We start from the raw sequence: 56,093 nt of genomic DNA, 5'->3' as shown, positions 1-56,093 counted from the left end.
TGGCCTTGGTGATGCCCTGGAGCACCGGCTTGGCCTGGGCGAAGCGCAGATCCTGCTCGCCCTCGTCCATGCGCCGCTGCACCTGCTCGTTCTCGATCTCGAACTCGACGCGGTCCACCTGCTCACCCGTGAGGAAGGTGGTGTCGCCGGGCTCCATGATCTCGACCTTCTGCAGCATCTGGCGGACGATCACCTCGATGTGCTTGTCGTTGATCTTCACGCCCTGCAGCCGGTAGACGTCCTGGATCTCGTTGATGAGGTAGTTGGCGAGCGCCTCCACCCCCATCACCGACAGGATGTCGTGCGGCACCGGGTTGCCGTCCATGAGCAGGTCGCCCCGCTGGACATAGTCACCCTCCTGCACGGAGATGTGCTTGCCCTTCGGGATCATGTACTCCTGCTCCTGGCCCGTCTCATCGTTCTTCACGATGATGCGGCGCTTCGTCTTGTAGTCCTTGCCGAACTCAACCCGACCATCCAGGTCGGAGATGATGGCGAAGTCCTTCGGACGGCGCGCCTCGAACAGTTCGGCAACGCGCGGCAGACCACCGGTGATGTCGCGGGTCTTGGAAGACTCGCGCGGGATACGCGCCAGCACGTCGCCGGCCCGGACCTTCGCACCGTTTTCCACCGACAGGATGGCGTCCACGCTCATGTAATAGCGTGCCTCCAGCCCGTTCGGCAGCTTGATGATCTCGCCCTTCTCGTCCCGCAGGGTGACGCGCGGACGCAGGTCCGCGCCGCGGGGCTGCTGACGCCAGTCGGTGACCACCTTGGAGCTGATGCCCGTCGCCTCGTCCACGACCTCGCGGATGGAGAGCCCCTCCACCAGGTCGACGTAGTTGGCGATACCCTCCTTCTCCGTGAGGATCGGCAGGGTGTACGGGTCCCACTCGGCCAGACGGTCGCCCTTCTTGATAGGCGCGCCATCGTCGATGAGCGCCTTGTTCAGCTTGGCGCCGTACGGCACCCGGTGACGCGCCCGCTCACGGCCCTGATCATCCATCAGCGCCAGCTCACAGTTCCGGCCCATCACGACCGGCACGCCATCGGAGTTGAGCACCAGGTTGCGGTTCTTCACCACGACCTTGGCATCCAGGGTCGCTTCGATGAAGGACTGCTCGGCACCACGCTGTGCCGCACCGCCGATGTGGAAGGTACGCATGGTGAGCTGGGTGCCCGGCTCGCCGATCGACTGCGCCGCGATGACGCCGACCGCCTCGCCCATGTTGACCCGCGTTCCGCGGGCCAGGTCACGGCCGTAGCAATTGGCGCAGACACCGTCCTTGGTCTGGCAGACCAGGACCGAGCGGATGCTGACCTCGTCGATGCCGGCGCGCTCGATCTCCTCCACTTCCTTTTCGGTAACGAGCTCGTTGCGCGCAACGATCACGTCGCCGGTCAGCGGGTGGATGATGTCCTTGTTGGCCGTGCGGCCCAGGATGCGCTCGCCCAGCGGAACCACGACCTCGCCGCCATCCATGACCGCCTTCACGGTCAGGCCTTCCAGCGTGCCGCAATCGTCCTCGACGATGATGGCGTCCTGCGCCACGTCGACCAGGCGACGGGTCAGGTAACCGGAGTTCGCGGTCTTCAGGGCGGTGTCGGCCAGTCCCTTACGGGCACCGTGCGTGGAGTTGAAGTACTCCAGCACCGTCAGGCCTTCCTTGAAGTTCGAGATGATCGGGGTCTCGATGATCTCGCCCGACGGCTTGGCCATCAGGCCGCGCATGCCGGCGAGCTGCTTGATCTGCGCCGCCGAACCGCGGGCGCCGGAGTGGGCCATCATGAAGACGGAGTTCACGCCGACGCCAGGCTTCGGCTGCTCGATGACCTTCATCATCGCGGCGGCGACCTTCTCGGTCGTCTCCGACCAGACGTCCACCACCTTGTTGTACTTCTCGCCCTGGGTGATCAGGCCGTCCAGGTACTGCTGCTCGTACTCCTTGACGCGCTCCTGCGCCTCGGCGATCAGCTTCTCCTTCTCGGCCGGGATGACCATGTCGTCCTTGCCGAAGGAGATGCCGGCCTTGAAGGCGTTGGTGAAGCCCAGCTTCATCAGCCGGTCCGCGAAGATCACCGTCTCCTTCTGACCGCAGTGGCGGTAGACCATGTCGATGACGTTCTGCACGTCCTTCTTGGTCAGCAGGCGGTTGATCGTCTCGAACTTCAGCGCCGGGTGGCGCGGCAGCAGCTCGGACAGGAGCATGCGGCCCGGCGTGGTGGTCACGCGGACGGTGATCGGGTTGCCCTGATCGTCGACCGTGTGGTAGCGCGCCTGGACCTTGGCATGCAGGCTGACGACCTTGGCGGCCAGCGCATGCTCGATCTCGCCGATGGAGCCGAAGGCCATGCCTTCGCCGATCATGCCCGGCAGTTCCATCGTGATGTAGTACAGGCCGAGGACGATGTCCTGGCTCGGCACGATGATGGGCTTGCCGTTGGCGGGCGACAGGATGTTGTTGGTGGACATCATCAGAACGCGCGCTTCCAGCTGGGCCTCGAGGCTCAGCGGGACGTGCACGGCCATCTGGTCGCCGTCGAAGTCCGCGTTAAAGGCGGTGCAGACCAGCGGGTGGAGCTGGATCGCCTTGCCCTCGATCAGGGTCGGCTCGAAGGCCTGGATGCCCAGACGGTGCAGCGTGGGCGCCCGGTTCAGCATGACCGGATGCTCGCGGATGACCTCTTCCAGGATGTCCCAGACCTCCGGACGCTCCTTCTCCACCATGCGCTTCGCCGCCTTGATGGTGGAGGCCAGGCCGTACAGCTCGAGCTTCGCGTAGATGAAGGGCTTGAACAGCTCAAGCGCCATCTTCTTCGGCAGGCCGCACTGGTGCAGCTTCAGCTCCGGACCGACGACGATGACCGAACGGCCGGAATAGTCGACGCGCTTGCCCAGCAGGTTCTGACGGAAGCGGCCCTGCTTGCCCTTCAGCATGTCGCTGATGGACTTCAGCGGCCGCTTGTTGGCGCCGGTGATCACGCGACCGCGGCGGCCGTTGTCGAACAGCGCGTCGACGGCCTCCTGCAGCATGCGCTTCTCGTTGCGCACGATGATGTCCGGCGCCTTCAGCTCGATCAGCCGCTTCAGGCGGTTGTTGCGGTTGATGACGCGGCGGTAGAGGTCGTTCAGGTCGGAGGTCGCGAAGCGGCCGCCATCCAGCGGGACGAGCGGACGCAGCTCGGGCGGGATGACCGGCACGACCTCGAGGATCATCCATTCCGGACGGGTCGCCTCCGGATAGACCTTGAACAGCGGACGCTGGTCCGGACGCTCGATCCGGCGCTTGTAGCCCTCAAACCGCTCGAACGCGCCGACATCCTCGACCTCCTGGGGGACGCCCAGGAAGGCCTCGATCAGCTTAAGCCGCTTCACGAGCTTCTTGCGCTTGGCCTCGGACGAGGTCTCACGCAGCTCCTCACGGCAGGTGTCCATCTCCTCGACGAGGTCGAGGCTGGAGAGCAGGTCCTTGAGGGCTTCCGCGCCGATCTTGGCGGTGAAGGCGTCCTCGCCGAACTTGTCCTGGTTGTCGACGAGCTCGTCCTCGGACAGGAGCTGGTGCAGCTTCAGGTCCGTCAGGCCGGGCTCGATGACGCAGTAGTTCTCGAAATAGAGGATGCGCTCCAGATCCTTCAGCGTCATGTCGAGCAGCAGACCGATGCGGCTCGGCAGGGACTTCAGGAACCAGATGTGCGCGACCGGGCTGGCCAGCTCGATATGGCCCATGCGCTCGCGGCGCACCTTGGACAGGGTGACCTCGACGCCGCACTTCTCGCAGATGATGCCGCGGTACTTCATGCGCTTGTACTTGCCGCACAAGCACTCGTAGTCCTTGATCGGGCCGAAGATCCGCGCGCAGAACAGGCCATCGCGCTCCGGCTTGAAAGTACGGTAGTTGATCGTCTCCGGCTTCTTGATCTCGCCGAACGACCAGGAGCGGATGCGCTCAGGGCTCGCGATCGAGATGCGGATCTGATCGAAGCTCTGCGGGCCCTGCTGCTGGCCAAAAATATTCATCAGCTCATTCATGTCCCGTCTCCCCTGGGGATGGGCGGAAAACTCGGGCAAAACCTTTGGACGGGCGGGACCCGGAGAGGCCCCGCCCGCCTTAGCACGGGCGCGATCAGTAGTTCCGCTCGTTCAGCTCGACATTGAGGCCGAGCGACCGCAGCTCCTTGACCAGCACGTTGAAGCTCTCGGGGATACCGGCCTCGAAGTTGTCGTCGCCGCGGACGATCGCCTCGTAGACCTTGGTACGGCCGGACACGTCGTCCGACTTCACCGTCAACATCTCCTGCAAGGTGTATGCGGCACCATAGGCTTCCAAGGCCCACACCTCCATCTCGCCGAAGCGCTGGCCGCCGAACTGGGCCTTGCCGCCCAGCGGCTGCTGGGTGACCAGGCTGTAGGGGCCGATGGAGCGGGCGTGGATCTTGTCGTCCACCAGGTGGTGCAGCTTCAGCATGTAAATGTAGCCGACGGTCACCTTGCGGTCGAACGGCTCACCGGTCCGGCCGTCGATCAGGGTCATCTGACCGGAGCTGTCGATGCCGGCCTCCTTCAGCGCGCGGACGATATCGTCCTCCCGCGCGCCGTCGAAGACGGGGGTGGCGAACGGGATGCCGCGGCGCAGGTTGGCCGCAAGCTCCGTCAGCTCGGCATCGGTCATCTCGGCGATGTCGTTCTGATAGACCTCCTCGCCATAGATGGCGCGCAGCCGTTCACGCAGATCGCTGAGCGTGCCGTTCCGGGCCGCATCCTCCAACTGGTGGCGGTAGCGGTCCAGCATCTCGCCGATCTGGCGGCCGATGCCGGCGGCAGCCCAGCCCAGATGCGTCTCCAGGATCTGACCCACATTCATGCGCGACGGCACGCCCAGCGGGTTCAGAACGATGTCGACGTTCTGGCCGTCCTCCAGGTACGGCATGTCCTCGATCGGGGTGATGCGGGAGATCACGCCCTTGTTGCCGTGACGGCCGGCCATCTTGTCGCCCGGCTGCAGCTTGCGCTTCACGGCGACGAAGACCTTGACCATCTTCATCACGCCCGGCGGCAGCTCGTCGCCGCGCTGCAGCTTCTCGACCTTGTTCTCGAACCGCTCCTGCAGGCGCTGGACGCTGTCGTCGAACACTTTGCCGGTCTGCTCGATGTGCTCCATGACCTGGTCGTTCTCGACCGAGATCTGGCGCCACTGCCCACGGGTCAGACCCGCCAGCAGCTCCTCGGTGACGGTGTCGCCGGCCTTCACGCCCTTCGGACCGGACACGGCCCGCTGACCGACCAGCAGCTCGCGCAGGCGGGTGTAGAAGGAGCGCTCCAGGATCACCTTCTCGTCGTCGCGGTCCTTGGCCAGCTTCTCGATCTCGGCCCGCTCGATCGCCAGGGCGCGCTCGTCCTTGTCGACGCCGCGACGGCTGAACACGCGCACCTCGACGATGGTGCCCGCCACGCCCGGCGGCAGCCGGAGCGAGGTATCGCGGACGTCGGAGGCCTTCTCGCCGAAGATGGCGCGCAGAAGCTTCTCTTCCGGCGTCATCGGGCTTTCGCCCTTCGGCGTGACCTTGCCGACCAGGATGTCGCCCGGACGGACCTCGGCGCCGATATAGACGATGCCGGCCTCGTCGAGGTTCTTCAGAGCCTCTTCACCCACGTTCGGGATGTCGCGGGTGATCTCCTCCTGGCCCAACTTGGTGTCGCGGGCCATGACCTCGAACTCCTCGATGTGGATCGAGGTGAAGACGTCATCGCGGACGATCCGCTCGGAGATGAGGATGGAGTCCTCGAAGTTGTAGCCGTTCCAGGGCATGAACGCGACCAGCACGTTCCGGCCGAGCGCCAGCTCACCCAGGTCCGTGGAGGGACCGTCGGCGATGATGTCGCCCTTCTGCACCCGGTCGCCCACCTTCACCAGCGGCTTCTGGTTGACGCAGGTGTTCTGGTTGGAGCGCTGGAACTTCAGCATGTTGTAGATGTCGACGCCGGGAGCCGCCGGGTCCGTATCCTCCGTCGCGCGGACGACGATGCGGGTGGCGTCCACCTGGTCGACCACGCCGGCGCGGCGGGCCACGATGGTGACGCCGCTGTCGCGGGCCACCGTGGCCTCCATGCCGGTGCCGACCAGCGGGCTGTCCGCCTTGATCAGCGGCACGGCCTGACGCTGCATGTTCGAGCCCATCAGCGCGCGGTTGGCGTCGTCGTTCTCAAGGAACGGGATCAACGCCGCGGCGACGGAGACGAGCTGCTTCGGCGACACGTCGATCAGGTCGATCATGTCCGGACGGGCCAGCAGGTAGTCCCCGCCCTTGCGGCAGGAGACGAACTCGCTGGCGAACTTGTTGTCGGCGTCCAGCTCCGCATTGGCCTGGGCCACCATGTAGCGCCCCTCCTCCATGGCCGAGAGGTAGACCACCTCGGAGGTGACGCGGCCGTCGACGACCTTGCGGTACGGGCTCTCGATGAAGCCGTACTGGTTGACGCGGGCGTAGCTGGCGAGGCTGTTGATCAGACCGATGTTCGGGCCTTCCGGCGTCTCGATCGGGCAGATGCGGCCATAGTGGGTCGGGTGCACGTCGCGCACCTCGAAGCCGGCGCGCTCGCGGGTCAGACCGCCAGGCCCGAGGGCCGAGAGACGACGCTTGTGCGTGATCTCGGAGAGCGGGTTGGTCTGGTCCATGAACTGCGAGAGCTGCGAGGAGCCGAAGAACTCGCGCACGGCGGCCGCGGCCGGCTTGGCGTTGATCAGGTCGTGCGGCATCACCGTGTCGATCTCGACCGAGCTCATGCGCTCGCGGATCGCACGCTCCATGCGCAGCAGACCGACGCGGTACTGGTTCTCCATCAGCTCGCCGACGGAGCGGACGCGGCGGTTGCCGAGATGGTCGATGTCGTCGATCTCGCCCCGGCCGTCCTTCAGGTCCACCAGGATCTTCAGGATTTTGAGGATGTCCTCCTTGCGGAGCACGCGCATCTGGTCGTCCGTCTCGAACCCGAGGCGGGCGTTCATTTTCACGCGGCCGACGGCGGAGAGGTCGTAGCGCTCGGAGTCGAAGAACAGACCCTTGAACAGCGCCTCGGCGGACTCGAGCGTCGGCGGCTCGCCCGGGCGCATGACGCGGTAGATGTCGATCAGCGCGTCTTCACGGCTGGCGTTGCGGTCCACACCCATGGTGTTCCGCATGTACGGGCCGACATTGATGTGATCGATGTTCAGGACCGGCAGCTCGGTGACGGCAGCCTTCTCCAGCCGCTCCAGCGCAGCCGAGGTCACCTCGTCGCCAGCCTCGTAGATCACTTCGCCGGTCGTCTCGTCGATGATGTCGATGGCCAGATAGCGCCCGACGATATCCTCGACGCCGACCTTGATCTCGGTCAGGTTCTGCTCCTGCAGCTTGCGGAGCATACGCGGGGTCATCTTGGTGTCGGCGGTGACCAGCACCTCGCCGGACTTGGCGTCGACCAGATCGTAGGCGAGCTTGATGCCCTTCATGCGCTCGGGCACGAACGGGGTCTTCCAGCCGTCGCCGGAGCGCTGGAAGGTGATGGTCTCGTAGAAGGAGCCGAGGATCTCCTCCTTGCTCATGCCCTGCGCCTCGTAGGGCAGCAGGTCCTTGCCCTGAGCGATCCGGTCGGCGCGCAGCTCCGCCGTGTCCGCGCTGTCCAGCGCGTACAGCAGGGTCGTGGCCGGCAGCTTGCGGCGGCGGTCGATACGGACATACACGATGTCCTTGGCGTCGAACTCGAAGTCCAGCCAGGAACCGCGGTAGGGGATGACGCGGGCGGCGAAGAGGTACTTGCCCGAGCTGTGGGTCTTGCCCTTGTCGTGGTCGAAGAACACACCGGGCGAGCGGTGCATCTGCGAGACGATCACGCGCTCGGTGCCGTTGATGATGAAGGTGCCGTTGGCCGTCATCAGGGGCATGTCGCCCATGTAGACGTCCTGCTCCTTGATGTCGCGGATGGACTTCAGGCCGGTGTCCTCATCAACGTCGAAGACGGTGAGGCGCAGGGTGACCTTCAGCGGCGCCGCGAAGGTCATGCCGCGCTGCTGGCACTCCTCGACGTCGTACTTCGGCATCTCCAGCTCGTAGCGGACGAAGTCCAGCACGGCGCGCTCGGAGAAGTCCTTGATCGGGAAGACCGACTTGAAGACCTCCTGGAGGCCCAGATTGGCGCGGGCGTCGGGGGCCACATCCATCTGCAGGAAATGGTCGTACGAGCTCCGCTGAACCTCGATGAGGTTCGGCATGCGGGTGACCTCGGGGATGCGCCCGAAGCTCTTGCGGATACGCTTACGTCCCGTGAACGACTTGGCCATGAATGCCTCTCGTGAACTCGCCCGGATCTATGCACCACCCGCGGACTGCGGCCACGTTGCCGCGGCGCTGCCCTGCGGATGCCCCCTGGACCGACGCTCCTGGCGGTGCGGCGGCCCAAAACACGAATCAGCGCGGGCGGCGCTCCCCTTCGGGATCGCCACTCAGCCGCGCCTCGAAATCTGTTCCCCGGAAACCGGCCCTAGCCGGCATCGGGGAGAAAGCCCCCGGCACGCGGATGCGAACCGGGGGTACCCTGTCTATCATACGAGCGTGCCCGCAGGATAAAAAAGACAGACGACGCCGGGCGGCGGGCCTCCTTCCGAAGGTCCACCGTCCAGCGTCGGTATGCGCTAGGTCGTCGGCCAAAGCCGTCTTACTTAACTTCGACCTTCGCGCCGGCGTCTTCAAGCTGCTTCTTGATCTTCGCAGCTTCGTCCTTCGTGGCGCTTTCCTTCACCGTCTTCGGGGCGCCCTCGACCAGGTCCTTGGCCTCCTTCAGGCCCAGGTTGGTGATCGCACGGACTTCCTTAATGACGTTGATCTTCTTGTCGCCGCCATCGACGAGGATGACCGTGAACTCGGTCTGCTCCTCGGCCGGGGCAGCGGCAGCGCCCGCACCGCCGGCGGCCGGGGCGGCAGCCATGGCGACCGGAGCGGCGGCGGAAACGCCCCACTTCTCCTCAAGCATCTTCGAGAGCTCGGCGGCCTCGATGACGGTCAGGTTGGACAGGTCTTCAACCAGCTGATCAAGCTTGGACATGATGGTCTCCTAGGGAACTCAGTATGTTGTGTCGTCTGATGCGGCTCAGGCCGCCTCGTCCTTCTTGGCATAGGCCGCCAACACGCGGGCAACCTGACCACCCGGCTGCTGCAAGATGCCGGCGATACGGGTCGCAGGCGTCTTGATCATGCCGAGCAGCGATGCGCGCAGTTCGTCCAGCGACGGCAGCTTGGACAGGGCTTCGACCCCCTGGGTGTCCAGAAGCTGCGCGCCGAGGCCGCCGCCGATGACCTTGAACTTGTCATTGGCCTTGGCGTACTCGGTGGCCACCTTGGCCGCCGCGACCGGGTCCTTGGACCAGGCGATCGCGGTGGGGCCCTTGAACATGGCCTCGGTGTTCTCGAACTGCGTACCCTTCAGGGCGAGGGCGGCGAGCGTGTTCTTGGTCACTTTGAAGCTGGCACCCGCAGCCCGCATGCGGCGGCGCAGGTCGGTCACTTCCGCCACCGTCATTCCCGACTGCTCGGTCACGACGATGAGGGCTGCCGCCTGCAACTCGGCATTCAGGGCCGCGACCGTCGCTTCCTTCTGTGTACGGTCCACGGTTCGCCTCCAAAACTGGGACAGGCCGGCAATTCTGCCGGACTTCCCGGTTCACGCAATGGACCCGCCCTGCCCCGAACTGCCGGGGAGAAACGGATCCGGGTTCACCTGTCCCAGAAGCGACTACCCATCACATCCAGGCCGATGCGGCTGCCCGCCCCGAGCCTGACTCAATGTTTCGCTCGCTCCCGTCTATGCAGGCGGCCGATTAAGCCGCTCCGGGTGACCGCCGCTCCGGATCGCTCCGGCCGGTGGACAGTGCCATCGCGGCACCTGCAGTCTCGGACAGGGTGGACCTCCGCCGGAGCGGGCCGTTGCCGGACCGCTCCCTTGGAGGACCGCCCCGCGGGACCGTCGCCGGACCCACGGGGAAATTCATGTCACCTGAGGGCGTCAGCCCTGCAGGGCGGCGACCAGCGCCGGCACGTCGAGCTTCAGGCCCGGCCCCATGGTGGAGCTGAGCGAGACCTTCTCGATGTAGGTGCCCTTGGCGCCCGTCGGCTTCGCGCGGTTGATGGCGCCGACGAAGGCACGCACGTTCTCCAGGATCTGCTCCTCGGAGAAGCTGGCCTTGCCGACGCCGGCATGCACGATGCCGGTCTTCTCGGCGCGGAACTCGACCGAGCCGCCCTTCGCGGCCTTCACGGCCCCGGCGACGTCCGGAGTCACGGTACCCAGCTTCGGGTTCGGCATCAGGCCGCGGGGCCCGAGGATCTTACCGAGACGCCCGACCACGCCCATCATGTCCGGGGTGGCGATGCAGCGGTCGAAGTTGATCTCGCCGGCCTGGATGCGCTCGGCCAGATCATCCGCACCGACCAGGTCGGCGCCGGCGGCGAGTGCCTCGTCGGCCTTGCCGGCGCGGGCGAACACGGCCACGCGCACGGTCTTGCCGGTGCCGTTGGGCAGCTGCACCATGCCGCGGACCTGCTGGTCGGCGTGGCGGGGATCGATGCCCAGGTTCAGCGCGATCTCGACGGTTTCGTCGAACTTGGCGGTGGCGTTGGTCTTGACGGTCTTCACCGCCTCATCCAGCGCGTAGAACTTGTTGCGGTCGACGGACGCGACGGCCTTCTTCAGGCGCTTACCGATCTTGGCCATGGGTTCAGCCCTCCACCACTTCGAGGCCCATGGAACGCGCGGACCCGACAATCATGCGGGACGCGGCTTCCACGTCGTTGGCGTTCAGATCCTGCATCTTCTGCTCGGCGATCTGACGAACCTGGGCCATGGTCACCTTGCCGATCGTGGCGGACTTGCCGACGGTCGCGCTCCCCTTGTCGATGCCGGCGGCCTTCTTCAGGAAGTAGGTGACCGGCGGGGTCTTGGTGACGAAGGTGAAGGTACGGTCACCGTAGGCGGTGATCACGACCGGCACCGGCATGCCCTGCTCCATCTGGGCAGTGCGCGCGTTGAACTGCTTCACGAACTCCATGATGTTCAGGCCGCGCTGACCCAGCGCCGGGCCGATCGGCGGCGACGGGTTGGCCTTGCCAGCCGGAACCTGGAGTTTGATGTAACCGACAATCTTCTTTGCCATGACCTGTCCTCAGTTGGGGTACCGGCGCCGCTTGTTCCAGGGCGTCGGAACCACTGGGTGCGTGGTGCGGCTGCCCATGGACTTGCAGGGCCCGGCCTCCCACGCGCTTTACCGCCGCGGCGGGGTCTCCCCTGCCGCGGCGGAACCTCGTGTACCTCAGACCTTCTCGACCTGGGTGTATTCGAGCTCGACGGGCGTCGCCCGGCCGAAGATGGACACCGCCACCTTGACCCGCGCCTTGTCCTCGTCGACTTCCTCGATGAGACCGGTGAAGCTGGTGAAGGGGCCGTCGGTGACCCGGACCTGCTCGCCGATCTCGAACTGGATGGAGGGCTTCGGACGCTCGATGCCTTCCTGCACCTGGTTCATGATGCGCATGGCCTCGGCCTCCGAGATCGGCTGCGGCTTTCCGCCGCCGCCGAGGAAGTCCGTGACCTTGGGCGTGTTCTTCACGAGGTGCCAAGTCTCATCCTCGAGGTCCATCTTCACCAGCACGTAGCCGGGGAAGAACTTGCGCTCGGAATTGACCTTCGCGCCGCGGCGCACTTCCACGACTTCCTCGGTCGGAACCAGGATTTCGTGGAACTTCTCGTCCAGGCCCTTCTGCGCAGCCTTCTCACGGATGGCTTGCGCAACCTTCTTCTCGAACCCGGAATAGACGTGGACTACGTACCAGCGCGCCGGCATGACCTTCAGCCTCCGATCCCGAGAACCATGCGGATTCCGAAGCCGACGATCTGATCGACCAGCAGGAAAAACACGGATGCCAACGCCACCATGATGAACACCATGGCGGTCGAGACCGTTGTCTCCTTACGGGTGGGCCAGGTCACCTTGGTGACCTCACGCCGCACTTCGCGCATGAATTCGGCAGGACTGGTCTTCGCCATGGCGGCTTCAGCCATCACTCTCGGGTCAAATGTCGCTTCACATCGCGGGGATCGTATGGCAGTCGCACGAAGTGGCAGGAGTGGAGGGGCTCGAACCCCCAGCCCCCGGTTTTGGAGACCGGTGCTCTACCAATTGAGCTACACTCCTATGGTGCCCTGCCGGCGCCCCGCATGAGCGAGCGCGCCTTGTAACGAATTCCCGTATCAAATGCAAAGTGAAAAATAGGATGCCGGCGCAGGTCCGGCATCCCGGCTATGCGCGGATCACCGCGAGGAGGCAGAACCTCCCCGCGGGCCACCGCATTTCTTACTTGTCGATCTTGGAGACGACGCCGGCGCCGACGGTGCGGCCGCCCTCGCGAATGGCGAAGCGAAGACCTTCATCCATGGCGATCGGGGCGATCAGCTTCACCTTCAGGCGGATGTTGTCGCCCGGCATCACCATCTCGGTGCCTTCCGGCAGCTCCACCGTGCCCGTCACGTCGGTCGTGCGGAAGTAGAACTGCGGACGGTAGTTGGCGAAGAACGGGGTGTGGCGGCCGCCCTCTTCCTTGGTCAGGATGTAGGTCTCGGCCTCGAACTCCGTGTGCGGGGTGATCGAGCCCGGCTTGGCCAGAACCTGACCGCGCTCCACATCCTCGCGCTTGGTGCCGCGCAGCAGCGCGCCGATGTTGTCGCCGGCCTCGCCCTGGTCGAGCAGCTTGCGGAACATCTCGACGCCGGTCACCGTGGTCTTCACGGTGGCCTTGATGCCGACGATCTCGATTTCCTCGCCAACCTTGACGATGCCGCGCTCAACGCGGCCGGTCACCACCGTGCCGCGGCCCGAGATCGAGAACACGTCCTCGATCGGCATCAGAAACGGCTTGTCCTTCGGACGCTCCGGCTGCGGGATGTACTCATCCACGTTGCGCATCAGCTCCAGGATGGCGTCATGGCCGAGCGCCTTGTCGCTGTCCTCCAGCGCGGCCAGGGCCGAGCCCTTGATCACCGGGATGTCGTCGCCCGGGAAGCCGTAGGAGGAGAGCAGCTCGCGAACCTCGAGCTCGACCAGCTCCACCAGGTCCGGATCGGCCATGTCCATCTTGTTCAGGAACACCACCAGCGCCGGCACGCCGACCTGACGGGCCAGAAGAATGTGCTCGCGCGTCTGCGGCATCGGGCCGTCGGCCGCCGAGCACACCAGGATGGCGCCGTCCATCTGCGCCGCGCCCGTGATCATGTTCTTCACGTAGTCGGCGTGGCCCGGGCAGTCCACGTGGGCGTAGTGACGGTTCTGCGTCTCGTATTCCACATGCGCCGTGGAGATCGTGATCCCGCGCGCCTTCTCTTCCGGCGCCTTGTCGATCTGGTCGTACGCCGTGAAGGTCGCCCCGCCCGTCTCCGCCAGAATCTTCGTGATCGCCGCCGTCAGCGACGTCTTGCCGTGGTCAACATGGCCAATCGTGCCAATGTTGCAGTGCGGCTTGGTCCGCTCGAATTTCGCCTTCGCCATAGCTGTGTTCGCCCTTGCCTGACAGTGTTCCGTCGACCCGGAAGTTCCGACGATGACGCGCCGACCTAGAATCTTGGAGCGGGTGAGGGGAATCGAACCCCCGTCGTAAGCTTGGAAGGCTTCTGCTCTACCATTGAGCTACACCCGCCTAGTGTCTTCCCAAGTCGGAGGCGGCCCACTCGCGTGGACCTGTAACCGGATCTAGTTCCGGACCCGGCACCGCCGGACCCGGTCCGTCGCGGCCAGCCCCGGACAGGGACGTCACCGCGCGCGGTAAACGGCGCGCCCCGTCTCCGGGGCACGCCGTAATTGGTGGAAGGGGCTGGATTCGAACCAGCGTACGCTAACGCGGGCAGATTTACAGTCTGCTGCCTTTAACCACTCGGCCACCCTTCCGTGGGACCGCGCTCCGACCGTGGCCGGAACGGAGATGCGCAATATGCGGATTGCGGACGCCATGTCAACGCCAATTTCACATATCCGTATCGGCGACGAAACATCTGGCGGGACGCCTCGCCTTGGGCAAGGATGACGCGCATGAAGAACACCCGACAGCCCCCCAAGGGCCAGCAATCCCGCGACCGGCGCACCGCGGCCGCGGCGCAGGGCGGCCCCAAGCGCCCCTCCTCCGCAGACGCATCCGCACGGGGTGCCGGAAAGCCGCAGCGCGACGCCGACCGCCCGGCGCGCGGGGCTGGCGCGACGCAGCCGGCGCAGAAGACCGCGCCCTCCAAGCCAGGGCTGCAGGCCTCCGCCTCGCGTGCGAATCTGCTTTACGGGCTGCACCCGGTCGCTGCGGCGCTGGTCAATCCCGAGCGCCAGGTGCGCGCCCTGTTCGTAACGGAAGGCGCGCTCGAATCGTTGACGCCCGCCCTGGCCCGGGCAGAAGAGCTCGGGCTGGACCGTCCGGAGCCGACCGTCGCCGACCGTGACCAGCTGGACCGCCTGCTGGCGGCCGGCGCCGTACATCAGGGCGCCGCCCTGGATTGCGGCCCCCTGCCCGAGCTGGATCTGGAGGACGTGATCGCCCGCGCAGAGGCCGCGGAAGGCGGCGCGCTGGTGGTGATCCTGGACCAGGTGACCGACCCGCACAATGTCGGTGCCGTCATGCGGTCCGCCGCGGCGTTCGGGGCGATGGCAGTGGTCGTACAGGACCGGCATGCGCCGCCGGTCACCGGCGTGCTGGCCAAGACGGCGTCCGGCGCTGTCGAGGCCGTGCCCCTGGTGCGGGTCACGAATCTGGCCCGCGCCATCACCGACCTGCGGGAGGCGAACTTCTGGTGCGTCGGGCTGGCCGAATCGGGGGAGCGGGCGCTGCATGAGCTGGAGCTGGCCGGCCATGTCGCGCTGGTGCTGGGCTCGGAGGGCGAAGGCATCCGCCGGCTGACGGCGGAACGGTGCGACGAGATCGCCCGCCTGCCGACCGGCGGACCGGTTGGAAGCCTGAATGTGTCCAATGCCGCGGCCGTAGCGCTTTACGAGGTGGCCCGGCGGCGCTAGTCTGCCGCCCGTCCCGCCTCCATATGCGACGGACGGGCTCCCGGCGCCGGCTTAGCTCAGCGGTAGAGCAACCGCCTTGTAAGCGGTAGGTCGTCAGTTCAATCCTGACAGCCGGCACCATTCCCCCGGATCATGGCACGCTGCCTCCACGGCTCCCAGAAGATGTCGGGTCACATGGCCGGGACGCAGGCCGAATCGGGCCAGCGCGGCGGCATCCAGCGGTCGCCCGGCACGCGCCACCGCGTCGGAAAGCTCGAGCCGCGATCCGGCGAAGGGAGCATGTGTCTCGAAGTGGTTCCCTTGACGGGCGGGCGGAGGATATCCGCCCCGTGCTCATCGGCCGTTTCAAGCCAGCGGTGATGGTCGTGCGGCGTGGCACAAGGGTCGCGCCGCAGCGGCTGCGGGCTGGCGGGGCGGATCCAAGCGATGGTGCTCGGCCCGCCGTCCCGGTTGATTGATGGCGTGCTTCTTCCGGCCACTGTCCAGATTGTCGGGTCTTGGACGATCTGCCGGCCAGTCGGCCGCCAGGAACTTGATCCTGCGGTGACCGCGCAGTGTCCAGAGCCGATCGTGGCCGGCCACGACGATTCGGAAATCCTGATCGCTCTGGACCTAATGCTTGGCCATGCCCATCGCCGGCTGCAGCACCTTGTGGACCAGCGGGATCAGCAGCGCGCCCAGAACCAGGCCGAAAAGGCCGGACAGCGCCGCGGTGACCAGCCATTCCAGGACGCCGGCAATGGCCGGAACGGCATGCGCCACCACTTCGGCCACATGGTGGATGGCATGTCCGATGGCCGGCACCCCGTAGCCTTCCAGGCCATGGATGATGATGCCGCCTCCGACCCAGAGCATCGCGGCCATGCCGACCACACTGAGTAGCTTCAGGAACACGGGCATGCCCTTCACCAGCCCCCGGCCGATGGCCTTGGTGACCGGCCGTAGTCCCCGGTCGGCCCCGCCCGGCTGGGCCGTCCCGACGCTGCGCAGCCCGAGGATGCTGGAGGCCGGCGCCTCGTTGGTGGCCAGGGCGATGCCGACATCGTCCGCCTTCACGATCAGGGCCACGGCGCCATACACGACCAAGGTGATGAGAGTGCCCACGAGCGCCAGTATCAGCGCCTGATTCCAGAAGGAGGATGACTCCTCCGCCACGGTGGACAGGGTGATGGCCATGATCTCGGCCGACAGGATGAAGTCGGTCTTGATGGCGCTGCTGATCTTCTCTTCCTCCAGCGCCTGTGCGTCGGCAGGCGATTCCGCCACTTTGCCGCCGGCGCCGTGCACCTCCGCATGCGGCCAGAAGGCCTCATAAACCTTCTCCGCGCCCTCATAACAAAGGAAGGCGCCGCCCAGCATGAGCAGCGGCGTGATCGCCCAGGGGGCGAAAAGGCTGAGCAGCAAGGCCGCGGGAAGAAGGAAGATGAGCTTGTTCTTGAGCGAGCCCATCGCGATCCGGGCGATGATCGGCAGTTCGCGGCTGGCCGCGAAGCCCACCACATAGCGCGGCGTCACCGCGGCATCGTCGACCACCACGCCGGCCGCCTTGACCCCCGCCCTTGCCGCCTGCCCGGCCGCATCGTCCAGGGATGCCGCGGCGACCTTCGCCAGACCGACCACGTCGTCCAGCAGAGCGATAAGTCCGGTGCTCAAGGAAGGGCTCCTGTCGAGGTGACACGCCGTGCGCGCGGGGTGGGTCTGCCGAGAACACCCTACTGCGCATATGGGTTCCTGACCAGCAGCAGCCCTGCTTCCCGATTCAGCGTTTAAGCACCAGCGCCACCCCGGCCGCAGTCACCCCCATCCCGGCAAGCGCCAGCCAGCCCAGCGTCTCCCCGAACAGGGCCCAGGCCATCAGGGCCGTGGTGGGCGGGGTGAGATAGAACAGGCTGGCGACCCGCGACGCCGCGCCCTGCCGGATCAGAAAATAGAGCAGGAAGACCGCGCCGACGGAAAGGACGAGGCAGAGCCAGCCGAGAGCGAAGACGAACTCTCCCGTCCACCGCACCTGCATGGTCTCCGTCAGCGGTGCCAGGATGGCGAACAACAGGGCGGACGCGGCGTACTGGATGGCGGTGCCGCTGCGCAGGTCCATGCCGGCGCAATGGCGCTTCTGATAGAGCGTGCCTGCCGTGATTCCGAGCAGGGCCACCACGGCCAGGGCCAGCGCCCAGCCCAGGCCGGAGCGCAGGGCCAGCTTTTCCCAGACCACCAGCGCCACGCCGACGAGGCCGAGCGCGAACCCCGTCCACTGCCGCCCGGTCAGCCGCTCCCCCAACAGCGGGCCGGCCGCGATGGCGGTCAGAAGCGGCTGCAGCCCGACGATCAGGGCCACGGTTCCGGCGGGGAGCCCCTGCGAGATGGCGCTGAATACTCCGCCGAGATAGGTGCCATGGACCAGCAGGCCGGCCAGCGCGATCCGCCCCGCCTCCCCCGCTGTCCGCGGCCAGGGCGCACGCAGGACAAGCGCCACGGCCCCGAGCAGCAGCGCCGTCAGCACCATCCGGATCAGCAGGAAGGTGAGCGGTTCGGCATAGGGCAGGCCGAGCTTGCCGCCGATGAAGCCCGTGCTCCACAACAGCACGAAGAGCCCCGGCGCGAACAGGGCCAAGGCGGCGCGCGGCGGTGTCGACATGGGATCGGTCACAGATTCCGGTCACGGGGCCGCCCGGACTGACGCGCTCCGCCGCCCGGCCGTGCGGCCCCGCACCAGGGACCGCAGGCTTCCTTTACCACCGTGCCTGTCGGCTTGCACCGTCCGGATCAGCTATCCCGCACGGGAGCAGGGTTGCGCCTCGGCCGGCGGATGATCTCCACATCCGTGATGAGGCGCGCTCCACGCTGGTAGGTGGCATAGCGCCAGAGCCACTGGATGGTGACCAGCAGCCGCTTTTCGAACCCCACCAGCAGATAGACATGGATGATGGCCCAGAGGACCCAGGCCATCCATCCGGTCAGCTTGCGCTTGCCGAAGTCGAAGACGGCGGCGTTGCGCCCCACGATGGCGGTGTTGCCGCGGTTGTGGAACCTGAAGGGCGGAAGCGGCGCCCCATCCGTCAGGTTGCGGGCCAGCGCCTTGCCCAGATGATCGCCCTGCTGTTTGGCGACCTGGGCCAGGCCGGGGAGCGGCTTCCCGTCCTCCCCCAGCGTCAGCGTGGTGTCGCCCAGGGCATAGACACCATCCAGCCCGGGAACGGACAGGTCGGGGTTGACCTTGATGCGTCCGGCGCGGTCGATCTCGACCCCCAGCCAGCGTCCGGCCGGGCTGGCCGCAACGCCCGCCCCCCAGACGATGGTGGAGGCCGGGATGAACTCCCCGGCGACCACGACCCCGTCCGCCCGCACCTCCTGCACCGCCTTGTTCAGAAGGATTTCGACGCCCTTCTTCTTCAGCGCGTCGTGGGAATAGGCCGACAGGTCTTCGGGGAAGGAGGCGAGGATGCGGGGTCCCGCCTCCACCAGCAGGATGCGGGTCTTGGCCGGGTCGATCCGGCGGAAGTCGCGCGCCAGGGTATAGCGCGCCAGCTCCGCCACCGCCCCGGCCATTTCCACGCCGGTTGGGCCGCCGCCGACGATGACGACGGTGAGCAGCCGCTGCTGCTCCACCGGATCGTCGCAGGTTTCCGCCTGCTCGAAGGACAGCAGCAGCCTGGCGCGCAGGGTACGCGCATCCTCCACCGTCTTCAGGCCGGGGGCATGGGTGGCCCAGTCGTCATGGCCGAAATAGCTGTAGGTGGAGCCGGTGGCGATGATCAGCCGATCATAGCGCAACGCGGCCCCGCCGCCGGCCAGCTTCACCTCCCTGGCGGCGGCATCGATCCCAGTCACCTCCCCCAGCACAACGTCGATGTTGCGGTGGCGCGACAGGATCTTCCGGATCGGCTCGGCGATATCCGCCGGGGACAGGGCGGCGCTGGCGACCTGATAGAGCAGCGGCACGAACAGATGATGGTTGCGGCGGTCCACCACCGTGACCCGGGCCCGGGTTCCGCCCAGCGCCGCGGCCGCGGCAATGCCGCCGAAGCCGCCGCCAATGATCACCACATGCGGCCGGTCGTCCACCGGCGCCGGCGTCACGTCCGCTCTCGCGCCCGTTCCGGCAGTTACATCCTGCCCCTCGGAGGAACCGGTTGTCAGGGAAGGATTTACGGTCATCGGCGGCTCAGTCTCGTCAAGTGGGCGTAGGACCCCTCCCGCTCCGACACGCGGAGCAGGTACAGCTTCCGACCGGTTCTGGCCTCATGCACGGTGATCACGTCCCCGGGGCTGAGCAGCCAGTCGGGATCGTACAACTCCCGTACCCGTCCCGGCAGTTCATTGCAGCTCCAATGCTGGCCGTAGGGGGTGCGGGCCTCGAGCACGAGGTCCGCTGTGCGCTGTTCCGGCATGGCTTGGTCCGATCATCGCCAGGATTCGGTCCAACAACGGACCGCTATGTTCGTCCCATTCCGGCAGCCGCACTTCTGCCGGCTGTCACGACAGCAGATTCAGCGTCGGGTCCGCGGGAGCCGGCGGTTCCGCGCCGTCACCGACCTCGGCGGCGACGCGGTCGGCTGGAACATCCACCTCGACGAAATGATCGGCTGCGCCGAGATGGATGCGGCACCCCGTTCCCTGTGCGACCACCAGGGTCACCCGGCGCGGATTGATGAAGCAGTCGTTCCCGTCGAGCGTCCGATAATTCAGCAGATCCATGATCAGCCTTTGCGCTGTTGATCCTGTTCCAACAGGCGCGGTGCGCGGGCCGTCACGGAATGGCCCAGCCCGGCCGCTGTTCCCAGTCGGGCCATTCGAAGGGTCGTCCAGAATCATGCTGAGCAAGCTGTCCGCGTTGAGAGAAAGCCTGCGCACCAGCCTATGGCCGGCGCCGGTCGGGCTGAGCATCGTTGCCGCGCTGCTCTGGTGGGGCGCCTACAGCCTGGACTCGATCCTTGTTCCTGAGGACCTGCCCCGCCATGTGCTGCTGACCGCCGGCAGCGGGGACGATGCCCGCAACCTGCTGACGGCGCTGGTGAGCTCGCTCATCACACTGGCCGGCGTGATGTTCTCCATCACCATGGTGGTCCTGTCGCTGGCCGCCAACCAGTTCGGCTCCCGCCTTGTTCGAACCTACACCAGCGACCCCCGCACCCAGCTCTCACTCGGCGTCTTCACCATGACCGTCGTCTACGGTCTGCTGGCGCTCCGCACGGTGCAGAAAGACATGCCGGCGGCGGAGGTGCCGCAGATCACGGTTGCGGTGGCGCTGCTGCTTGCCCTGATCTGCCTCGTGGTCATGCTGCTGTTCCTCAGCGTCGTGGCCCGGCTGGTCGTGGCGGACAATGTCATCGAGCGGGTCTCTGCGGAGCTGGAGAGCGGCATCAAGGGCCTCCCCATCGCCAACGGCGCCCCGTCAACCGTGGGCCAGGGAGAGGACAAGGTCCCCGATGAGCTGTTCCGGGATTTCGCCATCGTCCGCTCCACCGAGGAGGGCTACGTTCAGGCCGTGGAGTATGGCGATCTGGCCAAGTCCGCCTGCGAGGCCGACGTGGTGATCCGGCTGGACTACCGGGCCGGCGCCTTCATGTGCCGGCATGGCTGGCTGGCGCAGGTTTCCCCGCCGGACCGGCTGACCCCGGAGCTTGAGACGCTCATCCAGAAGCACGTCCTGATCGGCGACCAGAGGACGCCCACGCAGGATCTGGAGTTTCCGATCCGCCATATGGTGGACATCGCCCTGCGCGCTTTATCGCCCGGCATCAACGACCCCAATACGGCCATGGCGGTGGTCGACCGGCTGCGCGGTGCGCTGTCCCGGCTCATGGGCCGGCAACTGCCCGGCATCACCTATAAGGACGAGCAAGGCACAATCCGGATCGTGGCGAAGCGGACCGGCTTCGACGGCATCTTCGATGCGGCCTTCAACCAGATCCGGCAGGCGGGCGCGGCAAAGCCCGCCATGGCGATCCACCTGCTGGGCTCCATCGCCCGGCTGGCCGAGCATATCCGCACGGCGGAGCAGCGGGACAGCCTGATGAAGCACGCGGAGATGACAGCCGCAGCCTGCCTGCGGGCGGCCGAGGAGGAGCATGACCGGGCGGATGTCAGGCTGGCGCTGGCCGCGGCGCGGCACAAAATCTGCGAGATGGGGCCCAGCGACCTGGAGAACCGGTCGGAGGGCGTGACCCGGTCGGCCGCCCTTCGCCAGGCATAATCGGCTGGCAGGCTGGCTGCCGCCGCCCGCCGCCTGGAGAGGACGGCGGGATGCACAGGCGGAGGGACGGCAGGTTCCACCCGGCTTCTCGATGGCGACGTCTGGAACCGGGCGGGGGCTGGGAAGGTTTAGACGGAGCGGACGTCCCGGACGGCCACCCGAACCCAGAAAAAGAGAGGATGGCGCGAATGGCCACCACCCCGCAGCAACCGATCATCCCATCCATGGACCAGCGACAGGCTCCGCCGGACCAGCGCGACGCTCCGCTGGATCACGCCGCCGCCACCCCCATCGAGCGCGCGGAAGGGGCGGAGCTGCGCCGCCCGCCGGAGCAGACCGGCACTGCCGCCGCTCCGCCCATCACCACAGGGGCGGAGCCGATCCGGCCGACGCCGGACGACGCCCTGCACGGCATGCCTCCGGACCTGACCCATGGCGACCACGCCCACAGGGAGGCGGACGAGGCGTTGCACTGGGGTGCGCTCGCCGCCATCGCGATCGTGGTCGGATTGTTCCTCTGGGCGCTCGGCACCCTCATCTTCACGGCGGGCTGATCCTCAGCCGCCAGCCCGGCTGCTTCGTGCCGTTTCCGTTGCCTTGGCGATCTGCTCGGGCGGCAGTTCCAGAAGAAGCGGGATCAGGTCCGTCTGCTCCACCTGCACCTGACGCTCGAACGTGTCGCGGAGATGCTCGTACTCTCCGCGCCAGGAGGCGTCGTGCCGATCCTCCCGGCGGGCCAGATCGCCGGCGAGGGTTTCCACCTCCTGCTGCAGCTCCGTCGTGGCCGCGACCGGATCGGGCCATGCCTGGGTGGCCCCCAGCACCGGATGCACAGCGGCGGTCATCATGTTTCCATGTATCGCCCAGAGGGCAGCCAGACGCGCGAACCCGTCGGCCCGTTCCTCATGCGCCTGTTGGGGACTGTTGCCGATCACCCCCAGCAGGTCGCGCGCCGCCAGATGGTCCTCGCGGATAAGGTCTGTGATCATCATGCGCGCCGTTCCTCCTGCCTCGACCGGGTAGGGAACGGCGCGCGGTGCTGACGGGTTCCGGGCCGCGCTTACGCCCCGGCGCCGTTGGCCGGCAGTTCGCCCGGCTTCACCACCTCGAAGGCGGAGAGATCCCCCTTCTCCCTTTCCTCATCCGGCAGGCGTCCGCTGATCCGGAAGCAGAGGGTTTCGGCGATGTTGGTGGCGTGGTCGCCGATCCGCTCCAGATTCTTGGCCGCGAACAGGAGATGGGTGCAGGAGGTGATCCGCTGCGGCGTCTCCATCATGTAGGTCAGCAGCTCGCGGAACAGGGAAGTGTAGGCGCGGTCCAGCTCCTGGTCGCGATCACGCACCGCCATGGCCAGTTTGATGTCATCGGCATCGTAGGCCCGCATGATGTCATGGATCATCTCGCAGGCGATCCGCCCGATCGGCCTCAGCGAGCGGGCCAGCGTGACTTCCGGCAGGGAATTCAGCGCCAGGGCCCGCTTCGCCACATTGGCCGCGAAATCCCCGACCCGCTCCAGATTGTTGGAGATGCGCAACGCCGCGATCACTTCGCGCAGGTCGCGGGCCATAGGCTGGCGAAGGGCCAACAGCCGCAGCGTGTGGGCCTCCACCTCCCGTTCGAGTTGATCGACCAGCTCATCCCGCTGCATCACCCGGGCGGCAACATCGGCGTCGCGGTCTACAATTGCCGTGATGGCGTCTGCCAGCTGCTCCGCCGTCGTTGCGCCCATGCGGGAGATCAACGCATGCAATGTCCGCAGCTCGGTGTCGTAGGCATTGACGATGTGCTTCGTTTCCGTGCGGTTTTCTTCCACGGTCTGCTCCCTCGCATGATTGCCCTACCCGAACGGATAGAAGCGCTTTCCCCAAACGTGTAATCGGGTCATAACTATTCTGGCGGCATGGTTCCGCCCGCCCTCCAGTCTAGCGGTTTTTCATGACGCCTCATGACTTGATCAACATCATTCAGAAGCATGAGCGCTGGCTAAAGCGACTGACGGGCGGCGCGCGCGCCATGATGGCGCTGGCAGACCTGCAAGGCCACAGCTTTGCAGGTGCAAATCTTCAATCCGCGAAACTATCCGGGGCGAATCTTTCGGATTGCGATTTCACCGGCGCCAATCTCAGTCTCGCCGACCTGTTCGCCGCACGTCTGAACCGGGCCGTCCTGGTGAAATGCGACCTCACCGGCGCCGACCTCCGCGGGGCGCATCTCCGCGGCGCGCGGCTGAAGGGGGCGATCCTGCGCGGGGCCGATCTTCGCGGCGGCGCGCTGTTGGACCGCCGGACGCCCACCCAGATGCGGGTGCAGCCGTCGGACATGGCCGGCGTGGATATGGATGAGGCCCAGCTTTCCAATGCCAACCTGGCCGGCGCCGACCTGACGGACAGCACTCTGGTGGGCGCCGACTGCGCCGGGGCACAGCTCACCGGCTGCAACTTCGCCCGCGCCAACATGAAGAACGCCAATCTGGCCGGCTCCGACATGCGGGGAGTCAGTCTGGTCCAGGCCAATCTGACCGGGGCCAGCCTACGCAACGCCAATCTGGCCGGCGCCGTGCTGAGCGGCGCGGTGCTACGGGGCGCGGACCTTCACGGCGCCAATCTGGAAGGCGTGGACCTCGGCGGAGTTGACATTGCGGGGGCCAATTTCACCCGGTCCGCCGACAGCTTCTCCGAATCGGTGCAGGATATGCTGGCCCAGCACAAGGTCTGGATCGAGTCCAATGGGGCCAAGGGCGAACGCGCCAATCTGGATGGTCAGGATCTGGCCCATATCGACCTGACGCGGGTCAATCTGGGCGGGGCCAGTCTGAAGGGGGCCAACCTGACCGGGGCCAAGCTGTCGGAGGCGCTGCTGGTCATGGCCGACTTCGCCAATGCGGTGCTGAAGCATGCGGACCTCAGCAGGGCCACGCTGGACGGCACGAACCTCCGCGGCTGCGACATGGCGGGCGCCTGCCTGGATCAGGCGCGGGTCGGGTCGGTGGACATCAAGGGACCTGACGGCAAGCCCACCGGCCGCAGATGGCCGGCGAATCTGAGCGGCGTGGTCCTGCAGCAGGCCAGCCTCAAGGGGGCCGTGATGCGCGACGCCAACCTGTCCGGGGCCGACCTGCGCGGGGCGGACCTGACCGATGCGGTTCTGGTCGATGCCAATCTGACCGGGGCCGATCTGGACGGGGCCGTGACCATGGGCGCTTCGCTTCCCGCCCCCGACGACCCAGACGAGGACTGACGGCTGGGCGTCAGCCTCTCCCGACCCGCTCAAGCAGCATGCCGCAGCGCTCCTCCGGCCCGGCGGCATCGCCGTCCGGCAGGATCAGCAGCCGGTCCGCCGGAATCCAGCGGCGGCACAGCCCTTCCATGATCGCCTGGAAATGAAGCTGGTGCCAGGGATTGGCGCTGCGCACCCCGTCGGCGGGGATGGGGCGCCCCCAGGGCAGGACGATCACCAGCGAATATTCCGCCATGGCGGCGACAGCACGGACCAACAGCGCCTCCGTCCCATCGGGGTCCTCCACCCCGTATCCGTTGGACAGCCAGAACGCCACGAAATCCAGGGGGGTGCGGTCGCTGACCAGACCGCCATCGGTACGGGCGAGATCGCGCGCCAGCGCATCGGCATGGCCGCGCAGCAACGACCGGTGCTCCGCCCGTGTCAGGCTGTGGAGATCGAATCCCGCCTCCAGCATGGCGCGCATCGCCTCTGGCAGCAGCGGCAGTTCCAGCGTTTGCGCCAATCTCCCGGCGAGCGTGGTCTTGCCAGTACCGGCACTTCCCGTGATTCCGAGCCTTGGTCTGTCCGTCGATCCCATCATGACGGCTTCAGGCTACCTGCCTTCCGGCGCCGCCGCCATGGTACCCAAGTATCAGATTGCACGGCTGCCCTGTGCGCCCGCAGCGGTCGGCGGCGCTTGCGGCGGCGGTTCCGCCAGGAATAGAGTGGCCCTAGCGTCGGTCCCCACGACAGGGTGAAAAGGGAACGCGTGTGCGGCCCGGTTCCAACCGGGCCTACGCCGCGGCTGCCCCCGCAACTGTGATCGGTGAGCCGGCCGCCCCCCGGGGTCCATCCCCGCGGATGCCACTGGAAACCCGCCTCCGCGCCATGTCGGCGAAAGGGGCGGCGGACTGGGAAGGCCGGGCGGCCGACAAAGACCCGAGAGCCAGGAGACCTGCCGGCGTCATGCGTCACGCGGCCATCGGGCGGGGTTGCACCGGTGGAACGGTTTTCCGTTTGCGGTGACGTGCCCGTAGGGTTGCCGTGGACGGAGGGCGCATGACGCATCCTCTGACGATCAGTCCGGTGAGGCACCGGGTCCGGCCAAGGCCGGCCCCGCGCTCCGGACGGCCGCGTGTCCGCGGCGGCCCGTCCGCAAACCGCCGGCCGGCCCTGTCCAGGCGCCGTCCGGCCGCCTGTCCTGACATGATGACCAAAGCAAAACTGTTCCCCCTGGGCCTCGCCCTCGCCCTTCCAATCCTTCCCCTGCCGGCTGTCGCGCAGTCCTCGAGCGAGGTGGAGGAGATGGTGATCACCGCCACCCGCGTCCGCACGCCGGTCAGCCGCCTGCCGGCGGGCATCAGCCTCGTCACCCGCGCCGAGATCGAGGCCAGCGGCTGGCAGACCCTGCCCGACGCCCTGCGCCTTTTGCCCGGCGCCAGCGTGGTGAGCAGCGGCGGTCCCGGTGCCAACACCTCCGTCTTCCTGCGCGGCACCAACAGCGACCATGTGCTGGTCCTGCTGGACGGGCTTCCGGTCAACGATCCGTCCCTGGCTGCCGGCGCCTACAATTTCGGTGACGACGTGCTGGGCGGCCTGCAACGGATCGAGGTGGTGCGCGGCCCGGCCAGCACGCTCTACGGTTCCAACGCCATCGGCGGCGTCATCAACCTGATCACCCGCGCCGGGGCCGACCGGCCGGCGGTGGCGGAGATCGACCTCGGACTGGGCACCGACGGGACCAAGCGCGGCACGGCCGGCCTGTTCGGCACCATGGGCCGGCTGGATTACGGCCTCAGCCTGCAGGGCTTCACCACCGATGGCGACAACGCCACGCCGGACCGGCTGACCGGCGGCGATGGGGAGGAGAACGGGTTCGACAACCTCACCGCCATCGCCAAGGCCGTGTACCGGCTGGACGCCGCCCGGTTGGAGGGGCTGGTCCGCTGGCGCGAGTCGGATGCGGACATCGACAATGTTCCGCTGGACGACCCGAACTCCCAAGCAAGGGCGGAGCAGTTGAGCTGGCAGACGGCCGGTGAGCTGGACCTGCTGGCCGGCGCGCTGACCTCCCGCCTCGCGGTGGGGCAGAGCATCTATGACCGCCGCTTCACCAACGCCCCCGATGCCGTGGACGGCGGCAGCAGCAATGACCGGTTCGAAGGCGCCCGCACCAGCGTGGACTGGCAGAACAGCTACGCTCTGCCCGGCCTGCCGGTGCTGCGCGATGCCGTCCTGGTGGCCGGCGCCAGCTATGTGCATGAGACAGTGGAGCTGGACACGCGGCAGGAGTCGGAGTTCGGCCCCTTCACCCAGCAGGTGGATGCGGAGGCCGACGGCGTCGCCCTGTTCGCCCATGCGCAGGCCCGTGTCGCCGGCCGCCTGAACCTGACCGCCGGGCTGCGCCACGACCGACCGGACGATTACGGCAGCCGCACCACTTGGCGGCTGGGCGGCGTGGTGGAGGTGCCGGAGTTGAACAGCCGGCTGACCGCCGCCGTCGGCACCGCCTACAAGGCCCCCGGCCTGTATGACCGCTACGGCGTGAATAATTTCGGCTATCAGGGCAATCCCGACCTGGAAGCCGAGGAGAGCTTTGGCTGGGAAGCCGGGGTCGAGACCGATCTGGCCGCCGCCGGCCGGGCGGATTTCGCCACGCTGGGCATCACCTGGTTCGCCAATGATGTCGACGATCTGATCCAGTACGACTTCGTCAGCAACAGCTCCATCAACATCGACGAGGCGGAGGTGGAGGGCGTGGAAGCCAGCCTGGAGCTGCGCCCTACCGACTGGGCGGAGCTGCGCGCCTCCTGGACCTGGACCGACGCCCGTGATGGGCGCACCGGCGCCCGTCTGGCCCGCCGGCCGGAGAACGCCATCAGCCTGCTCGGCCGCTTCACCCCGGTGGAGGGCCTGTCCCTGTCGCCGGAGGCGCAGTTCGTGGGCCAGCGGCAGGATGTCGTCTATGGCGATGACGGCAGCTTCCTGGGCAATCAGGGCGTTGGCGGCTACTGGCTGGTCAATCTGGCCGTGACCTATGCCGTGCTGGACGATGTGGAGCTTTATGCCAGGGCCACGAACCTGGCAGACCGCGCCATCGAGAACCCGAACGGCTTCGCCCAGCCCGACCGCGGCGTGCTGGCCGGCGTCAGGGCGCGGTTCTGATGCGGCGGGCGGCGGGCATGATGGCGGCAGCGCTGCTCCTGGGGGGCTTTCGGCGTCCGCCGGCATGGCGTCCGACCGCCCACAAGTGACGGGGGAGACGCCGCGGCGCGTCGTCTCCCTCAATCTCTGTACCGACCAGTTGGCGGCGCTGCTGCTCCCGCCGGAGCGGATCGCCGCCCTGTCCTTCCTGTCCCGTGACGAGGGGCTGTCCCATGTGGCCGGTCTGGCTCGGGACCTGCCCGTCGTCCAGGGCATGGCGGAGGAAGTGCTGGAGCTGGCCCCCGATCTGGTCCTGGCCGGCAGCTTCACCACCCGGCCCACGGTCGCGTTGCTGAAGGCGCGCGGCGTGCCGGTGCTGGAGCTGGGCCTGATCTCCAACTTCGACGACATCCGCACCCAGACCCGTGAAATTGCCGCCGCCCTCGGCGTCCCGGAGCGCGGCGAGGAGCTGCTGAAGGAGATGGAGGCGAAGCTGGCCGCCGCCGCACCTTCGGATGCCGCCCGGCCCAGCGCCCTGACCTTCGCGCCCGGCGGCTTCACTGCTGGGTCCGGCACGCTGTCGGATGCGGTCATGCAGGCGGCGGGACTGGAGAACTACGCCGCTGGTCAGGGCCTGATCGGCTACGGCTATCTGCCGGTGGAGACGGTGGCCGCCAGCCCGCCCGACCTGCTGGTGGCCGATACGGACCCGGACGGCTATCCGTCCCTGTCCGGCCGGCTGCTGGCCCACCCGGCGCTGGCCCGCAGCGTGGGACCGGAGGCGCGGCCGCAGGTTCCAGGAAGCCTCTGGACCTGCGGCGGGCCGTTCACGGCGGATGCCGTGACCCTGCTGGCCGAGGCGCGCGCACGGCTGCTGCAACGGGCAGCGCCTCAGGTCGCGCAGGCTCCGGAACGGTCGCCATGAGCATGGCCGGACGTCTGATCTTCCCGGCCATGGCGCTTCTGGTCGGCCTGCTGTTCATCGGCTCCCTGGCTATCGGTCCGAGCGCCGTATCGTTGGGCACCGCCCTGGCCGACTGGTGGGCCGGCGGGGACAGCACGGCCGCTGTCATCTTCGCTGAAATCCGCCTGCCGCGCGCCCTGCTGGGCTTGGCGGTGGGCGGGGTGCTGGGCCTGTCAGGTGCGGCCTTGCAGGGGCTGCTGCGCAATCCCCTGGCCGAGCCGGGACTGATCGGCGTGTCCGCCACGGCGGCACTGGGGGCGGTGATCGCCTTCTACAGCGGCTGGTCCCTTGTAGTGCCGCTGGCTCTGCCTATCGGCGGCATCGCCGGAGCGCTGGTTGCGGTGGCGCTGATCTACGCGCTGGCCGGGCGGGACGCCGGCGTGCTGACCCTGATCCTGGCCGGCGTCGCCGTGAGCAGCCTGGCCGGGGCGCTGACCTCCCTGGCACTGTCCCTTTCCCCCAACCCCTTCGCCCTGGCGGAAATCGTGTTCTGGATGCTGGGCTCCCTCGCCGACCGCAGCATGCAGCATGTCCTGGTCTCCGCGCCCTTCATGCTGGCGGGCGCCGCCATGCTGCTGACCACCGGCCGGGCGCTGGACGCGCTGAGCCTGGGGGAGGACACGGCGCGCTCCATGGGATTCGAGCTGGGGCGGACGGGTGCGCTCGTCATCGTCGGCACGGCGCTGGCCGTGGGGGCCGCGGTGGCGGTAACGGGGGCCATCGGCTTCATCGGCCTGATCGTGCCGCACCTCCTGCGCCCCCTGGTGGGGCACCAGCCCTCCCGCCTGCTGCCGCTGTCGGCGCTGGGCGGGGCGGCGCTGATCCTGGCCGCCGATATCGCCGTGCGGCTGGGCGGGCCGGGACCGGAGCTGAAGCTGGGCGTGGTGACGGCCCTGCTGGGCGCGCCCTTCTTCCTGGCGCTGGTGCTGCGCACCCGCCGGAGCATGGCGTGATGGTCACGATGGGCGAGCTGGCCGCCATCGGCGTAACCCATGGCTATGGCTCCCGGACGGTGCTGGCCGGGGTGGAGCTGCGCATCGGCCCCGGCGAACTGGTGGGGTTGATCGGTCCGAACGGGGCCGGCAAATCCAGCCTGCTGCGCTGCATGGCCGGGCTGGCGCAGCCCCGCGGCGGCAAGGTCCTGCTGGACGGACAACCCTTGGACAAGGTCCCGGCCAACCGCCGCGCCCAGCGCCTAGCCTATCTGGCCCAGGGCGCGGAGGTCCATTGGCCGCTGACGGTGGAGCGGCTGGTAGCCCTGGGCCGGCTTCCTCATCTCGGCCCGTGGAGCCGGCCCGACGATGCGGACACGCATGCCATCGAACGGGCGATGGAGCTGTGCGACGTGGCCAGCCTCCGCTCCCGCACCGCCACCACCCTGTCGGGCGGCGAGCGGGCGCGGGTGCTGCTGGCGCGGGCGCTGGCGGCGGAGCCGGCGCTGCTTCTGGCCGATGAACCGGTTGCCGGGCTGGACCCGTATCACCAATTGCAGGTCATGGATGTTCTCTGCGCCCGCGCTGCCGCGGGCACCGGAGTCTTGATGGTTCTGCACGACCTCACACTGGCGGCGCGGTTCTGCAGCCGCGTGGCGCTGCTGCATCAGGGGCGCGTGGCCGCCGATGGCCCGCCGGGCGAGGTGCTGCGCCCCGGCCTGCTGGAAGAAGTCTATGGCGTCCGCATGGCCGCCGCCCGGCTGGACAGCGGGGAGACGGTGCATCTGCCGTGGGAGCCGCTGGCGCGCGGATCGGGGCGGTGACGGCGGAACTGCACGCGCCGGCGCCTGCGACGCTGGCGGATGCATCCCGACGGAACGCCTCCCGCCGCGATGCCCGCGCCATTCTGGTTTCGGCCGTGCTGCATCTGGCCGGACTGTCTGCCCTCGCGCTGGTCCTGAATCCGTCGCCCGCACGCCTACCCGCCCCCCTTCCCGTGGAGCTGGTTCCGCCGGAAGAGCTGGCGGCAACGGCGCGCGCGGGGCAGGCCCTGCCGGAGCTGCCGCGAATCGAGCTGCCGACCACGTTGGGCGCGGCGGGTCAGGGAATGACCGGGCCGGGACTGCCGGAGCTGGCGGATAGCTGGCCGGGCGTGCCGGTGCGCATCCGCCCGCCCCGCCTGAGCGCCAGCAGTTCCCAGGGACTGCGCGCGCCCGACCTTCCGCCGCCCATTCCGGCGATGGAGGGGTACGATCTGGAATCGGCGTTGCAGAAGGCGGATGCCGCGCCCGGACGCCGGCCGGTGGCTGCCCGCAGCCATCCCGACAATCCCCCGCCGCTCTATCCCGATTCGGCGAAGCGGCTGGGCCTTCAGGGGGAGGCGGTGGTGCGGGTGACCGTGGCTCCCGACGGAACGCCGGAAAAGCTGATCCTGGTGGAAAGCAGCGGCTGGTCCGTGCTGGACGATGCAGCGCTCGAAACCGTGCGGCAGTGGCGCTTCCTTCCCGGACAGGAAGGCGGGGCCGAAGTCCGCAGCACCATCGAACTGCCTATCGTTTTCAGCCTCAACGATGGCTGACGCGGCCGGCGGGCGGTTTTAATCCAGGTCCAGATCGCCGAAGGGATTGTGACCGGGGTTGTTGGCGTCGAGGCTGTCGATCATCTGGACCAGTGCGCCACGGAGCGTTGGAAGGAGTTCCAACGGAATCTGGCTGATCGCCACCCGCTCCACCTCCGCCGCCATGGGCTGCAACACGTCACGGAGCGCCTTGCCCTTCGGGGTGAGATAGATGTTGACCTTGCGGCGGTCCTGCGTGTTGCGGCACCGCTCCACCAGCCCGCGCCGCTCCATACTGTTCAAGGCGGTCACGGTGGTGGGTTCCATCATGCCGACCCGCTGGCTCAACTCCCGCTGTGTGAGCCCATCCTCCTCCCACAGGGCGCGGAGGAAGAACCACTGGCCCATGCTGACGCCATGGGGAACGATCCGTTCCTGGAGAGCGCGCGCGAAGGCGCGGTGCAGGTCCCGCAGAACCTGGCTGAACCCCACCTCTTCCAGCGAGGTTCCGATGGCGACCCTGCGCCTGCCGATCGGACCATTGCCGATCCGATCAGGTCCCGAACGGTGATCGCTCTTGTCCGACATCGATTGAACCCATGCTGCACTTGGTGGAATCCGGCCATCCGGCCCGGCATGGCCGGCGAACCGCACCGCCGGCCCTGGCATACCATGCCGCCGGTCGCACTCTACAGAAGAATTACCACCTATTATAGCTGGATTCTTGGTGGTGACCGCCCTGCCCAGGTCCGGGTTCATCTCCGGCCTTTGGCAAAATCCTAGCGCAAAAATTGTCTCCCGGCATTGGCGACAGTGCGAAAATCCAAGCGGACGGGCTACCACCGAGCGGCATGCGTGATACGAATGTCAGAGGACACAAAGGATGGGATTTTCCCATCCGGCACAGCCCCCATCTGGGGCGGCTGTGAGCCGGCGCTTCGCCGGTGATCATTCGGGGGGAGAGATTAGAGATGCGTCAGGTCACCGTGGCCGCCACCCAGTTCGCCTGCAGCTGGGACCGCCAGGGCAATGTGGACAAGGCGGAGGAGATGGTGCGCCGCGCCCATGGGAAGGGCGCGCAGATCATCCTTCTCCAGGAGCTGTTCGAGACGCCCTACTTCTGCAAGGACCAGAAGCCGGAGCTGTTCGAGCTGGCCGCCCCGGTGGAAGGCCACCCGGTCCTGACGCGCATGAGCCGGCTGGCGAAGGAGCTTCGGGTGGTCCTGCCGGTCAGCTTCTTCGAGCAGGCGAATACCGCCTACTACAACTCGCTCGCCATGATCGACGCCGACGGCACGATCCTGGGCGTCTACCGCAAGAGCCATATCCCCGACGGGCCGGGCTATCAGGAGAAGTTCTACTTCAGCCCCGGCGACACAGGCTTCCAGGTCTACCACACCCGCTATGCCCGGCTGGGCACCGCGATCTGCTGGGACCAGTGGTTCCCGGAGACGGCGCGCTCCATGGCGCTGCAAGGGGCGGAAATCCTCTGCTACCCGACCGCCATCGGGTCGGAGCCGCAGGATTCCGGTCTCGACAGCCGCGACCACTGGCAGCGCGTCATGCAGGGCCATGCCGGCGCCAACCTGATGCCGCTGGTCGCCAGCAACCGCATCGGGCGCGAGGAGGCGGAGAGCTGCGGCATCACCTTCTACGGCTCCAGCTTCATCGCCGGGCCGAAGGGGGAGAAGATCGCCGAGGCCGACCGGGAGAGCGAGGCGGTGCTGACCGCCACCTTCGACCTGGACGAGGTGGCCCGCACCCGCGCCTCCTGGGGCGTGTTCCGCGACCGCCGGCCGGAGCTGTACGGCGCGCTGCTGACCCTGGACGGCAAGCCGCGCCGCTGATCCCGGCAGCACAGAGACAGCAAGGGGCCGCTCCCGTCAGGGGGCGGCCCCTTTTGCGTTCAGCGCCCGACGAAGCCGGTCAGCACGTTCGCCACGTTCACCCCCAGCGCATCCACCGCATAGCCGCCTTCCAGCACGAACAGGGTGGGCAGGCCGGCCCCGCCGATCTGCGCGCCCAGGCGCAGGAAGTCCGGCGTCTGCAGCTTGAAGCGGGAAATCGGGTCGCCGACGAAGGTGTCCGCGCCCAGGGAGACGACCAGCGCCTCCGCCCCGAAGGCGGCGATCCGGTCCAGAGCCGCGGACAGCGCCCCCGTATAGCTTGCCCAGTCGGTACCGATGGGCAGGGGCATGTTCAGATTCGCCCCCTCCCCCGGCCCTTCCCCGACCTCGTCGGCATAGCCGCTGAAATAGGGGTATTCGTCGTCCGGATCGGCGTGGAGGGAGACGGTGAGCACATCGCCCCGCTTCCAGAAGATTTCCTGCGTTCCGTTGCCGTGGTGATAATCCACATCCAGCACCGCCACCCGCGCCGCACCCCGGTCGCGCAGGAGCTGGGCCGCGATGGCGGCGTTGTTCAGGAAGCAGTAACCGCCATAGAAATCCGTGCCGGCATGGTGCCCCGGCGGCCGGCACAGGGCGAAAGCCGACCGCTCCGCCCCCGACGCCAGCAGCGCCGCGCCGTTCGCCGCGGACTGCGCCCCCGCATAGGCGGCGCGCCAGGTTCCCGCCGTGATCGGCGTTCCGGCATCATAGCTGTGATAGCCCAACTGCCCGTCCAGGCTGGACGGCCGGCGGCGGCGCATGTTCGGCGCGATCCAGTTCAGCGGCAGGATGTCGTAATCGCCCCGCTCCTCCAGCCAGCGGCCCCATACGGTCTTCAGGAAATCCACATAGACGCCGTCATGGACCCGGCGGATCGGCTCCTCCCCCAGATCCTGCGGCGTCTGGATGGGCCCCAACCCGGCGGCGGCCACCTGCCGGTACACGATTTCCGCCCGCTCCGGCTTCTCGAAGCAGGGGACGAGCTTCCCGTCATTCAGCTCGGCCCGGCCGTGCTGAAGCCGGTGATCCTCGGAATAGAAGATGCGCATAGGGAACTCCGCTTCCGTCAACAACCCAGCCTATCCGCAGCAAGGCGGAGGCGGCAATTGCCATGCGGCCTTGCTGACACGACCCGCAATACTTGTGTATGGTATCGGCCACGCTCCTTCTAGCTGCATACAGGCCGATGCCGCCCTTGCGCGCCCTTCTCCTCCTCATCGCCGGCCTGCTTCTTTCCGCGGCTGGCCCGGCAGCGTCAGACGGTCCCCCGCCGAACCGGCTGGAGGAAAGTTATGGGGTCCGGGCCGGGGAGCCGTTGCGCCAGTATGGTTATGCCCTGTTCGATCAGACAGGCGCCAGGGCAGAGCCGGCCATGGGCGCCATCGCGGACGGGCATGTGCTGGGGCCGGGCGACACCCTGACCGTGACCCTGCGCGGCCAGACGGCAAGCCAGGAATCCCATACGGTCGGCACGGATGGGCTTCTGATCGTCGATGGCCTGCGGCCCGTCCAGGCCGGCGGCCGGTCCCTTGGCGAGGTGCGGCGGGAAGTGGAGGCGGAGGTCGCATCCACCCTGCTGGATACCCGCGCCTTCGTCACCCTGGCCCGCCCGCGCCGTCTCTCCGTCCTGATCCTGGGGGAGGTGCGGCGACCGGGCCGGCATGATCTGTCCGCCTTCGCCACTGTGCTGGACGCGCTGTTCGCGGCCGGCGGCGTGATGCCGTCCGGCAGCCTGCGCTCGATCCAGCTGGTGCAGCCGGGCGAGGCCGCCGGGACGCCGGTCGATCTGTACGAGCTGATGCACACCGGCGAAGGTGCGGCGGATCAGCGGCTGGCGGACGGGACAAGGATCGTCGTGCCGCCCCTTGGCCCGACCCTGGCCATCACCGGGCAGGTGCAACGCCCCGGCATCTTCGAACTTCCCGCGAAGGCGGAGGCGATGGATGCGGAGGAACTGCTGGCCCTGGCCGGCGGCGCGCTGCGGCCCGGACCATCGGCATTCCGCCTGTCCACCATCGCCCATGACGGAAGCGAACGGCTGATCGAGTTGGAGTCCGGTCAGCCGGCCCGCCTGGCCCATGGCGACATCCTGATCGTCGAGCCGGCGCGGGCGGACCGCCGAATGGCGGTGTCTTTGCTGGGCCACGTCCATTCACCCGGTCCCCGTCCCCTGTCTGCCGGAACAGGGGCGGCGGGGCTGCTGTCGAACAGGGCGGCGCGGGACGATGCCTATCTGCCTTTTGCGGTGCTTGTCGGGCTCGACCCGACCAGCGGGGCACGGCGACTGGTTCCGATTCATGCCGGCCGCCCTGGAACCGCGCCGGCCCTGGCGGATGGGGATTCGCTGGTCCTGTTCGGCCCGGAGGAGATCGCTTTCCTGTCGAGCCGGGCCGTACTTGACCTGATGGCCAGCGATGAGGGCGATACCTCATTTCGGTCGCCACCCGCGCAGCCGAAGGAATGTCCGGGCCTGTCCGCCCTGGCGGCGCGGGTCGCGGCCGACGGCAAGGGCGCGTTCGCGGCGGGGCCGATGGCCGCCGCGGCTGCCGCCCTGACCGGTCCCGACCTGCCCTGCCCCGTCCTGTTCGCAGAACAGCCGGATCTGTTGCCGCTTGCGCTCGATCATGCCGTCCTGCTGCGCGAGGGCGTGCTGCGCCCCGGCTTCTATCCGGCCGGCCCCGGCGCCACACCGGCTGAGCTTGTGTCGGCGGCCGGGGGTGCGACGGGCGCGCCGCTGGCCATGGTGGGCGCGGCGGGCGGGCTGGGCATCCTGGATGCTGCCGAGCCCTGGGTGGAGCTGACCGGAGCCGTCAAGAACCCCGGCCGTATTCCCCTGCGCCGGGCGGGTACGTTGCGCGATCTTCTCGGCAAGGGAGAGGCGCTGACGGACGATGTCTACGGGCTGTTCGCCATCATAGAGCGGGTGGACCGCGCACGAGGAGCCCGGACCCTGGTTCCCTTCGCACCGGCGGAGGTCATGGAGGGCGGATTCGACCGGCGTCTGGCGGACCGGGACAAGGTCGTAATCCTGTCCAGGCCGCAGTTGCGTGCCATCCTGGACAGCCCCGCCGGGCCGGAGGAACCAACAGCCCCACCCGCCCTGACCGGCCCGGAAGCGACCGGGCCGAAGGACCTTCTCCCGGCGGATGCGGCGTTGCTCCGGCTGCTGGAGGATCGGAGCGTGTCCTTGCGCGGCGCAGTGGCCGAACCCGGCATTTACCCGGTCGCTGTTTCCGCCACGGTGCCCGCCCTGATCGCCGCGGCCGGCGGCCTGCTGGCCCAGGCCGACCCCGATTCCGTGGAGATGGTGGCCGGTGATCCCGAAACGGCGGAACCTGTACGCCTGCTGCGCCTGTCCTCGCCAGCAGCAGCATCGCTGATGCTACGACCCGGTGACGCGGTTCGCGTGCCCCGGCGCACTCCGTCGCCGCAGCGCGGCGGGATCGTGCTGGCGGGCGAGGTGCGGGAACCCGGTCATTTCGACCTGTTGCCGGGTGAGAAGCTCTCCTCCGTGCTGGCGAGGGCCGGCGGGCTGCTGCCCACTGCCTATCCGGCCGGGGCGATCTTTATCCGCGACAGCGCCCGGCAGGCTGAACGCCAGGGCCTGCTGCGCGCAGCGGAGGAAATGGAGCGCTCGCTGAGCATGGCGCTGCTCCGGCCGGACCCGCCGGATGCGAGGCATGTCGAACTGGCCCGCGGTCTGGTCGAGGAACTGCGAACCGCCGGCCCCGTCGGCCGTGTCACAATGGAGGCGGACCCGGCGGTCCTCGCCGTCCGCCCCCATCTCGACATGGTGCTGGAGCCGGGCGACCGGCTCTACGTTCCCAAGCGGCCGCTCACCGTGACGGTCAGCGGCGAAGTGCTGTCACCTGCAGTACTTCAATTCGCCCCGGGCAAGAGCGGCCGGATCTACCTGGAGGAGGCCGGCGGGCTGACCCGCAATGCGGACAGGGGGCGGATTTTCGTGCTGCTGCCGGATGGTAGTGCCAAGCCGCTTTCGGAAATCGGCCGTCACGCCGTGGACGCGATTCCGCCAGGGTCCACGATCATCGTGCCCCGGGACGCGGAACCCTACGGCTTCCTGACCATCGCCCAGAGCGTGACCACGATCCTGAGCCAGCTTGCCCTGACCGCGGCGGCCATCGCCAGCTTCGACTAGCCGGGAGGGACGCAATGGCGCCCGCAGTCTCTGTCATCACGGTGGTCCGGAACGATGCGGCCGGCCTAGCTCTGACCCGCGCCTCCCTGATTGCGCAGGACTGGCGTGATTTCGAATGGCTTGTGGCGGATGGCGGATCGACGGATGGAACGGCCGAGCTGCTGGCCGGCTGGGCCGGTGAGATGGGCTGGTGGGACAGCAAACCGGACGCTGGCCCATTCGACGCCATGAACCGCGCCATGGAGCAGGCCCGCGGCGAGTGGCTGCTGTTCTTGAATGCGGGCGACCGGCTGGCGGACTCCAAGGCGCTCTCCGCCCTTGCCGCCGCGAGAGAGCATGCGGACCTCGTCTATGGCGACGCGGTGGAGGAGGTTGCGCCCGGACTGACCGCCATCAGGCCCGCCCGCCGGCCGCGCTGGGCCTTCTACGGGATGTTCGCTCATCATTGCGCCATACTCTACCGCCACGATCAGGTCCGTGGTCTGCGGTACCGGACCGACCTGCGGATTGCGGCGGATTACGGTTTCACGCTCGAAGCTCTGCGGTCGGCCCGGACCTGCGTCCATGTGTCCCGCCCGGTGGCGTGCTTCGCGTCGGGCGGACGCTCCAGGACAGAGGAGCGGCTGGGCCGGGAAGAACAATTTCAGCTCAGACGCTGGACTCTGTGCATGCCATTGGCTGTTTGCTTATCCATCCGTATTATCCAATTCGGCATGGGGAGTTTGCGGCGGTTTTGGCCGAAGTTCTATGGCAGGCTGCGCTTTACCTCTACATTCGGCCCCTAAGTTGTCGTATTCTGCAAAAAGTCATGCGCCACATGGCGCTTTTGACCGTTATGGTTGGATCTGCGACGAACTGCCCGGTGTGCCGTGGAGAATCAGTGCTCCACGTTCGGGACAGAGTTGACTAATCCTTTTGCCTGCTAAGCATTCTGCACCGCGCGTGTGGGGCGCCGTTCCAGGTTGGAGATAGAAATGAGCGCTAACAAGAGCTCGAGAAAGGCCACTTTGGCCAAGGCCTATTCGCTGTCGAAGCGGGGTGAAGGCCCCAACCCCATCGACATTCATGTCGGTCAGCGCCTGCGCCTGCGCCGCACGCTTCTGGGATTGAGCCAGGAGACCCTTGGCGAAGCTGTCGGAATCACCTTCCAGCAGCTCCAGAAGTATGAGCGTGGCGCGAACCGCATCAGCGCCAGCCGCCTGTTCAACCTGTCCCAGGTTCTGGGCGTGCCGGTCACCTTCTTCTTCGAGGACCTGCCGTCTCCCGGTGACGAGGGGCTGGGCGAGCCGAGCGAGACCCAGGAGTTCGAGTCGATGGCCCGGCGCGAGACGCTGGAGCTGGTGCGGGCGTATTACCGCATTCCGGAAGAGAATGTGCGGCGGCGTGCGTTCGAGCTGATCAAGGCGCTGGCCGGCGACGCCACCGAAGACGAATCGGACGACGAGTAAGCCAGGTCCGGATCGCGGCCGGCCTTGCGCTCGGCGTCGGTCCATCGACGTTTATAGTCGACCTGCCAGTAATAGAATGCCCGGCTCAGGGCGTAGTGCAGTCCGGGACCACCGTCCAGGACACCCAGCCGGGCAATATAGACAGCCAGAAATACCAGCAGCGGGCGGCAGGGCAGACGGGCGAACACCCGTTTGGCCAGCCGCCGCGCGCGTGTTTCGGCCCGGTACACCGGTAGCCGACGCTCCTGGCCATCCAACCACACCTCCCAGTCCGAATAGCGGTTGTGCCGCTCGAACCACTGGTAAAGCGGCTTGCGGTCATCGTGCAGCATCGGCTGGCGGAGAGATCCGATCTGGCCGTCCACTGTCGGCTGATAGTGCCCTTCCACCTCCCACATGGTGGCGACGCCAAGATCGTCGCAGACCGGATAGCGGCAACGGCGGCGGTTCAGCAGGGCGATCTTGCGGAAGCCTGCGCCGAAGCGTAGCACCCGCCCCATCACCACCGGCCTCGCCCGCACGAAATAGGCCAGGGACATCGGCCCTGCAGCAAACAGGGCCGCCAACTCATCCGCCAGCGCCGGCGTGACGCGCTCGTCGGCATCGACGAACATCACCCAGTCATGGAGCAGATCAAGCTCGTCCAGGCTCCACTGCTTCTTCTTCGGATAAGCCCGGTTCCAGACGAATCTCACCACCCGCGCGCCATGGTCGCGGGCAACGGCGGCGGTACCGTCGGTGCTGTCACTGTCCACCACCACCACTTCCGCAAACCGCGCCAAGCTGTCCAGGCAAGCCGGCAGGTTCTCCGCTTCGTTGCGGGTCAGCACGATGGCCGTCACGGGGATTCGGTCCATGCCGTTCACCTGCGCCCGGAAAGAAGTGCGGCGCGCCCATAGACCCAGAACAGGGTCGCCATGAAGCCGGCAAGGCCACCGAACGGGACCAGCACCAGCGGATCGGGCCAGTCCGGAAGGACCGGCGCCGTTACCGTTTCGATGGCATCCGCTGCGAATGGCAGATCGACGTCGATCATCATGCGTAGCCGCTCCTGCTCCGCCAGAAGGGCGACCAGTGCTCTTCGGTGCTCCGTATGCGTGACCTCTGTCAGCCGCGCACGGACATATTCGATCTCCGCCAGCACGCGGCGTGCCGCTTCGGCCCGTAGCGCCCTGTCGGCCGCGGCATGCACGCCGGCCACGACCGCCATTGCCAGTGCGCGGTCCTGGTGCCGGTAGGAAATCCGCTGCATCGGCCCGCCGCCCAGCGCCTCGACGACCAGGTTGGTGCGCAGATGTTCCGACAAGGCCTGGGCATCCGGCGGCACCCAACCGGTGCGCCCGGCAAGCCAGAGCAGCAGCCGGCGCGCTGCTGGAACCAACCCGCCGGGAGGCTTCCAGCTTCCTGTTCCGGCATCCCAGGACCGATGGAAGATGCCGGGCATCAGGCTGCCATTCCCGGCAAGCCGCTGCGCCACCGGCACGGAACCCAGCAAGCGGAGGAACCGCGCGAAGTCGGACAGGGCCTCATCCCCGGGTCCCGGCTCCGTGATGGAACGCCCGGCGCCGCCGGACAGGGTGGGAAGCTTCGGCCCCATGGCGGCCGGACCGATGCGGGCGATGGGACCGACCACCATCTGGGCCGTGAACTGGGGCTGCGCCAAGCGGACGGCCAGCAGCGCGGCTGCGGTGCCGATGAGCGCGCCAATGACCAGCAGATGCCAGCCCATTCTGGCGTGCCGCACCAGCTCGGCGACAGACAGCCGCTCCTCCTCGATGATCCTGGCTTGCGTCAGCCCATCCATCCACCGCCCCGTATCCGCCCGGCGACTGAGTGCTAGAGCATGATGGTTCGCGCGAAAGGAGTAAAGGAAATATCAACCTTTGCGATGGAGCGCTGGCTCCGATGCTAGTAGCAGCAGTGTCAGGACGATACCGAAGCACAGATACTTGTAGGTGGTATGAAGAAGCAGCCCGATGAGGAGAGACGGCGCCAGCGCCAGGACCAGGTCCGGCCGGGCGCGCCATGCATGAGGCAGGCGCGCCAGGATCGTCGCGACATAGGCTCCCATGCCCAACAGCCCGACCGCCCCCGTCTTCAGCAGCATGTAGGTGGCGAAGTTGTGAGTATAGGAAATGACAATGTCGCCGGCCGCCGGGCTTCTGACCATACCGCCCCAGCCATAGCCGAAGAGGAAGGAAAGCGGGTCGGCGGCAGCCTGCCGGATCACCGCCATGAGCTCTCCCAGGCGGTTGTTCACGCCCACGGCGCGGGTTTTTTCCATTGCGAGATCGGCACTAACCGACACCGCCTCTCCCCACAGAAGGCCGAGCATGGACAGGACCACGGTTGCTCCCAGCCGTCCCTTTGCCGACCCGTCGAAATAGCGCACGAGTATGATCAGGATGGAGCCGCAGGACAGAATCAGGCCGGCCCTGTGCACCGCCCCCGCCAAGGCGCCCAGACAGGAAAAGGAGGCGACCATCAGGGCCGACCCGACGACGATCCCACCGATGCGGACGTTCGAGCCGACCTTTTCCAGACCGCGGGCGAACAGCCAGACGGAAGCAAAGGGGAGAGCTGCGCTCTTCAATAGGAATGGCGGCTTCTCAATCAGTGCGGCAGCGCCGATGGTCCGGAGAGAGGCATTCAGGTCCACCCACCAGCGTAGCGCATAGGCCAGCCCGACCCCGGCAAGCGCCCAGGCGATTGCGTCTAGCGCCGCCTCCGTTTCGGCCCCGGCGCGGTAGCGCACCAGGACTGGCAGGAAGAGAAAGGCCAGGGGCAGCAGGTCGCGCGCCATCTCCGCATAGGGCCAGCCGCGTGCGAGTCCCGACAGAAGGCCGGGCCAGACTGCAAGCAGCAAAGCGAGGCAGGCCCCCGCCTCAGACGGGCGGAGATCGGGGCTACGCAACAGATAGAAGCTGCCCAGCCACAAAGGGCGGGCAAGCCCCGCGCCAGCGATCAGAAACAGCCCGATCAGCGCTTCCGCGATCCCTGGAGATGGAGGAGCCGGGGCGCTGGCCAGACCATAGACGGCCAACGCCGCCCCGATGGCCATGGCGGCAACCGGCACGGATCGACCGGGCAGAAACGCGCGCAGAACCATCCATCACCCTCCACCTGCGCGAGTGTGCCACCCGCCGGGCCATTCCGCCAGCCGGGCTGGACGACCTGTCCGCCCCAGCGGTAGAAAGACGGCATGACACACGACATCCAGGACATTCCCCTTCCCCATGGGCGGCCCGGCACACAGCGGTCGCTCCGGGTCCACCGGTTCGGGACGGCCGGAGCCGCGCCGAAGGTCTATATCCAGGCTGGCCTCCATGCGGGCGAGATACCCGGACTGCTGGTCGCCGGCCACTTGCTGGGCCGGCTGCGGGAACTGGATGCGGCCGGGACCATCCGGGGCGAAATCGTGCTGGTTCCGATGGCGAACCCCATCGGCATCGACCAGACGCTTCAGGGTCAACTCCTCGGCCGGTTCGAACTGGCGAGCGGCGTCAATTTCAACCGCGCCTTCCCCAACCTGACGGACCGGGTGGCAGAGCTGGTCGGCGACCGCGTCGATCCTGGCGCAGCCGGCGTCGCCGCCATCCGCGCCGCCCTGCGCCAAGCCCTGGCCGTGCATCAGATTTCCAGTCAGGCGGATGCCCTGCGCCGCACGCTGCTGTCCTACGCCATGGATGCCGACGTGGTGCTGGACCTGCACTGCGACTCGGAAGCGGCGATGCACCTCTACACCATGCCGGAGTTGTGGGACGGATTCGCCGACCTGTCCGCTCGGCTCGGCTGCCGCGCCGCCTTGCTTGAGGCCGATTCGGGCGGAGAGCCGTTCGATGAGACCTGTTCCGGTTTCTGGCGGCGGCTGGGCGAGAAGCTCGGCGCCGATCTGCCGATGGCTTGCGCCGCCACCACTGTGGAGCTTCGCGGCATGTCGGATGTGGACGATCCGGCCGCCGCAGCGGATGCGGACGCCATCATCTCCCACCTGATGGTGCGGGGCGCAATCGCAGGGGAGCCGGAACCCGCCCCTGCCCCGCTCTGCGCCCCGACGCCGCTGGCCGGGGTCGACCGGGTGAAGGCCCCTGTGGCCGGGGTAATCGTCTACAAGGCCGCGGTCGGCCAGACCGTGCAGGCGGGAGATCTCGTCGCTGAAATTCTGGACCCCTGGAGCGGGGATCGGCATCCCTGCCGCGCCATCGTCTCCGGGCCGGTCTGGTCGCGCAGCCAGGAGCGGTTCGCCGGCGCCGGAGACACGGTGATGAGCATCGCGGGGACACAGCCGCTGCCCCGCACGGGCAGCCTGCTCACAGCCTGAAAAACCGGCTCAGACGCCGGCCAGCAGCCGCTCCACCGTTCGCTGCACTTCCAGCGCCTCCCCGAAGCTGGCCAGCGGGTGCGGACGGCCGGCCAGCCAGTCGGCCACGGCGTCCAGATGCCGATGGCCGACCGGCCGCGGGTCCTTGGCTTCCGGCACGGGAACCCATCCCGTCGCCGTTCCACGCTCCAGCGTGGTCCAGTTGGCGAGGCGCAGTGCGCCGTCCTCGCCTTCGACCATGGTCGAGTTGCGGTCGTCAGCCTCGATCCGGCCGACATGACCCGAGAGGGTGATGAGAACCCCGCCAGCGGTCACCTTGGCAGTAAGCTCCCGCTCCGACCTGTCTTCCTCCGGATAGCTCACCTTGCTGTCCAGCACGTCCAGCGGACCCAGCAGCCGGCGCAGCACAAACAGGAAGTGCGAAACCACTTCCCGCGTGAAACCGCCCTCCGCCCGGCCGTCCAGCCAGAACGCAGCGGCCTGCTGCCACGGGCGGGGCCAAGTGCGGAACGCCGCCTCCACATGCCCGGCCCGGATGCGGCCCAGCGCCTCGGACCGGAGAGCCTCCGCCATGTAGGCCAGGGCCGCGGTCGAGGCGATGGGATAGTTCACGGCGGCGCGTAGATTTTCCCGGTCCACCCGCTCCACCATCCTCTCCGCTTCCCGCAGGTCGACGGCCAGCGGCTTCTCGCACAGCACGGGCTTTCCGGCATCGAAGGCCAGGGCGGCGTGGGCCAAGTGGGTGGCCGGCGGGGACGCGACGTAGACCAGATCTAGATCGGCCGTGGCGACCAACTGGTCGGCACCGGCCCGCCCGTCCATCTCCGGCGCCAGTTCACGGGTCGCGGCGACGGCCAGCGGGTCCGGGTCCCAGCCGGCGACCACGGCGAATCCGCCATGATCCACCATGCGCTGCGCCATCCGCCGCCCCATGATGCCGAGACCGATGATGCCGACGCGGATGGTCATTCGCCAGTTCCCAGGGACTTGTAATAGATGACCGTGGCCCCGAGCTGGCCGTCGGTATGGACCGCGAAGTCCGGTATCGCGCCCACCCGCACCCAACCCCGCTCGGCATAGAGCCGTTCCGCCACGCCGCCCTCGCATGTATCGAGGGTGAGCAGCGTCAGACCGCGCTCCGCCGCCCGCGCCTCCGTAGCCTTCATCAGCGCCTTGCCGATGCCGAGTCGCCGGGCGCTGCTGTGGACCAGCAGCTTGGCGATGTCGCCCCTGTGCCGCTGATTCGCCTTGGGGCTGGGTTGAAGCTGGACGGTGCCGACCGCCTGTCCGCCACGCAAGGCCACGAACAGCTCCGCCGCCCCGGACGGCATGGCGGCGAGCACGCCATGCCAGAAGGCCTCCGCTTCCACCTTGTCGGGAACGGCCACATAGCCGACGGACGCGCCGCCGGCGACCGAGTCGCGGAGCAGTTCAACCAACCCGTCCAGATGCGCTTCCGCCGTTTCTCTGTCCAGCCGGACGATCCGCACGGCGGACGCGCTGTCCAGTACCGCCGACGCTGCGTCTTGCACCACCCCGCCCTCCATCCTGCCGGTTGCATTAGCGAAAGCAGCTTATGTTGCCATTGAGCAGTTGCAAAGCGGCAGGTGGGTGGACATGAAAACGGCCCCGCCGGTACCGGCGGGGCCGCTCATCTGCTTCAATCTCTGCACTTCGGCCGCTGACGGGGCGAAGCGCCCCGCCGGCGGGCTTACTCCTTGCCCTGGTAGATCCTGACCAGACGGTCCAGCAGGGCCAGCGCGTCCTCGCGGGAGCGCTGGAAGGCGTTGCGGCCGATGATGGAGCCGTTGCCGCCGCCGTCGCGGATGGCGCGGGCATCCTCGAACACCGCATCCTCGCCCTTCGCAGCGCCGCCGGAGAAGACGACGATGCGGCGGCCGTTGAAGCTGGACTCCATGACATGGCGGACGCGGTCGGCCAGCGTGTCGATCTTCACGCCGTGCTTCTGATAGACCTTCTTGGCCTCCGCCTGCTCCAGATGGTCGCTCGGCAGCTTGACCTTGATGATGTGCGCGCCCAGCAGCGCCGCCATGTGGGCGGCGTAGGCGATCACGTCCATGGCCAGCTCACCTTCCTTGGTGAGGTTGCCGCCGCGCGGATAGGACCAGATCACCGTGGCCAGGCCGCAGGCCTTCGCCTCGGCCGACAGCTCGCGGATTTCCTCATACTGGTCGTACATGGCTTCCGAACCGGGATAGATCGTGAAGCCGATGGCCGACGCGCCAAGGCGCAGCGCGTCCGCGACGGTGGCCGTGACTGCCTGGTCCGGACCCGTGGTCTGGGTGGACAGGCTGTTGGCGCTGTTCATCTTCAGGATCAGCGGCAGGGAACCGGCGAAGGTACCGGCCGCGGCCTCCATCGGGCCCAGCGGGGCGGCATAGGCGTTCAGCCCGGCATCGATGGCGAGCTGGTAATGGTAGTGCGGATCATAGGCCGCCGGGTTCATGGCGAAGCTGCGCGCAGGCCCGTGCTCGAAGCCCTGGTCCACGGGCAGGATGATCATCTTACCGGTGCCGCCGAGGCGGCCTTCCATCAGCATGCGGGCCAGATTGGCCTTGGTGCCTGGATTGTCGCTTTCGTACCAGGAAAGGATTTCCTTCACGCGCCGGGTGAGCTTCATAGCGTTTCCTGCCTCGATTTCGTGGATATCGGCAATGGCGGCTTGATAGCCCACGCGATGCCGCAATGCAACGCGCCGAAAAGGGGTCTGAAAGCGCAAGTAGCGCTTACGAAAGCACTACATCTGACCGGAAACAGCAAATCTGGAAGCGATTCGGCGTAGTCGCCCTATCCGATCGCGTGAGCCTCGAAGGTCTGCCGCCTGTCGCACGGGCGGGTGCAGTCGGGCTCCGGACTGTGCGGCGATGTCCGTCAACTTTGCCGCGACCTTGGCAGGCCCGTCGAAAGCCACGTCCGTTACGCCTGCGCGCAGCGCGGCCAGCACGAGGCCGGGCGCACCGCCACAGTCCAGGATGGCAGTGAAGGGTTGATCGGGCGCGTCCTGCGCCAGAAGCCGGACCAGGGCTGTCCACCAGCCCGGCCCGGCAAATCCGGCAGCACCGGGATCGCTGGCCAGGAGGACGGGAATGCCCAGTTCCCGCCCGATGGCGAGCGCGGCGCGCCCATCCTCAAGGCTTCGGATGCGGACGGGAAGATAGGGCTGATGCATCACGGGGGAAGCTGGCGGGCACGGGGCTGCGATGCGTGCGGCCAGGACATCCCTCAGCACCCGTGGACACGAAGGCCGTCGCGCTTACTTCGGCAGGTCTTCCGCCAGGATCGACATGTTGAAGTCATAGGAGACGTCGCCATCCTCCTCATCCCGGTAGAGGGTGCCGATGAATTCGGAACCCACCATGACCTCCGCCGGCTGGCCCTTCTTCTTCGGGGCCGCGACGGTGATCCGGTCGTTACCGAACGCCTTGCGCAGATAGGCCTGGAGCTTTGTGATCTCGGTCGGGGTCATGAGCTTAATCTAATCCAAGAAACAGCGATGGGAAGGGTCGCGGAGTGCTGGCCGGACATGGCAGAGCCCTCGCGAAAAGGAAAGGGCGCCGCCCCTGACAGGCAGCGCCCGGTCCATACTTTACCCTAATCCCTTAAGGGGAGTTAAGCGCGTATTCAGCCGACCTTGCTCATGGCGACGGCGGTGTCGCTCATGCGGTTGGAGAAGCCCCACTCGTTGTCGTACCAGGTCATGATGCGCACGAAGGTGCCGTCGATGACCTTGGTCTCATTCAGTGCGAAAATGGAGCTGCGCGGGTCGTGGTTGAAGTCGGTGGAGACCAGCGGCTCATCATAGGCGCCCAGGATGCCCTTCAGCGGGCCGTTGGCGGCGTCCTTGATCAGCTTCTGGATCTCTTCCGCGCTGGTGGCGCGCTTGGCGACAAACTTGAAGTCCACCACGGACACGTTCGGGGTCGGCACGCGGATGGCGGTTCCGTCCAGCTTGCCCTTCAGGTCCGGCAGCACCTTGCCCACGGCCTTGGCGGCACCGGTGGAGGTCGGGATCATGTTCAGGGCCGCAGCGCGGGCGCGGTGCAGGTCCTTGTGCATGGTGTCCACGGTGCGCTGGTCGCCGGTGTAGCTGTGGATCGTGGTCATGAAGCCATGATCGATGCCGATGGCGTTGTGCAGCACGAACGCGACCGGGGCCAGGCAGTTGGTGGTGCAGGACGCGTTGGAGACGATGGTGTGCTCCGGCGTCAGCTTGTCATGGTTCACGCCATAGACGACCGTGAGGTCCTCGTCCGTCGCCGGGGCGGAGATCAGCACCTTCTTGGCGCCGGCGGTCAGATGCTTGGCGGCATCGTCGCGCTTGGTGAAGATGCCGGAGCATTCCATCGCCACATCGACGCCGAGATCGCCCCAGGGGAGCTGGGCCGGATCGCGCTGCTGCACGCACTTGATGCGGTGGCCGTTGACCACCAGGTCCGTGCCCTCGACCTCGACGGTGCCGGGGAAGCGACCGTGGACGCTGTCATACTTCAGAAGGTGGGCATTGGTCTTCACGTCGGCCAGGTCGTTGATGCCGACCACTTCGACGTCGGTGCGCCCGCTCTCATAGATGGCGCGCAGGACCAGACGGCCGATGCGGCCGAACCCGTTGATCGCAACCTTGACTGCCATTGCTTTCCTCCGACCTTGCGTGACGACCACCTGATGGCCGCTAGAATTCTTGTCCAGGGCGGATTAGCGCGGCGCGCCCGGTGGAGCAAGGGGTGCAATCGCCTAAAAGGGTCGTATGCAGCGCATAGCCCTTTGGATAGGCGGCTGAGGAAAGCTGTTGCGGTTCAGGCGGATGGCAGGACGCGCCCCGGCCCCGGCTTCCATCAGCAAGGGGTGAGACTAATCAGCGCAACGGGGGTCGGCGTGAGCGCGGTACCTGTGAGTCGCCTTGGGTGTCTGCCGTTGGCGACGACCGGCTCGGGGTGAGGCTGGTCAGCGGATCACCCTTGGCGCTGTGATGCCGTTGCACACTGCCGGGCTTCATCCTCACCCTGAGCTTGTCGAAGGGCGAGGGTGAACACACCGGAGCCCCAGCTTACAGCCGATCCCGCGCGGCCTGGGCCACGGCGTCGGCGGTGATGCCGAAGTGCTTGTAGAGCTCCTGGTACGGGCCGGACTCGCCGAAGCCGGGCATGCCGATGAAGGCCCCGTTGTCGCCGATCCAGCGGTCCCAGCCGAAGCGCACCATGGCCTCGACGCCGACGCGCACCGTGCCCTCGCCCAGCACCGCCTTGCGGTACTCGGCCGGTTGCTCGGAGAACAGCTCCCAGGACGGCATGGAGATGACGGCGGTGCCGACCCCCTCGCCTTCCAGCACGTCACGGGCGGCAACCGCGATCTCCACCTCCGACCCGGTGGCCAGCAGGGTCACCTTGCGCGGGCCGGCGGATGCCTCCCGCAGGACATAGGCGCCCTTGGCGGTCAGGTTCTCGTCGGTGTGCTCGGTACGCAGCGTGGCGAGACCCTGGCGGGTCAGCGCCATGACGCTGGGCCGGGTCTTCTGGTGCAGCGCCACCTGCCAGGCCTCGGCCGCCTCCACCGCGTCGGCGGGGCGGAAGACCAGCAGGTTCGGGATGGCGCGCAGTGCCGCCATATGCTCCACCGGCTGGTGCGTCGGGCCGTCCTCGCCGAGGCCGATGGAGTCGTGGGTCATCACATAGACGACCCGCTGCTTCATCAGCGCCGACAGGCGGATCGCCGGGCGGCAGTAGTCGCTGAAGGTCAGGAATGTGCCGCTGAAGGGCACCACGCCGCCATGCAGCGCCATGCCGTTCATGGCCGCGGCCATGCCGTGCTCGCGCACGCCATAATGAATGTAGCGGCCGGACCAGTTGTCCTTCTGGATGGACTGGGCGCCCTTGGTGCGGGTGTTGTTGGAGCCGGTGAGATCGGCGGAGCCGCCGACCATTTCATCGAAGGCCGGAACCAGCGCGTCCAGCGCGTTGCCGGAGGACTGGCGGGTGGCCAGCTTCGGCTTCTCTGCGCTGACCTTCCTCTTCAGCTCCAGGATCGCCTCGTCGGCGGCCTTCGGCACATCGCCGGCCAGGGCGGCCTTGAAGGCCAGCCGCTTGTCGGAGCGGGCCAGACGCTTCACCCAGGCATCCGCCTCGCCGGCGCCCTTGTGGCCGATGGTGCGCCAAGCGTTGAGGATGTTCTCCGGAATGACGAAGGGCTCGTCCGTCCAGGCAAGATGCTCGCGCGCGGCCTCGATCTCCGCCATGCCCAGCGGCGAGCCGTGGCAGCCGGCGTTGTTGCACTTGTTCGGCGCGCCATAGCCGATGATGGTGCGGCAGGCGATCAGGCTCGGCGCATCCGTGGTCTTGGCGTATTCGATGGCGGAGGCGATCTGCGCCGGGTCGTGCCCATCGATCTCCCTGACGTCCCAGCCATAGGCGCGGAAGCGCGCCGGCGTGTCGTCGGTGAAGGAGAGGTTGGTCGGGCCGTCGATGCTGATCTTGTTGTCGTCCCAGAGCACGATCAGCTTGGACAGGTTCAGGTGGCCGGCGAGGCTGGCGGCCTCATGGCTGATGCCTTCCTGCAGATCGCCGTCGGACGCGATGACATAGGTGAAGTGGTCCACCAGCTCGTCGCCGAAGCGGGCATTCAGGATGCGCTCCCCCATCGCCATGCCGACGGCGGTGGAGATGCCCTGGCCCAGCGGGCCGGTGGTGGTCTCGATGCCCTTGGCGAGGCCGTATTCCGGATGACCCGCGGTCCTGGAGCCGATCTGGCGGAAGCGCCGCAGCTCGTCCACCGTCATGTCCTCATAGCCCGTCAGATAGAGCAGGCTGTAGAGCAGCATGGAGCCGTGACCGGCGGACAGCACGAAGCGGTCGCGGTCAGCCCAGTCCGGACGCTTGGCGTCGAACTTCAGGAACTTGGAGAACAGCACGGTCGCCACATCCGCCATGCCCATCGGCATGCCGGGGTGGCCGGACTTCGCGGCCTCCACCGCATCCATGGACAGGACGCGGATGGCATTGGCCATCTGCTTGTGGGGGACGCCTTCGATGAGATCGGACTGCGCAGGCGACGACATGGGGCAACGGCCTTTCGGGACTGACCCCGTCCGGACGGCCCTGGGGCCCCGGACGGTAGGGTTTTCGGTCGGGTCCCGTATACGCGGCGGCGCAGGCGGGCACCCGGATACGACAAAAGCCGGGCGGCCAACCCGTTCCCGGATGACCCCCGCTGAAGTGGCCGCACCTTGCCCATCCGCGAGCGCGCGCGTCAAGCACCGCCCCGGCATGGCGGGGCCGCGCCGAACATGGGCCGTGCCATCCCCGGTTGACAGAGGGCCTCACCGGCTATAGCCCAAACCGGATGGAACGGGAGGACGGGATGGCCGATTGCGCGATGGAGGGAACGGCGGAGGTTCGACGCCCCGTTCCGGCGCGTGCCGGGCACAACCGCCCCGGACCCATCCGGCGCATCCGTCTGTTCGGCCTCTTCGCCTGGCTCGGACTGGTGGAGTATCTCCGCTCCGCGCTGATGATCCTCATGAACCTGACCTTTCCCTGGTTCATGCTGCTGCTCCTGCTTCCCTTCGCCGTCGGCGCCGGGCCGGGCGACGCCCCCGAGGTGCGTATCTCAAGGATCGCCGAAGGACCCGACGATGCGGCCGACACAAGGTTACGCGCGGCATTCCGGGAAATCGAATGGCTGCATTCCCGCCGCCATACGGAGGAGAAGGCCCGCCACGCTTTCGACAACGGGATGCTGGATGCCATGGGTGTTCTGCAGCCCGCGCCGCAGGATGCCGGCACGAATGCGCCGCCGGTTGTCGAAATCCAGGTCCGGAACCCGGACGATCCGCTCTGGCCGGTTCTTGAGGCGCGGCTCGAATCGCCGGCCCCGTCCTTGTCGGAGCCCCGGCCGATCCTGCTGGCCCCGGTGGCGCTGCGCGACGACGGCCCTCGTCCCGCGCCCTATGCCGGTTTCTTCGCGATCCTTCTCGCTTTCACCATGATGGGCGTGGCGGTGCAGGTCCTGACCGACCGCACCGACAACTGGACCCCGTTCCTTCGCGTCGCTCCCGTGTCGCCGGCCCTCGCCCTTTCGGGACTGGCCGGCGGACGGCTGCTGATCTCCCTGATCTCCATCATCTACCAATGGTACGTGATCGACTGGACCATCGGCTGGCCGGCAGCGATGAGCATGCCGGCCGTGCTTCTGGCATTGGGTCTGGGCTTTGCGCTGGCGCTGATCCTGGGCACGGCCTATGCGCTGGCCCTGCCGTCCTGGCACGGCGCCAAGGACAGCGCGCCCCAGGCGGTCTGGTTGCTGGTGCTGGGCCTGCCGCTGTTCTGGTCGCCCGGCGACATAGCCTGGGCACAGGCCCTGGCGCTGGCGAACCCCCTGATGCCGCTGCTCGATCTGCTGCGGGCCGGCTTCGGGGCGGAGCCGATGCTGCTGGCCCCGCCCGCGGCCGGAGCTTTCGCCTCGGTCTGGATTCTGGCCGGGCTGCTGCTCCTGACCTGGGCCGGACGCCGCGCCTTCAGGCCCGGCCGGCGGAGTTGAGGGCGCGATGATCCACCGCATCCGGTTCTTCGCCGTCCTGCTGCGCGCCTTCCTGCTGCACCGGCTGCGTGAGCGCCAGACCCGCATCAGCCTGCTGCTGCTGCCCGTCTTCGCCTTTCTCGGCATCGGCGCCTACAAGCTGCTCATCTTCGGCGATGTGGACCTTCTCCCCGAGTTGACCCGGCCGAGCTACGAGACCGTGCTGGTCGATGCGGGCGGCGCCTATCCCGGGCTGGGGTTCGGGACCGAGGAGGCGTTGCGGCGCATTGGACGCGATCCCCGCTTCACCGTCACCATCTTCCCCTCCGACCCCGGCGATGCGCCGCTGCACGACCGGGAGGCGGATCTTATCGTGGCCGTCCGGGACGGGCGGGTGCATGTGGCATCCGCCACCGCCCATCTCGCCACTGCCGACCTGCTGCGCGATCTGCTGCTGCACGGCGGCGGAGAGTCCAAAGCGAGCATGGCCTCGCCGTCGGAGGCTCGCTACGACGTCCGTTTCGTGCCGGCGGACATCGTCAGCGCCAGCGGAATGATCACCCTGCTGCCCTTCTATTTCGTTCTGATGCTGGCGGGGAGCTGCGGCAGCACCGGCGCCGCCGCCTTTGTCGCCGACCAGCGCAAGGGGATGCTGCGGCACTTCCTGCTGACGCCCGTGGGGCAGACCGGCCTGATCTCCGCGAACGCCCTGGCCGTCGCGGTGCTGGCCCTGCTCCAGAGCTTCGTGCTGCTGGCTGTTGTGGCTGTCTATGGCGAGGTGCCGCGGATCGACCTTGCGGCCTTCACCGCTTCGATGGCGGCGGGGGCCGCCCTGCTGACGGCGCTGGGTTTTGCCGCCCAGTCCTTCAAGCCGGCGGAGAACGCTTCCGGCGGCGGGCTGCTGATGATAACGGCGATGATCCTCAGCATGTTCGGCATGCAGTACATGATGCTGGCGGAACCGGACGGGGAGGTCGCCTGGATGCTGCTGGCGAACCCGTTCGGAGCGCTGATGGATCTCGTGCGCCAGGCACTGACCGGGGGGGCGGCGTTCAACCCCGCCTGGATGTCCTATGCGGTGGTCGGGGGCTGGACGGTGCTGGCGGGCGGCATCGCCGCCGGCCGCTTCGCCTATGCGCTGGAACCGGACTGGACGCGGCGCTGATGGGGGCGGAAGGGATGCGGGACGGGATGATCGTCGTCGAGGGGCTGCGCAAGAGCTATGGCGCAACCCTGGCCGTGAACGGCATGGACCTGCGGGTCGAGCCGGGGGAGGTCGTCGGCCTGCTGGGTCCGAACGGGGCCGGCAAGACCACGACCATGGAGATCCTGGAAGGGCTGCGCCGGCCCGATGGCGGAACGGCGCGCGTGCTGGGCCGCGACGTCCAGAGCGGGCTGGAGCCGGTGCGCGACCGCATCGGCGTGGTGCTTCAGTCCGGCAGCATCCTGGAGCGCGCCACGGTGGGCGAACTGACCCGGCTTTATGGCCTGATGTACCAGCGCGCCCTTCCTGCCCGCGAGTTGCTGGAGCGGGTCGGGCTGGCGGACAAGGGCAAGTCCCTGGCCGGCAGCCTGTCCGGCGGCCAGAAGCAACGGCTGGCCATGGTGCTGGCCCTGATCGGCGATCCCGACCTTCTGTTCCTGGACGAGCCGACGGCGAACCTGGACCCGCAGGGCCGCGCCCTGTTGTGGGACATGGTGCGGGAGCGCACGCTGGGCACCGGCCGCGCCGCCCTGCTGACCACCCATTCCATGGAGGAGGCGCAGGCGCTCTGCTCCCGCGTGGCGATCATGGACAAGGGACGGCTGCTGGCGATGGACAGCCCCTCCGCCCTGGTCAACCAGCACTGTCCCGGCGCGACCGTGACGTTCGAGACCGACCAGGACTCCCCGGAGGAGCTGTTCCAGGCCATCGACGGCTTCTCCGGGATCGAGCGGGCCGGCGACGGGCGGCGGGTCAGCCTGTCCGGCCCGCGGCTGGAGCCGATGCTGGCCGCCTTGATGTCCCGACAGCAGCAGACGGGTTTCCCGATCGGGAATCTGTCCGTGGAACGCTTCACCCTGGCCGATGTCTTCCTGAAGCTGACCGGCCGCGACCTGCGGGATGAATAAGGTGGTAAAGAAGCTCCGGAAGAGGTGGTTTGGCGCAGACCCTCGCCGTTGACGCGGGCCCTGCCCCGAACCTACTGTTCGGCACCGCACCAATGCGGCTGATTGGTGGCTGATTCGCAGGAGCCGATGGACGGGGACCGACTGAAATCCGCGCTCGACCGCCTGGACGTGGCGATTCTGCGCCTGGGCCGGGCCGTGGATGAGCGGGTGGCGCGGGAGGCGGCATCCTCCGACGCGGACGGCGCCGCGCGCCAAGCACTGGAACAGGCGCTGGCCGAGGCCCGCGAGGGGGAACGCCGCGCCAAGGAACAGGCCGCCGAACTCGGCGTCCGCTTGGATCAGGCCATCGACAGGCTTCGCGTCGTTCTGGAGGATTGAGAATTGGCCCGTGTGGATATCAGCCTGAACGGCCGCGCCTATGTGCTGGCCTGCGAGGACGGGCAGGAGGCGCGGCTGCATGAGCTGGCCGGCCTGGTGAACGACCGGCTGACCGGAATTGCGGCGGGCGTCGCCGGGGCCAGCGAGGCGCAGCTTCTGGTGCTGACCACGCTTGTCATGGCGGATGAGATCGACGAGATGCGGCGCGAGCTGGAGCTGCTGCGCAAGACCCGCGAGCTGGCCGTCCCGGACCCCGCGGTGAAGGCCGCGGAGGAGGAGCGGGCGGCCTCCGCCGTGGATACTTTGGCAAAACGCATCGAGGACATTGCCCAACGCCTCGAGCGTGCCTAGATTGGTGGTCGGAAGGTTGGCTGCGCGGTGCGTCAGGTCGCATCATCCCCGGGGCCGATAACCCATCCCTTTGGGAGCTGTCCCTGCCGGCACCCTGGTGTCGGTATATGGCGCCCACCTGCTTGAGGCAGGCCGCGAGGGATAAGCACATACCAACGGCCAAGTGGCTGCCTTCCACCCTTTTCTTCCCTGGCCGCCGCCCCCCACGGGCGTCACGTGGGCGTCACGCTCCGCCGGGACCGTAGAGCCGCCGCGGAACGCAATGATGAAGCCCGCCAACGATACAGGCCCCGTGCCCGCCGGCCCGGACGGCGATGACGACATCGCCGCCGTGAAGCAGGCTGCCCGGCGCGCGGCCATGCAGGCGCGGGCCGCCATCGATCCGGCGGGCGCCGCCGAGGCCCTGATCGCCCATTTCGACCAAGCCTTCCCTGATCTCGCCCCCGGCACCATGGTGTCCGGCTACTGGCCGCGCACGGATGAGCTGGACCTCCGCCCCCTGCTGCGCCATCTCGCGGCGCGCGGCATGCGCACCTGCCTGCCCGTGGTGGCGGGGCGCGGCTGGCCGCTGCTGTTCCGGCTGTGGCGGGAGGGGCACCCGCTGGTCCCCGGCGCCTTCAAGGTGATGGAGCCGATGCAGGAAGCGCCGATCGTGCGCCCCGAGCTGGTGCTGGTGCCGCTGCTGGCCTGGGACAGGCGCGGCATGCGGCTGGGCTACGGCGCCGGCTTCTACGACCGCACCCTGGCCGCCCTGCGGGAAGACGGCCCGGTGCTGGCGGTGGGAGCGGCCTATGACGGCCAGCAGATGGACCGGGTCCCCACCGATCCCTACGACCAGCCGCTGGACATGATGCTGACCGAGCGGGGCGTGGTGAGGTTTTCGCCGGCCCCGTAGGTCGGATCAAGCGTGCGGCAATGATCCGACATTCCGCGACCGCTCTGCACAGCCTCGTCGGATCGGCGCTACGCTTGATCCGACCTACGTATGCGTACAAGGACTGATAATGCGACTTCTTTTTCTGGGTGACATTGTGGGCCGCAGCGGGCGGGAGGGGCTTCTGCGCCATCTGCCGGAGTTGCAGCAGCGTCTTTCCCCCGATTTCGTCGTGATCAATGGGGAAAATGCGGCGGGCGGCTTCGGCATCACCGAGAAGATCGCCAACGAATTCTTCGCCGCCGGCGTCGACTGCATCACCACCGGCAACCATGTCTGGGACCAGAAGGAACTGCTGGGCCAGATCGACCGCATTCCCAACCTGATCCGGCCGATCAACTATCCGGAAGGCACGCCCGGCCGCGGCTATACCGTGCTGCCCAGCAAGAACGGCCGTTACAAGGTGCTGGTCATGAACGCCATGGCGCGGGTGTTCATGGACCCGCTGGACGACCCGTTCCCCGCTATCGAGCGGGTGGTGAAGGTGCATCGGCTGGGTGGGCCGATGATGGGGCCGAACGGCGTGCACGCTGCCATCCTGGACTTCCACGGGGAAGCCACCTCGGAAAAGATGATCATGGGCCATGTGCTGGACGGGCGGGTCAGCCTGGTCGTCGGCACCCATAGCCACATCCCCACCGCCGACCTTCAGATCCTGTCCGGCGGCACCGCCTATCAGAGCGACGCCGGCATGTGCGGCGACTATGACAGCGTCATCGGGATGAAGAAGGAATCGGCCATCCACAAGATGACCCGCAAGACCCCCGGCGAGCGCTTCACCCCGGCGGAGAACGACGCCACCGTCACTGTCTGCGGCATCTTTGTGGAAACCGACGACCGCACCGGCCTTGCCAAGCGGGCCGAACCGGTGCGCGTCGGCGGCCGGCTGAAGCAGGC

Annotated in this window: 50 protein-coding genes, 4 tRNA genes, 1 other RNA gene and 1 riboswitch (2 of these 56 only partly in view); of the genes, 23 read left to right on the top strand and 32 right to left on the bottom strand. The window is 67.7% G+C overall.

All coding sequences use genetic code 11. The features are described 5' to 3' along the window. The 12 genes from rpoC to DOL89_RS01800 form a co-directional block, all read right to left on the bottom strand. Window positions 1-4,030: the 5' portion of a DNA-directed RNA polymerase subunit beta' gene (rpoC, locus tag DOL89_RS01855; protein WP_119677620.1), read on the bottom strand. 263 nt of this gene lie to the left of the window's left edge; 4,030 of the gene's 4,293 nt are visible here — the first part of the coding sequence; its start codon is at window positions 4,028-4,030; its stop codon lies beyond the left edge, outside the window. A gap of 94 nt (window positions 4,031-4,124) precedes the next feature. Then, a complete protein-coding gene (gene rpoB, locus DOL89_RS01850) occupies window positions 4,125-8,315 on the bottom strand; it encodes a DNA-directed RNA polymerase subunit beta (protein WP_119677619.1) in 4,191 nt (1,396 codons plus the stop codon). 374 nt (window positions 8,316-8,689) lie between these two features. After that, window positions 8,690-9,076, bottom strand: coding sequence for a 50S ribosomal protein L7/L12 (rplL, locus tag DOL89_RS01845; RefSeq protein WP_119677618.1), 387 nt, complete (start codon window positions 9,074-9,076; stop codon window positions 8,690-8,692). A 45-nt stretch (window positions 9,077-9,121) separates the two neighbouring features. Beyond that, window positions 9,122-9,640: a 50S ribosomal protein L10 gene (gene rplJ / locus DOL89_RS01840; protein WP_119677617.1), complete on the bottom strand. Its 519-nt coding sequence runs from the start codon at window positions 9,638-9,640 to the stop codon at window positions 9,122-9,124. A 393-nt stretch (window positions 9,641-10,033) separates the two neighbouring features. After that, entirely contained in the window at window positions 10,034-10,741 is a 708-nt protein-coding gene (rplA, locus tag DOL89_RS01835; protein ID WP_119677616.1) for a 50S ribosomal protein L1, read from the bottom strand. Between the two features lie 4 nt (window positions 10,742-10,745). Further along, a complete protein-coding gene (rplK, locus tag DOL89_RS01830) occupies window positions 10,746-11,180 on the bottom strand; it encodes a 50S ribosomal protein L11 (RefSeq protein WP_119677615.1) in 435 nt (144 codons plus the stop codon). Between the two features lie 156 nt (window positions 11,181-11,336). After that, entirely contained in the window at window positions 11,337-11,867 is a 531-nt protein-coding gene (gene nusG / locus DOL89_RS01825; RefSeq protein WP_119677614.1) for a transcription termination/antitermination protein NusG, read from the bottom strand. 5 nt (window positions 11,868-11,872) lie between these two features. Then, window positions 11,873-12,070 (bottom strand): preprotein translocase subunit SecE, encoded by a 198-nt coding sequence (gene secE / locus DOL89_RS01820; RefSeq protein ID WP_119677613.1) that lies wholly within the window; start codon window positions 12,068-12,070, stop codon window positions 11,873-11,875. A 72-nt stretch (window positions 12,071-12,142) separates the two neighbouring features. After that, window positions 12,143-12,218, bottom strand: a tRNA-Trp gene (locus DOL89_RS01815). A gap of 159 nt (window positions 12,219-12,377) precedes the next feature. Continuing rightward, window positions 12,378-13,565, bottom strand: a complete 1,188-nt coding sequence (gene tuf / locus DOL89_RS01810; RefSeq protein ID WP_119677612.1) for an elongation factor Tu — start codon at window positions 13,563-13,565, stop codon at window positions 12,378-12,380. Window positions 13,566-13,639: 74 nt separating this feature from the next. Beyond that, window positions 13,640-13,713: transfer RNA gene (locus tag DOL89_RS01805), tRNA-Gly, on the bottom strand. Between the two features lie 162 nt (window positions 13,714-13,875). Then, window positions 13,876-13,961: transfer RNA gene (locus tag DOL89_RS01800), tRNA-Tyr, on the bottom strand. Between the two features lie 141 nt (window positions 13,962-14,102). Between DOL89_RS01800 and rlmB the strand changes: the two genes are divergently transcribed. Together rlmB and DOL89_RS01790 are read left to right on the top strand one after the other, a co-directional pair. Continuing rightward, window positions 14,103-15,065 carry a 23S rRNA (guanosine(2251)-2'-O)-methyltransferase RlmB gene (gene rlmB, locus DOL89_RS01795; protein ID WP_119677611.1) on the top strand — a complete coding sequence of 321 codons (963 nt, stop codon included), beginning with the start codon at window positions 14,103-14,105 and terminating at the stop codon, window positions 15,063-15,065. A 45-nt stretch (window positions 15,066-15,110) separates the two neighbouring features. After that, window positions 15,111-15,185: transfer RNA gene (locus DOL89_RS01790), tRNA-Thr, on the top strand. 492 nt (window positions 15,186-15,677) lie between these two features. On the opposite strand, the gene DOL89_RS01785 is transcribed toward DOL89_RS01790, so the two are convergent. The 5 genes from DOL89_RS01785 to DOL89_RS01765 form a co-directional block, all read right to left on the bottom strand. Further along, window positions 15,678-16,718 (bottom strand): DUF808 domain-containing protein, encoded by a 1,041-nt coding sequence (locus DOL89_RS01785; protein ID WP_119677610.1) that lies wholly within the window; start codon window positions 16,716-16,718, stop codon window positions 15,678-15,680. Between the two features lie 106 nt (window positions 16,719-16,824). Then, window positions 16,825-17,700, bottom strand: a complete 876-nt coding sequence (locus DOL89_RS01780) for a DMT family transporter (protein WP_119677609.1) — start codon at window positions 17,698-17,700, stop codon at window positions 16,825-16,827. A 128-nt stretch (window positions 17,701-17,828) separates the two neighbouring features. Next, window positions 17,829-19,220: an NAD(P)/FAD-dependent oxidoreductase gene (locus tag DOL89_RS01775; RefSeq protein WP_119677608.1), complete on the bottom strand. Its 1,392-nt coding sequence runs from the start codon at window positions 19,218-19,220 to the stop codon at window positions 17,829-17,831. Then, window positions 19,217-19,453 (bottom strand): hypothetical protein, encoded by a 237-nt coding sequence (locus DOL89_RS01770; protein ID WP_119677607.1) that lies wholly within the window; start codon window positions 19,451-19,453, stop codon window positions 19,217-19,219. Before DOL89_RS01770 ends, DOL89_RS01775 begins: the two co-directional genes overlap by 4 nt. 85 nt (window positions 19,454-19,538) lie before the next feature. After that, the gene (locus DOL89_RS01765) at window positions 19,539-19,760 is read right to left on the bottom strand and encodes a hypothetical protein (RefSeq protein WP_119677606.1); all 222 of its coding nucleotides are present in this window, start codon (window positions 19,758-19,760) and stop codon (window positions 19,539-19,541) included. Between the two features lie 115 nt (window positions 19,761-19,875). On the opposite strand from DOL89_RS01765, the gene DOL89_RS01760 reads away from it, so the two are divergent. Together DOL89_RS01760 and DOL89_RS01755 are read left to right on the top strand one after the other, a co-directional pair. Further along, window positions 19,876-21,258 carry a DUF2254 domain-containing protein gene (locus DOL89_RS01760; RefSeq protein WP_162937272.1) on the top strand — a complete coding sequence of 461 codons (1,383 nt, stop codon included), beginning with the start codon at window positions 19,876-19,878 and terminating at the stop codon, window positions 21,256-21,258. A gap of 188 nt (window positions 21,259-21,446) precedes the next feature. Then, window positions 21,447-21,812 carry a hypothetical protein gene (locus DOL89_RS01755; protein ID WP_119677604.1) on the top strand — a complete coding sequence of 122 codons (366 nt, stop codon included), beginning with the start codon at window positions 21,447-21,449 and terminating at the stop codon, window positions 21,810-21,812. Window positions 21,813-21,815: 3 nt separating this feature from the next. On the opposite strand, the gene DOL89_RS01750 is transcribed toward DOL89_RS01755, so the two are convergent. Together DOL89_RS01750 and phoU are read right to left on the bottom strand one after the other, a co-directional pair. Then, complete coding sequence (locus DOL89_RS01750) at window positions 21,816-22,250, bottom strand: hemerythrin domain-containing protein (RefSeq protein WP_119677603.1); 435 nt, start codon at window positions 22,248-22,250, stop codon at window positions 21,816-21,818. A gap of 68 nt (window positions 22,251-22,318) precedes the next feature. Then, a complete protein-coding gene (gene phoU, locus DOL89_RS01745) occupies window positions 22,319-23,071 on the bottom strand; it encodes a phosphate signaling complex protein PhoU (RefSeq protein WP_225889856.1) in 753 nt (250 codons plus the stop codon). A 122-nt stretch (window positions 23,072-23,193) separates the two neighbouring features. On the opposite strand from phoU, the gene DOL89_RS01740 reads away from it, so the two are divergent. After that, the gene (locus DOL89_RS01740) at window positions 23,194-24,495 is read left to right on the top strand and encodes a pentapeptide repeat-containing protein (RefSeq protein ID WP_119677602.1); all 1,302 of its coding nucleotides are present in this window, start codon (window positions 23,194-23,196) and stop codon (window positions 24,493-24,495) included. Between the two features lie 10 nt (window positions 24,496-24,505). Here DOL89_RS01740 and DOL89_RS01735 read toward each other — a convergent pair whose 3' ends face one another. Beyond that, window positions 24,506-25,078, bottom strand: a complete 573-nt coding sequence (locus DOL89_RS01735) for an ATP/GTP-binding protein (RefSeq protein ID WP_119677601.1) — start codon at window positions 25,076-25,078, stop codon at window positions 24,506-24,508. A gap of 120 nt (window positions 25,079-25,198) precedes the next feature. Further along, window positions 25,199-25,454: riboswitch (cobalamin riboswitch) on the top strand. A 229-nt stretch (window positions 25,455-25,683) separates the two neighbouring features. Here DOL89_RS01735 and DOL89_RS01730 point away from each other — a divergent pair. The 5 genes from DOL89_RS01730 to DOL89_RS01710 all read left to right on the top strand — a co-directional run bounded on the left by DOL89_RS01730 (window position 25,684) and on the right by DOL89_RS01710 (window position 31,096). After that, a complete protein-coding gene (locus DOL89_RS01730) occupies window positions 25,684-27,642 on the top strand; it encodes a TonB-dependent receptor plug domain-containing protein (RefSeq protein ID WP_205574617.1) in 1,959 nt (652 codons plus the stop codon). A 64-nt stretch (window positions 27,643-27,706) separates the two neighbouring features. After that, a complete protein-coding gene (locus DOL89_RS01725) occupies window positions 27,707-28,546 on the top strand; it encodes an ABC transporter substrate-binding protein (RefSeq protein WP_162937270.1) in 840 nt (279 codons plus the stop codon). Further along, window positions 28,543-29,538, top strand: a complete 996-nt coding sequence (locus tag DOL89_RS01720) for a FecCD family ABC transporter permease (protein ID WP_162937269.1) — start codon at window positions 28,543-28,545, stop codon at window positions 29,536-29,538. Before DOL89_RS01725 ends, DOL89_RS01720 begins: the two co-directional genes overlap by 4 nt. Next, a complete protein-coding gene (locus DOL89_RS01715; protein WP_119677598.1) occupies window positions 29,538-30,341 on the top strand; it encodes an ABC transporter ATP-binding protein in 804 nt (267 codons plus the stop codon). Before DOL89_RS01720 ends, DOL89_RS01715 begins: the two co-directional genes overlap by 1 nt. Then, window positions 30,308-31,096: an energy transducer TonB gene (locus DOL89_RS01710; protein ID WP_119677597.1), complete on the top strand. Its 789-nt coding sequence runs from the start codon at window positions 30,308-30,310 to the stop codon at window positions 31,094-31,096. Before DOL89_RS01715 ends, DOL89_RS01710 begins: the two co-directional genes overlap by 34 nt. Window positions 31,097-31,114: 18 nt before the next feature. On the opposite strand, the gene DOL89_RS01705 is transcribed toward DOL89_RS01710, so the two are convergent. Then, a complete protein-coding gene (locus DOL89_RS01705; RefSeq protein WP_119677596.1) occupies window positions 31,115-31,663 on the bottom strand; it encodes a MarR family winged helix-turn-helix transcriptional regulator in 549 nt (182 codons plus the stop codon). Window positions 31,664-32,046: 383 nt separating this feature from the next. On the opposite strand from DOL89_RS01705, the gene aguB reads away from it, so the two are divergent. Beyond that, window positions 32,047-32,922 carry an N-carbamoylputrescine amidase gene (gene aguB / locus DOL89_RS01700; RefSeq protein WP_119677595.1) on the top strand — a complete coding sequence of 292 codons (876 nt, stop codon included), beginning with the start codon at window positions 32,047-32,049 and terminating at the stop codon, window positions 32,920-32,922. A 59-nt stretch (window positions 32,923-32,981) separates the two neighbouring features. Here the strand turns inward: aguB and DOL89_RS01695 are convergent, their stop codons facing one another. Continuing rightward, complete coding sequence (locus DOL89_RS01695) at window positions 32,982-34,013, bottom strand: histone deacetylase family protein (RefSeq protein ID WP_119677594.1); 1,032 nt, start codon at window positions 34,011-34,013, stop codon at window positions 32,982-32,984. Between the two features lie 137 nt (window positions 34,014-34,150). Here DOL89_RS01695 and DOL89_RS01690 point away from each other — a divergent pair, with 137 nt between their 5' ends. The 3 genes from DOL89_RS01690 to DOL89_RS01680 all read left to right on the top strand — a co-directional run bounded on the left by DOL89_RS01690 (window position 34,151) and on the right by DOL89_RS01680 (window position 38,571). Beyond that, complete coding sequence (locus DOL89_RS01690; RefSeq protein ID WP_162937268.1) at window positions 34,151-37,123, top strand: SLBB domain-containing protein; 2,973 nt, start codon at window positions 34,151-34,153, stop codon at window positions 37,121-37,123. A 14-nt stretch (window positions 37,124-37,137) separates the two neighbouring features. Continuing rightward, a complete protein-coding gene (locus DOL89_RS01685; protein WP_119677592.1) occupies window positions 37,138-37,908 on the top strand; it encodes a glycosyltransferase family 2 protein in 771 nt (256 codons plus the stop codon). Between the two features lie 189 nt (window positions 37,909-38,097). Beyond that, entirely contained in the window at window positions 38,098-38,571 is a 474-nt protein-coding gene (locus DOL89_RS01680; RefSeq protein ID WP_205574616.1) for a helix-turn-helix domain-containing protein, read from the top strand. Here the strand turns inward: DOL89_RS01680 and DOL89_RS01675 are convergent. The 3 genes from DOL89_RS01675 to DOL89_RS01665 form a co-directional block, all read right to left on the bottom strand. After that, entirely contained in the window at window positions 38,475-39,428 is a 954-nt protein-coding gene (locus DOL89_RS01675; protein ID WP_119677590.1) for a glycosyltransferase family 2 protein, read from the bottom strand. The two genes, DOL89_RS01680 and DOL89_RS01675, sit on opposite strands and share 97 nt — an antisense overlap. A gap of 5 nt (window positions 39,429-39,433) precedes the next feature. Next, window positions 39,434-40,375 (bottom strand): hypothetical protein, encoded by a 942-nt coding sequence (locus tag DOL89_RS01670; RefSeq protein ID WP_119677589.1) that lies wholly within the window; start codon window positions 40,373-40,375, stop codon window positions 39,434-39,436. Window positions 40,376-40,447: 72 nt separating this feature from the next. Continuing rightward, entirely contained in the window at window positions 40,448-41,680 is a 1,233-nt protein-coding gene (locus DOL89_RS01665; protein WP_119677588.1) for a hypothetical protein, read from the bottom strand. A gap of 93 nt (window positions 41,681-41,773) precedes the next feature. Here DOL89_RS01665 and DOL89_RS01660 point away from each other — a divergent pair, with 93 nt between their 5' ends. Beyond that, a complete protein-coding gene (locus DOL89_RS01660) occupies window positions 41,774-42,892 on the top strand; it encodes a succinylglutamate desuccinylase/aspartoacylase family protein (RefSeq protein WP_119677587.1) in 1,119 nt (372 codons plus the stop codon). Between the two features lie 9 nt (window positions 42,893-42,901). On the opposite strand, the gene DOL89_RS01655 is transcribed toward DOL89_RS01660, so the two are convergent. From DOL89_RS01655 to tkt, 7 genes are all read right to left on the bottom strand, one after another. Next, the gene (locus tag DOL89_RS01655; RefSeq protein WP_119677586.1) at window positions 42,902-43,861 is read right to left on the bottom strand and encodes a Gfo/Idh/MocA family protein; all 960 of its coding nucleotides are present in this window, start codon (window positions 43,859-43,861) and stop codon (window positions 42,902-42,904) included. Continuing rightward, a complete protein-coding gene (locus DOL89_RS01650; protein WP_205574615.1) occupies window positions 43,858-44,424 on the bottom strand; it encodes a GNAT family N-acetyltransferase in 567 nt (188 codons plus the stop codon). Before DOL89_RS01650 ends, DOL89_RS01655 begins: the two co-directional genes overlap by 4 nt. Window positions 44,425-44,603: 179 nt before the next feature. Next, window positions 44,604-45,533 (bottom strand): class I fructose-bisphosphate aldolase, encoded by a 930-nt coding sequence (locus DOL89_RS01645; RefSeq protein WP_119677584.1) that lies wholly within the window; start codon window positions 45,531-45,533, stop codon window positions 44,604-44,606. Window positions 45,534-45,650: 117 nt separating this feature from the next. Then, complete coding sequence (locus tag DOL89_RS01640) at window positions 45,651-46,082, bottom strand: beta/alpha barrel domain-containing protein (protein ID WP_205574614.1); 432 nt, start codon at window positions 46,080-46,082, stop codon at window positions 45,651-45,653. A gap of 84 nt (window positions 46,083-46,166) precedes the next feature. Beyond that, the gene (locus tag DOL89_RS01635) at window positions 46,167-46,379 is read right to left on the bottom strand and encodes a DUF3126 family protein (protein WP_119677583.1); all 213 of its coding nucleotides are present in this window, start codon (window positions 46,377-46,379) and stop codon (window positions 46,167-46,169) included. 155 nt (window positions 46,380-46,534) lie between these two features. Then, window positions 46,535-47,542, bottom strand: coding sequence for a type I glyceraldehyde-3-phosphate dehydrogenase (gap, locus tag DOL89_RS01630; protein WP_119677582.1), 1,008 nt, complete (start codon window positions 47,540-47,542; stop codon window positions 46,535-46,537). A 415-nt stretch (window positions 47,543-47,957) separates the two neighbouring features. Next, window positions 47,958-49,961: a transketolase gene (gene tkt, locus DOL89_RS01625; RefSeq protein ID WP_119677581.1), complete on the bottom strand. Its 2,004-nt coding sequence runs from the start codon at window positions 49,959-49,961 to the stop codon at window positions 47,958-47,960. A gap of 302 nt (window positions 49,962-50,263) precedes the next feature. On the opposite strand from tkt, the gene DOL89_RS01620 reads away from it, so the two are divergent. The 8 genes from DOL89_RS01620 to DOL89_RS01585 all read left to right on the top strand — a co-directional run. Continuing rightward, window positions 50,264-51,442, top strand: coding sequence for an ABC transporter permease (locus DOL89_RS01620; RefSeq protein WP_119677580.1), 1,179 nt, complete (start codon window positions 50,264-50,266; stop codon window positions 51,440-51,442). A 7-nt stretch (window positions 51,443-51,449) separates the two neighbouring features. Then, a complete protein-coding gene (locus DOL89_RS01615; protein WP_119677579.1) occupies window positions 51,450-52,586 on the top strand; it encodes an ABC transporter permease in 1,137 nt (378 codons plus the stop codon). Next, a complete protein-coding gene (locus DOL89_RS01610) occupies window positions 52,586-53,533 on the top strand; it encodes an ABC transporter ATP-binding protein (protein ID WP_119677578.1) in 948 nt (315 codons plus the stop codon). Before DOL89_RS01615 ends, DOL89_RS01610 begins: the two co-directional genes overlap by 1 nt. A gap of 126 nt (window positions 53,534-53,659) precedes the next feature. Beyond that, window positions 53,660-53,911, top strand: coding sequence for a hypothetical protein (locus tag DOL89_RS01605; RefSeq protein WP_119677577.1), 252 nt, complete (start codon window positions 53,660-53,662; stop codon window positions 53,909-53,911). Between the two features lie 12 nt (window positions 53,912-53,923). After that, complete coding sequence (locus tag DOL89_RS01600) at window positions 53,924-54,262, top strand: cell division protein ZapA (protein ID WP_225889950.1); 339 nt, start codon at window positions 53,924-53,926, stop codon at window positions 54,260-54,262. A gap of 14 nt (window positions 54,263-54,276) precedes the next feature. Then, a non-coding RNA gene (ssrS, locus tag DOL89_RS01595) (6S RNA) lies at window positions 54,277-54,436 on the top strand. An 88-nt stretch (window positions 54,437-54,524) separates the two neighbouring features. Further along, window positions 54,525-55,157 (top strand): 5-formyltetrahydrofolate cyclo-ligase, encoded by a 633-nt coding sequence (locus tag DOL89_RS01590; protein ID WP_225889855.1) that lies wholly within the window; start codon window positions 54,525-54,527, stop codon window positions 55,155-55,157. 109 nt (window positions 55,158-55,266) lie between these two features. Further along, window positions 55,267-56,093, top strand: partial view of a TIGR00282 family metallophosphoesterase gene (locus DOL89_RS01585; RefSeq protein WP_119677575.1) — the 5' portion only. It continues 13 nt past the right edge of the window; the window shows 827 of its 840 coding nt (coding positions 1-827); its start codon is at window positions 55,267-55,269; its stop codon lies off the right edge, out of view.

Source organism: Indioceanicola profundi, from assembly GCF_003568845.1.
GTDB classification, from domain to species: Bacteria; Pseudomonadota; Alphaproteobacteria; order Azospirillales; family Azospirillaceae; genus Indioceanicola; species Indioceanicola profundi.
This window is presented reverse-complemented; position numbering and strand designations above follow the sequence as displayed.

What these genes read in the sequence shown, in the direction of transcription:
- DOL89_RS01730 (WP_205574617.1), top strand. Translation starts at nt 25,684, where the DNA reads ATGATGACCAAAGCAAAACTGTTCCCCCTGGGCCTCGCCCTCGCCCTT.
- DOL89_RS01725 (WP_162937270.1), top strand. Translation starts at nt 27,707, where the DNA reads ATGGCGTCCGACCGCCCACAAGTGACGGGGGAGACGCCGCGGCGCGTC.
- DOL89_RS01750 (WP_119677603.1), bottom strand. Translation starts at nt 22,250, where the DNA reads ATGATGATCACAGACCTTATCCGCGAGGACCATCTGGCGGCGCGCGAC.
- DOL89_RS01775 (WP_119677608.1), bottom strand. Translation starts at nt 19,220, where the DNA reads ATGACCGTAAATCCTTCCCTGACAACCGGTTCCTCCGAGGGGCAGGAT.
- DOL89_RS01615 (WP_119677579.1), top strand. Translation starts at nt 51,450, where the DNA reads ATGATCCACCGCATCCGGTTCTTCGCCGTCCTGCTGCGCGCCTTCCTG.
- DOL89_RS01715 (WP_119677598.1), top strand. Translation starts at nt 29,538, where the DNA reads ATGGTCACGATGGGCGAGCTGGCCGCCATCGGCGTAACCCATGGCTAT.
- rplK (WP_119677615.1), bottom strand. Translation starts at nt 11,180, where the DNA reads ATGGCAAAGAAGATTGTCGGTTACATCAAACTCCAGGTTCCGGCTGGC.
- rplL (WP_119677618.1), bottom strand. Translation starts at nt 9,076, where the DNA reads ATGTCCAAGCTTGATCAGCTGGTTGAAGACCTGTCCAACCTGACCGTC.
- DOL89_RS01780 (WP_119677609.1), bottom strand. Translation starts at nt 17,700, where the DNA reads ATGTCGACACCGCCGCGCGCCGCCTTGGCCCTGTTCGCGCCGGGGCTC.
- DOL89_RS01640 (WP_205574614.1), bottom strand. Translation starts at nt 46,082, where the DNA reads ATGCATCAGCCCTATCTTCCCGTCCGCATCCGAAGCCTTGAGGATGGG.
- DOL89_RS01720 (WP_162937269.1), top strand. Translation starts at nt 28,543, where the DNA reads ATGAGCATGGCCGGACGTCTGATCTTCCCGGCCATGGCGCTTCTGGTC.
- DOL89_RS01690 (WP_162937268.1), top strand. Translation starts at nt 34,151, where the DNA reads ATGCCGCCCTTGCGCGCCCTTCTCCTCCTCATCGCCGGCCTGCTTCTT.
- DOL89_RS01660 (WP_119677587.1), top strand. Translation starts at nt 41,774, where the DNA reads ATGACACACGACATCCAGGACATTCCCCTTCCCCATGGGCGGCCCGGC.
- DOL89_RS01755 (WP_119677604.1), top strand. Translation starts at nt 21,447, where the DNA reads ATGGCCACCACCCCGCAGCAACCGATCATCCCATCCATGGACCAGCGA.
- gap (WP_119677582.1), bottom strand. Translation starts at nt 47,542, where the DNA reads ATGGCAGTCAAGGTTGCGATCAACGGGTTCGGCCGCATCGGCCGTCTG.
- DOL89_RS01695 (WP_119677594.1), bottom strand. Translation starts at nt 34,013, where the DNA reads ATGCGCATCTTCTATTCCGAGGATCACCGGCTTCAGCACGGCCGGGCC.
- DOL89_RS01685 (WP_119677592.1), top strand. Translation starts at nt 37,138, where the DNA reads ATGGCGCCCGCAGTCTCTGTCATCACGGTGGTCCGGAACGATGCGGCC.
- DOL89_RS01665 (WP_119677588.1), bottom strand. Translation starts at nt 41,680, where the DNA reads ATGGTTCTGCGCGCGTTTCTGCCCGGTCGATCCGTGCCGGTTGCCGCC.
- DOL89_RS01635 (WP_119677583.1), bottom strand. Translation starts at nt 46,379, where the DNA reads ATGACCCCGACCGAGATCACAAAGCTCCAGGCCTATCTGCGCAAGGCG.
- aguB (WP_119677595.1), top strand. Translation starts at nt 32,047, where the DNA reads ATGCGTCAGGTCACCGTGGCCGCCACCCAGTTCGCCTGCAGCTGGGAC.
- DOL89_RS01735 (WP_119677601.1), bottom strand. Translation starts at nt 25,078, where the DNA reads ATGATGGGATCGACGGACAGACCAAGGCTCGGAATCACGGGAAGTGCC.
- rpoB (WP_119677619.1), bottom strand. Translation starts at nt 8,315, where the DNA reads ATGGCCAAGTCGTTCACGGGACGTAAGCGTATCCGCAAGAGCTTCGGG.
- DOL89_RS01740 (WP_119677602.1), top strand. Translation starts at nt 23,194, where the DNA reads ATGACGCCTCATGACTTGATCAACATCATTCAGAAGCATGAGCGCTGG.
- rlmB (WP_119677611.1), top strand. Translation starts at nt 14,103, where the DNA reads ATGAAGAACACCCGACAGCCCCCCAAGGGCCAGCAATCCCGCGACCGG.
- nusG (WP_119677614.1), bottom strand. Translation starts at nt 11,867, where the DNA reads ATGCCGGCGCGCTGGTACGTAGTCCACGTCTATTCCGGGTTCGAGAAG.
- secE (WP_119677613.1), bottom strand. Translation starts at nt 12,070, where the DNA reads ATGGCGAAGACCAGTCCTGCCGAATTCATGCGCGAAGTGCGGCGTGAG.
- DOL89_RS01620 (WP_119677580.1), top strand. Translation starts at nt 50,264, where the DNA reads ATGGCCGATTGCGCGATGGAGGGAACGGCGGAGGTTCGACGCCCCGTT.
- DOL89_RS01610 (WP_119677578.1), top strand. Translation starts at nt 52,586, where the DNA reads ATGGGGGCGGAAGGGATGCGGGACGGGATGATCGTCGTCGAGGGGCTG.
- DOL89_RS01760 (WP_162937272.1), top strand. Translation starts at nt 19,876, where the DNA reads ATGCTGAGCAAGCTGTCCGCGTTGAGAGAAAGCCTGCGCACCAGCCTA.
- DOL89_RS01670 (WP_119677589.1), bottom strand. Translation starts at nt 40,375, where the DNA reads ATGGATGGGCTGACGCAAGCCAGGATCATCGAGGAGGAGCGGCTGTCT.
- DOL89_RS01765 (WP_119677606.1), bottom strand. Translation starts at nt 19,760, where the DNA reads ATGGATCTGCTGAATTATCGGACGCTCGACGGGAACGACTGCTTCATC.
- DOL89_RS01590 (WP_225889855.1), top strand. Translation starts at nt 54,525, where the DNA reads ATGATGAAGCCCGCCAACGATACAGGCCCCGTGCCCGCCGGCCCGGAC.
- rplA (WP_119677616.1), bottom strand. Translation starts at nt 10,741, where the DNA reads ATGGCCAAGATCGGTAAGCGCCTGAAGAAGGCCGTCGCGTCCGTCGAC.
- DOL89_RS01705 (WP_119677596.1), bottom strand. Translation starts at nt 31,663, where the DNA reads ATGTCGGACAAGAGCGATCACCGTTCGGGACCTGATCGGATCGGCAAT.
- DOL89_RS01605 (WP_119677577.1), top strand. Translation starts at nt 53,660, where the DNA reads ATGGACGGGGACCGACTGAAATCCGCGCTCGACCGCCTGGACGTGGCG.
- tkt (WP_119677581.1), bottom strand. Translation starts at nt 49,961, where the DNA reads ATGTCGTCGCCTGCGCAGTCCGATCTCATCGAAGGCGTCCCCCACAAG.
- DOL89_RS01680 (WP_205574616.1), top strand. Translation starts at nt 38,098, where the DNA reads ATGAGCGCTAACAAGAGCTCGAGAAAGGCCACTTTGGCCAAGGCCTAT.
- DOL89_RS01655 (WP_119677586.1), bottom strand. Translation starts at nt 43,861, where the DNA reads ATGACCATCCGCGTCGGCATCATCGGTCTCGGCATCATGGGGCGGCGG.
- DOL89_RS01645 (WP_119677584.1), bottom strand. Translation starts at nt 45,533, where the DNA reads ATGAAGCTCACCCGGCGCGTGAAGGAAATCCTTTCCTGGTACGAAAGC.
- DOL89_RS01675 (WP_119677590.1), bottom strand. Translation starts at nt 39,428, where the DNA reads ATGGACCGAATCCCCGTGACGGCCATCGTGCTGACCCGCAACGAAGCG.
- tuf (WP_119677612.1), bottom strand. Translation starts at nt 13,565, where the DNA reads ATGGCGAAGGCGAAATTCGAGCGGACCAAGCCGCACTGCAACATTGGC.
- DOL89_RS01770 (WP_119677607.1), bottom strand. Translation starts at nt 19,453, where the DNA reads ATGCCGGAACAGCGCACAGCGGACCTCGTGCTCGAGGCCCGCACCCCC.